Source organism: Cytobacillus sp. FSL W8-0315 (assembly GCF_038002905.1).
Taxonomy (GTDB): domain Bacteria; phylum Bacillota; class Bacilli; order Bacillales; family Cytobacillaceae; genus Cytobacillus; species Cytobacillus pseudoceanisediminis.
Genome location: NZ_JBBOOC010000003.1, coordinates 229,662 through 287,126, shown reverse-complemented (window position 1 = coordinate 287,126; position 57,465 = coordinate 229,662). Strand labels below are relative to the sequence as shown.

Genomic DNA, 57,465 nt, shown 5'->3' with positions numbered 1-57,465 from the left:
GGGTTTGCCGAGAAGAATGTTTGTTTTAACCGATTCGCTGAACAAAATATTATCCTGAAGCACCATGCCAATTTTATCGCGAAGGCTCCTTACCTTAAATGAACGGATATCAGTGCCATCAAGCAGGATTCTGCCTTCGTTGACATCATAAAAACGCGGAATCAGCCCTACTAATGAGGATTTCCCTCCTCCGCTCATCCCAACAAGGGCAATTGTCTCCCCTGCTGATACATCAAGATTTATTTTCTTTAATACTGGAGGCTCATTCTCATTGTAAGAAAAGCTTACTTCTTCAAATTGGATATGCCCTTTAACATTCCGGCATTGGATTGCATCAGAAGAATCGTCTATATCATATTTCTCATCAATTAATTCGAATACTCGATCCATGGATGCTATCGATTGAGTTAAGGTTGTTGATGAGTTAACAAGCCGTCTCAGCGGGCCGTACAATCTATCTATATAAGCGACAAACGCCATCATGACACCGAGAGAAATTTCCCCCTGGATAACCTGGTATCCTGAATAGCCAATTACTAAAAGCGGTGAAATATCTGTAATGGTGTTAACAACTGCAAATGCCTTTGCGTTCCACTTCGTATGGTCGATCGCTTTTGTCAGGAAATTTTTATTTTGCGCATCAAATTGGGTTTGCTCATAATCTTCAATTGCAAAGCTTTTAACAACTGCCATCCCCTGAACACGTTCATGCAGATAGCCCTGTACTTCTGCAAGAGCCTGAGAACGGGCCCTTGTCAGCTTTCTGAGGTTCCCAAAAAAGTATTTGACTGAAAAAGCATAAAATGGAAATAAAAGCAGAGACACAATCGTCAACGTAACATCCATATTCAGCATAATGACAACTGCTATTAAAATAGTTGCCACATCAAGCCATAAATTCATTAAACCGGTTACTACGAATGTTTTGGTTTGCTCAACATCATTTATGACCCTGGAGATGACTTCCCCTGTTCTTGTATTTGCATAGAACCGGAAGCTTAGCTTTTGAATGTGGGTAAAAAGCTTATCCCGGATATCATATAGAATTTTGCTTGCCACCCATTGGGCAAAGTATTGGCGGTAATACTCAATTGGCGGACGGGCGATGACAAATAAAGCAATCATTACAGCCATAACCATTAAAAGTGTGCTGGTCTTATCGCTTTGGCTTAATGCCTCATTGCCAATAATATCATCAATTACATACTTAATCAGAAGCGGAATCAAAAGTGGAATGGCAAATTTAATGATGCCTATTATAATGGTTCCGATAATCTGAAGCCGATACGGCTTTACGAATTTCAAATATCTCTTTATACTGTCCAACCGGATCGCTCCCCCTCTCTTCATCATGCAGCTTTTTTATATTGGACTATCAGCCGATATTTCCAATTATTTTTTTAAACTTACCCCTAAACCTGGTAATCATGCAGATCTGGACAAAAATAAAAACCTGCTGACTCAAGGTCCAACAGGCGTTTTTTCGGCATTCAGCCATTTTTTAGCGTCTGTAAGTAAGATAACGTTCATACCATATATCAATAAAGTCGGGTGCAAAAGGTCCTTTTCTCTGACGGATCCAATGGATGAGATTGTCAACATTCGATTTAAGGATGCTGTCAATTACATCGGGATAATTCATCTCCTGACGGTGCCGTTCATACTCATCTTCGTCAAGCAGATTGAATGTCATATCCGGATACACTTTAATATCAAGATCATAATCAATATACTTTAACGCTTCTCCGTCAAAAATAAATGGTGAACTGATATTGCAGTAATAATAAACACCATCTTCCCGAATCATTCCAATCACATTAAACCAGTGCTGTGAATGGAAATAACAAATGGCTGGCTCTCTTGTCACCCATGTTCTTCCGTCAGATTCTGTTACGATTGTCCGGTCATTTCCGCCAATCACTAAATTTTGTGTCCCTTTTAATACGGTTGTTTCCTCCCAGACGCGGTGGATATGCCCATTATGTTTATAGCTGTGTATTTGCATTGGTTCGCCTTCGATGGGTACCGCCATTTTTTTCCCCTACTTTCCATTCCGGAAGCTTTGCAACCTGAAAATACTTTTTTTGGCGCCATTTAATAGGCGTCCTCCCCTTCATGCCGGCGTTTACTGCACAGCATGACTCAATACTATCCAAAAGAAAAAGGCAACAAAGTACGATTCCTGTTTTCTACTATTATAACGGTAAAAGGAAATTTTTAAAACAAAGAGCCATTGAAATGTATCAACGGCTTTAAAAAAAGGATATATAGCTGATTTTATAGGTATAGAAGAACAGATGGATTTAGGGAAGGAAAGTTATTTTTAAACAGTTACATTTACTTCCTGATAGGAGCGGATGACCTCTTCGGTCTGTTCCTCAAATATACGATGAATTTCTTTCAGTTCTTCTTTCATCCTTGCAATCTCATACTGTACACTTTCAAGCTCCGTTTCCTGCTGAATTGCCTTCAATTCTTCTTCAATCTCTTGGCAGCGTTCCAATTCACTTTGAAGATAAAGAAGCTTTTCCATCGTTTTCATCTGTTCTGAAACTAAACTGTTAAAGTTCTCCATGTTTGTTTCACCGTCCCCATTATTTTTCCTATCTTTATATTTCGATGCACCTTTTTTTAACCCTTTGACTAGTTATGTTGACTTTATGGAAGTTTTGTCGAAGTGATGACCAGAGATAAAAAATTGACTGGGGACTTTAATTCTAATCCGCACAAAAAAGAAGAAACCGCCCTTTCCATTTAAAAGGCGGTTTCTTTCTTTAAATGTTATTAGCGGCTTTGTTTGCCGGCATTTTGACCTTTACGAGCTTCAGCTTGCTGGTTTTGCTGTCTTACTTCAGCAGCGTTTGTTTCGCTGGCAAATTCAGTTCCGAATTGGCCTTGTCCAGCAGATTGTGCGTTTTGTTGTCTCACTTCTTGAACGTTAGTTCCAGCTTGAGTTTGGTTTGGTTGTTTAGCCATTATAATCACCTCCACGCTCATTAATTTAACCGAGAGCGGAGGAAACTATCCAACTTTTTTAAATACCAAAGATATCCATTTTCTCATTAAACAAGCAGTGAAATGCCTCCATCCACAATAATCGTTTGGCCGCGGATCATGCTGGAATCCTCACTTATCAAAAACATTACTGTATTAACCATATCTTCAATTTCCACCATACGCCCTGCAGGAGTTTTGGTCTTTGCTTCTTCGAGAAGCTCTGCACGGTTAGGGAAATGTTTTAAAGCTTCAGTATCAACTGCACCGCCTGAAACAGCGTTTACGACGATATTTTTGGGAGCCAGTTCAATAGCCAAGTAGCGTGTCAATGCTTCTAATGCGGCTTTTGAAACCCCCACAGTCGTATAGTTTTCCAGGTAGCGGATCGATCCCAGGGAGCTGATGCTTACTATTTTTCCGCCGCCATTTTTCTCCATCAGCTTTGCAGCTTCCTGTCCGCAGAAAAGCAGAGCTTTGCTGTTTATATTCATTGTCCAGTCCCAATGGGATTCTTCCAGTTCCATTGCCGGGCGCAGTACACCGGATGCTGCATTGTTTACAAACACATCCAGCCTTCCAAATTCACGCTCAATCTCCTGGTAAAGCCCTTTAATTTTTTCTACGTCACCTACGTTTGCTTTTACAACCAGGACTTTTCTTCCCAGTGCCTCAATTTCGGCTGCTGTTTCATTTGCAGCCGATTTGCTGCGTGCGTAATTGATGACAATGTCATAGCCTTCTTTGGCAAGCCTGATGGCCGTTGCCTTTCCAATTCCTCTGCTGCTTCCTGTTATCAGTGCTACTTTTTGTGTCATGATTCAGTTTCCTTTCTGTTATGTATTCCTGTTCCAAACTGTTTAGGGATTGTTATAACGGGAATTTTAAAAATAAGCTGTTCTCTCTAGTTTGGTGCAAGTGTCCTCCGCTCTAACCAACTCTGCATGTTAAACTTTGTTTGAATTTAACAGCACCAAAATTTTAAAAAACAGCCTAAATAAAACCCCTTACCGATTTCATTTTAGCTTTTTCCATGTATATATGGCAATTCGAATTAAAACACTATTTGTAATCCAAATAAGGAAAGGAAGATGGCAATTGTTTGTCGGACGTGATATGACAGAGCTCTCTATGATGTCAAAATCAGACTGGAAGGACAGTGAGCTTGCTTTTTACCATCATTCATTTCAGCAGATCATGCCTTATTTAAATGCTGAGGGCCAAACCATCCATAGGGAAATCATCGAAGAAATAGAAAACCGCGGCGGCTTGAAAAGACAGGAAGCTGATTATACGCATGGAACCCGGGTAAGCTACGATTAATCATATAGAAAAAGGGGGCACGCCCCCTTTTTCTATCCTCTGCTATCCAGATATTGCATCCATATTTTCTGGTGGGAAACCGGAAAAGGAAATTCTTTAATTTCTTCAAGGCTGACTAATTTCAAATCATTTTTTTCTTCTTCAAGTATTATTATTTTTCCTTTATACACATTTATGTTCCATGTTAGATGGGAAAAAACGTGTTCAATCTGACCAGTCATTTCTTGTATTTCCACTTCGGCGCCAAATTGTGTGCTGAACACATCTTTCATCTGCTCTTTGTCGCTTACATAAGCAATATTGATTTCTGCCATCGGAAATTCCCAGAGATTAGCAAGAAGGCCTTTTTCAGGCCTTTTGTGTATCAAAATTCTTTCGTGATCATCTATGAGGACAGCTGCTGCTAACTGGACATTTCTTTGCTTCTTTGTTTTAGTTTTTACGGGCAGCTCATGCTGCGTCCCCTCATAAAAAGCAGTACAATGTTCTCTCACCGGGCATAATAAGCATGAAGGTGACGTTGGTGTACAAATTAATGCGCCAAGCTCCATAAGGGCCTGATTGAAATGGGACGGATTTTTATGTGAAATTAATTTTCGGACGGAAGACTCAAAGATCTTCCTGGAAGAAGGCTTGGCGATATCATCCCAGATAGAGAGGATACGCGAAAGGACCCGCATGACATTGCCATCCACAGCTGGTTCCGGTATTCCGTAAGCAATACTGAGAATTGCTCCTGCTGTATAAGGCCCTACTCCTTTTAATGAAGAAATTTCTTTTGGTGTATCTGGAACTCTTCCGCCATATTTTTCATGGACTTCCCGGACGGCCGCCTGAAGGTTTCTTGCTCTTGAATAATAGCCCAAACCCTCCCAGGCTTTTAATACCTTTTCTTCGTCTGCTTCAGATAGATCCTTTACAGTCGGAAACTGTTCAATAAAGCGATGAAAATAAGGAATTACGGTATCCACCCGCGTCTGCTGAAGCATAATCTCGGAAACCCAAACCTTGTAAGGATCCTGGTCCTTTCTCCATGGCAAATCCCTTTGCTCAGCTTCAAACCACCTGAGCAAATCATCTTGAAAACCATTTATATCAACTGATTCAATCGTATTTTGATTAACTTCTTTCAATTTTTAATCCTCCTGATGTTAAACAATCGGAAAATATGGGAATATATTAGTACAGTCGCTTCTTTAATCCTTAGTTCTTGATGATTGAACATTATTCAGCAACTCCTTTAAAGGTACCCATATTCAGCTGTTAATACAAGAAATTTGCTGGTACACTAAAAAAGCGGCATCAATTCCGCTATAGATTAAATCAAACACTAGATCATGTCCCAAGGAAGGAGGTATTTTCCTCTTGGATACCGGCACACATGTAGTTATGGGGCTGGCGATTGGCGGCATTGCCACTCTTGACCCCGTTGTTGCTGAAAGTTCTGCTACAGCAACAAGTGTCATGATTGGAGCCATAGTCGGTTCACAAATACCAGATATAGATACTGTTTTAAAACTAAGAAATAATGCCGTTTATATTCGCAATCACAGGGGAATTACCCACTCCATACCGGCTGTGCTGCTTTGGCCTCTTGCCATACTTGCAGTTGTTTACCCATTTTTTCCAACAGCAGATTTGCTTCATTTATGGCTGTGGACTTTTTTGGCTGTTTTCCTGCATGTTTTTGTAGACATATTTAATGCTTATGGAACTCAGGCACTTCGGCCCTTTTCTTCCAAATGGGTAGCTTTGGGAATCATTAACACATTTGACCCATTTATTTTTGGGATCCATGTCGCAGGATTATTTATCTGGGCCTTCGGGGCTCATCCTGGTTATACATTTTTAATTATCTATGGCATTATTGTCGTGTATTATCTTCTTCGATTCGCAGCTCAGAGAAGTGTGCTGAGAGCTGTAAAAGTAATTATACCGGATGCCACAGAAATCATCATTGCCCCAACTATGAAATTCAATCAATGGCGAGTTGCCGTGATGAGCAAGCAGCAATTTTTCGTTGGGCGTGCTGTTAAAAACCATGTGAGGATTCTCGATCAATTTAACCGCGTTCCTGTTCCTGAAACACCTGTAATTGAAGCCGCGAAGAAAGACAAAAATCTATCAGCATTCCTATCCTTCTCACCTGTTTACCGCTGGGAAGTGGATGAATATGATGATTATTATGAAGTTCGATTCATTGACCTCCGCTACCGGAGCAATGGACATTATCCATTTGTAGCTGTGGTCCAGCTCGATCGGGAGTTTAACATTCAATCATCCTATACAGGCTGGATTTTCAGTGAGGAAAAACTTCGAAAAAAACTGGATATCATTCCTGGCTAATGAAAACAGGCTGCTAAATAGGCAGCCTGTTTTCAATTCAGCGCATTTTTGTCCTGTTCGAGTAAATGTTTGTATTTAGGATTATTGGCAACAAATTCATGGAGCCTGCTTCCGTGGTTTTCTACCCATTGCCTTACGATTCTTTCTGTCATTTCAGCACCTTTATATTCTCTGCCAGCCTTGGCATAAGTTGCTTCAAAATCTTCCCATAGCAGTTCAATCCATGTCTGGGCCTGGCTTGCTGAAAGCATTTTGTTTTTTTCCAATAAAAGCTCATAAAGCTTTTGCTGGTACTCATTCATAAAAGTCACCTCATTACCATTTATTAATAACCAGTATCCATCATAGCCTTTCGAAAAAAACAAATAATAGTATTACGTGATTGGCTAAGATGCCGTTCACGCTCTTATTCCGGTTTAGGAGGCTGCTTATGCGCAATAAAGCGAGAAATTTCCCAAATCAAAACAATATAAAATTGGAGGGGGAGCCGCGGGCTAAAGCAGAATATGCTTCACGCCGGGCTGATGGCACAATTAATACGCACCCTCAGGAACGAATGAGAGCTTCATCAAACCGCGAAAGTGACACACCAGAATTTTAAAATACGAGGAGGGCTTGGTTATGGGAAACAGCAAAAACTTTTTTGGGGATAACCCTTATTCCAGTCCATTTACTTCACCGCACTTTAGGCCTAAACGTGCACATTCACAAGTAAATGGTGAGACCCAGCAAACTCAAGACCTCATTATTTTAAAACGGCAGATTCGCAAAAATTCATAAAGTGAGTTAGACTGCACTAAAATCAGAAAGAGGATGGTTTACATCATCCTCTTTCTTCCAGTTTTTTCAGCATGGAGATCGGCAAAGCTTCTTCACCTTTGCTTCCATTTAGCCGGAATCCCCAGGCAAACACGCCATTCATATATTCAATTTTAAAGTAAACTCCTGGATCTCCATCGATTTCATAAATTTCACCAGGGGAAAAATCATCAGGATTGAGCAGGTAGGATTTCGCCATTATTACTTTGCGCTCAAGTACGGCAAACTCATTTACCATACCCATCTGTTCCGCTTTCCTTGCTTTTTCAATTAAGCTGGCAATTTCTTGCTGAAGCTCATACGTAGTCATTGTACTGTACCTTTTCTCCTGCATATTAACCCCTCTTACTTTCTCTAGATAATCGTATATTGCTTTGGTTAATTCTTGAAACTTCTGTTTAGTCTTTTAATGTGCCCGTTGTTTTCCGGTTCGACATAACTAAGTATATGAGAAAATGCCTGTTTAGAAAAGGGTCCTGCCTTTTGTTTTGATGCTATTTCACAAGTATTGAACTTTTTTGTTAAAATGGTGTTTAAAAGACCTTCAAAGGAGGGAAACATATGAAGTCCGTCATCATTACCGGCGCGGGGTCCGGATTAGGCAAAGAGCTTGCTTTATTATTTGCCAGACAAGGATTCCATATTATTTTAACAGGAAGGACTTTGGACAAACTGCAAAGCGTGGAAAAGGAGATTCATGAAGCTGGCGGAAGCGCTCAATCCTTTACATTAGATATTGCAAAACTCCAGGAGATCAGCAGCTTGATGACGCAAATCCAAAGCCATGAACTTTTCGGCTTAATTAACAATGCTGGAGTTGGACATTTTGGGCCATTTGAACGTCTTGGAGAGCAGGAAATACAGGAAATGCTTCAAACAAACGTGCTGGGCACTATTTATATGACTCAGGCTGTTCTGCCTTATTTTAAAGAAAAAAACGGCGGCTTGCTGATGAACATCATTTCGACTGCTGGCTTAAATGGAAAAGTAAATGAATCTGTGTATGCAGCAAGCAAGTTTGCTGTAAGAGGGTTTACAGAGAGCCTTCAGAAAGAACTCGAAGACACGGATATTAAAGTTAAAGCCGTTTATATGGGCGGAATGGATACCCCTTTCTGGGATGAAAGCGACCATATCAAAAACAAATCCAGGCTTCGTTCTCCTGAAGAAGTGGCAGTAATGATTCTGGATAATTTGAATGAAGAGTCCATTGTAATTGAATCTAAAAAATAACACATGGGCTTCCATGTGTTATTCTTCATCACTTAAATATCGATCAATTAAATCAAACGAAAAGCCCTTTCTAAATAAGGTTTGTTTCATTTTTTGCCTGTATTCAAATTCAGGAAGATTAGCATATTTCCTCTTAGCTTTCTCCGCTTGATACTTTAGGGCAGCCAATTCTTCATCTTCTTCTTTTTCAATCTCCGTTTCAGATATTGCTTCTTGAATGATGTCAAAATTAAAACCTTTACGCATTAACATCTGCTCCAGTTTTTGTTTGAGGATCTTTGATGAATCACGGCCATATTTCTGTGCATGCTTTTCACACAGCCTTATTGCTGTACTTAATTCAGCTTCCCTTGAATACACCTCCAGCGCCTTATCGATTAATTTAGGGGATATCCCTTTCTCCTTTAGTTCAGTGCGGATTAAACCTTTCCCTTTATCTGATGTGTTCATTTGTGTACGCACAAAAGCTTTTGCATATTCTTCATCGTTCAAAAATTTGTAATCATACAATTTGTGAACAACTTCCTGAATAACCGGTTCTTCAACTTCTTTGTCAGCTAAATGTTTGCGGACTTCGGTTTCTGAGCGCATCCTTCTGGATAAATACTGAATAGCCATGTTATAGGATTTCCGGATATCATCCTGATAGCCAATTTCATTTAGTGAAAATTCATCAAGCTCCATTCCTTTTTTGAGCTGATGTTTTATTAATACATCTTCATCCACACTAAATGCATATTCTTCACCTTTCCCATAATCCATATATATATTGTAGCGGTCTGTGTTTTTTTTCTGAAATGTGATTTTCGTAATGATCGGCATTTTCTCCACCTCTTTTCTTAAATGTAACATAATCAAAGCCTCTTTTCGTATTAATTGTTGTTTTCCGCTCCAGGCTGCTCGCTTTCTGCGGGGCACGGGCGGTGAGTCTCTTCGACAGGGTCTTACCGCCTGCTGCAATAAACTCAATAAATAATATACAAAAAGCAACAAACCCTGCGAAAACAGCCTTATCAAAAAAGGATTTTGAAAGAAAACGTCGTAAACTGTAACAAGGTATTTGCACTTGAAAGGGGGAATCGCCCATGAGAATAGCCATCGCAGGCGGAACTGGCTTTGTTGGAAACGCCTTGGTGAAAAAATTACTGGAGAAAAAACATGAAATATTTATTCTAACGAGAAATATATCTCATAAGCAGCATTCTAAAAATCTGAATTATGTACAATGGCTGAACGATGATGATTCACCGGAAGATGTTCTGGAAAGCATTGACGTGTTTATCAACCTGGCTGGTGAGTCCATTAACAGTGGAAGATGGACGGAAGATCGCAAAAAACGGATATTAAACAGCCGCATTACAGCCACGAAGGAAGTTCGCCGGATTATCAGCCGCCTTGAAGAAAAGCCGTATACACTTATAAATGCCAGCGCCGTTGGTTACTATGGCACTTCCCAGGTTGAAACTTTCACCGAATCTTCCAGGAAAAGCGGTACTGATTTTTTGGCTGAAACAGTAAGACGCTGGGAGGAAGAGGCCGCCAAAGCAGAAGAATTTGAAGTCAGGACAGTATTCTGCAGGTTTGGAATCATTCTTGAGAAAAACGATGGTGCTCTTCCGCGAATGGCCCTTCCTTATAAATTATTTGCGGGAGGGACTGTCGGATCAGGCAGCCAATGGGTTTCCTGGATTCATTTAGATGATGCCGTAAGCGGAATCCTTTTTTGCATTGAACACGAACAGCTTCATGGTCCCGTAAATTTCACATCGCCCTATCCTGTGACTATGAAGGAATTTGGGCAAATACTTGGAGAAGTCCTTAATCGCCCGCACTGGATGCCTGCTCCGGGCTTTGCTCTAAAAATAGCTCTTGGAGAGATGAGTACCCTGGTATTAGAGGGGCAAAAAGTACTTCCTGAAAAATTGCAGTCATTCGGTTATGAATTTTTATATCCAGAATTAAAGGCAGCTCTTAGCGATATTTACAAATGAAATTTGTATCATTTTTTTCAAATAAGGGAAAAATAAGGGAAGTGTGAACCTTATTCTGAAAGGATGATACAAAGTGGACAAAAAGAAAAAAGACAAATCCAAAAGCACTTTATCAAGCATGCAGGAAGTAACTTATTCAAGAGAATTCAAAAGAGCTGACAAAGCAGGCGGATTTGCAGGCAGACAGTCAAAACATTAATTTCCACCCATACCATCCCTATTAAAGGCACATGATAAAGGTACGGAAACAATTAGTTTCCGCACCTTTATTGCTGAAAGGGGTTATTTGCAATGGGCCGTGCACATGGACATAAAACTCGTGATAAAAACAAATCATCACTTCCACAAGTACCAAAAAACATGAAATCTGACGGCATCGACGTAGAATTTAACCGCGAACTTGCCGATCATGATGATCTCGAGGCAATGGCACGTTCCAAGGCTGCTGATCAGCGGGCAAAGAGCAGACAAAAACGCTAGCCTAAATAGAAAAGCGGAAGCGCCTTGCCCATGAAGGAGCGCAGACTAAGAATGCCACGTCCTGTGGCAACGTCTGCATAACCCGCATCCTGCGGGCCTCAGGCATAAGTCGGTTCCTGTAAGAAGGCGTTCTTCCTTCTGAAAGGAAATGGCTTATGACGTCCCTAGGAGCCGCAGCTAGACAAGCTTGTGACCTCGAGGGGGCAGGCACTGGAGCTAGACATTTATCGGCATTCAGAATTCTATGCTTTTCTATTATTAAAGGACAAAAAAAGCAGGAACCTCAGGTTCCTGCTTTTCATATTTCTGCTCAGTGAGTGTGTGCTTCTTTTTTGCCTATTCCGTGACCGCCTTTTATCATTGTTTTAATATAGGGGATGGCGAATCTGTCAACACCCCAGCAGTAAGCACCTGCACCTGTAAATAGAAGGATGATTGCTGCTGTATATAGTATTGGGTTAGTGCTTGTTGTTCCTGCTAATAGGAAGTTTAGATTCATGAAAGCTCCTGCGATTAATGCCGGAATGGTCGCTGCTCCAAGTATTAGTCCAATTCCAACGAGAACTTCACCCCATGCAACTAAAGTACTGAATAAATCTGCGTTTGGCAATGCTACATTTTCCAGGAAGCCCGCATACCAGCCCTGCACTGCCGGATGGTCGCCAGCGGCTTGTGCTATGGCCCCCTGCATGAACCCACCTGCATTAAATCCGCCTGCTACCTTATGCCATCCTGCTTCCAGCCATTGTATACCAAGCCAAACCCTTAATATTGTCCACACGACTGCTGTCTTAGGAGTTTTCCACCATTTCATGATAATCATCTCCACGTTATTATTGTGAAAAATTTCACATATTCATTTAAAAATTTTTCCCTATCAGGGAATTTAAAAGCCGGCCAGCTCTCGAGAGGAAAGATTGCTGCCGTGAAGTTATTTGTGAAATACTTCACTAACTTTCCTCACTTATAATATACTTCTTTCCATCCCTTTTCGCAATATACTTCACTAATTCTTCACAAAATATCGGACTATCATTAATAAGGCTGTTTTCATCCGGCCAAAGCGGGAATAGGAATAGTACTGTGTAAATTATTGCTGCATTAAAGGAGGACCTTTGACACATGCTTGAAAGCTTGCTGAAAGATCTCATTGCTATTAATAGCTCTTCAAAGGAAGGAGCAAACCAGGCTATTGAATATTGTCATCAATGGCTGTCGGGCCACGACCTTCCTTCTAGAATAATTGAAAATAATGGATATAAAATGGCAGTCTGTGAAATTGGAAGCGGTGATCAGACCGTTATTTTTAATGGGCATGTGGATGTTGTCTCAGGAAAGGATGAACAATTCATTCCTGTAGAACTCCGCGATAAAATATATGGACGCGGGGCAGCAGATATGAAAGCCGGGGTTGCGGCCATGATGTGTGCAGTAAAAGAACTCCGCAATAAGCCAATTGGCGTAAAAATTCAGCTTCAAATTGTATCAGATGAAGAAATCGGCGGTTTTAATTGTTCCGGGTATTTAGCAGAACAGGGGTATCGCGGGGATTTTGTCATTTGTTCTGAACCGACTCAGCTCGGAATTGCACTGGAAGCAAAAGGAGTTATCAGGCTGGACATCCAGATAGACGGAGATCCGGCCCACGGCAGCCGTCCATGGGAAGGAGTCAATGCCATTGAAAAGGCTTTTGAAGTACATCAAAAACTATTAAAATTGCCTTTTGCAAAAGAGGCGTCTGAATTTTTTCCGCAGCCTTCGATTAATCTGGCAAAAATAACTGGAGGAGATGTTTATAATAAGGTGCCTGAAAAATGTATCATGTCGTATGATATCCGGTACTTGCCTGAACAGGATCATGAAGAGATCATCAAACAAATCGAGAATATCACAGATGGAGAAATAATTATGAATATGTTCAGCAAGCCGCTTGTGACAGCCAGAGACAATCCTTTCATCTTAATGCTTGAACCTATTGTTGAAAAACACACAGAAGATAAAGCCGTTTTCTTTGGACAGCATGGTTCTGCCGATACTGTGTTCTTTGCCAATTACGGGATACCAGCTATCGAGTTTGGCCCAACCGGCATGAACTGGCACGGTGATAATGAATATGTCCTGCCGCATTCCATTCATTTATATGAAAAAATGCTTATCGACTTTGCCATGAAATTCTCGAATTAAGATGCAAATTAAATGCTAATAGTTTCCCAATATGGTAAATTTTCGGTATATGATTAAAGGGGGATTCAGAGTAATGAGCTCTATTAGTTTATTGAAAAAATCTGCTGGAATTGTGCTGCAGAAAAAGAACCTGGCAAATGTTACTGCCAGAGTTGGACTTGTACTGGACATTTCCGGCTCCATGCGCAAGTTATATAAAAACGGGACTGTCCAAAGGGTTGTGGAGAGAATCTTAGCAGTTGCCAGCCAATTTGATGATGACGGTGCACTTGATATTTGGGTCTATGATAATGAATTTTCCAGGCTGAAGCCGGTAACAGAACATGACTTTGAAGGATATGTGGATCAATATATATTAAATAATGATCTGATTCACAAATTCGGAAGAAATGATGAACCGCCAGTAATGGAGGATGTCATTCAGAAATATACCACAGAAGATCCTAGTAAAGACCCTGCCTTCATTGTTTTCATTAATGATGGGGGCTGTAAAAGAACGATCAAAAAGCCGGTTATAGCATCCTCCGATAAACCATTATTTTGGCAGTTTGTCGGCATAGGCGATTCAAACTTTGAAGTACTGGAAAAATTGGATGAAATGGATGGCCGCTATATCGATAACGCAAACTTTTTCCACATTAAAGATATCGAGACCATTTCTGATAACGAACTTTATGACCTCTTGCTGAATGAATTCCCTGACTGGCTAAAAGAAGCTAAGGAAAAGAATGTCATTTTATAGATAAGCAAAAAGGCGGATTTGATATTAATCAAGTCCGCCTTTTGCATCCCTGCTGGCCATATACCCATTTTGCATCCAACTGTCATTTCAAGCATTAGCACCCACTGCCGCTTTACCGTGAAGCCGATAGTAAAAGCCTTCCTGTTCAAGCAGAGAATCATGTGTACCTTCCTCAATAATCCTGCCCTCTTCAAGAACAAAAATTTTATCCGCTTTCTGAATCGTATTCAGACGGTGGGCAATGACAAAACTGGTCCTGCCTTTCATCAGTTCCTGAAGGGCATCCTGAATCTTAAGCTCTGTCACTGTATCAATGCTGCTTGTTGCTTCATCCAAAATTAAAATGCCCGGGTTGGCCAGAAATGCACGTGCAATGGAAAGAAGCTGCTTCTGCCCCTGACTTATGCCATTTCCGTCCTGACTCAGCACTGTCTCATACCGCTGAGGAAGTTTCATGATAAAGGAATGGGCATTGGCAAGCTTAGCCGCTTCCACCACTTCATCATCTGAGGCTTCCAGCCTGCCGTAGCGGATATTTTCGCGCACAGTGCCGCGGAATAGAAAGGAATCCTGCAGCACAAAACCCATATGCTTCCTCAGGCTTTCTTTTTTCACATTGGCTATATCTTCACCGTCAATTAATATAAGGCCTGAGTCCCGTTCATAAAACCGTGAGAGCAAATTGATCATTGTTGTCTTCCCTGCACCTGTCGGACCAACTAAAGCAGCAGTCTGTCCTGCTTTTACATGAAGGTTTACATCCCTTACCGTATTTCCATCTTCCTCATAAGAAAAAGATACATTATGGAACTCTACCTCGCCTTTTACTCCGGTAAGTTCTTTTAGCTGCTCTTCATTTCTGAATTCTTCATCTTCATCCATAATGTCAAATACCCGCTCTGCTCCTGCAATCGCTGATAAAAGTGTGTTAAACTGGTTTGCCAAGTCATTAAGCGGACGTGTGAATTGCCGGGAATACTCCGTGAATATGACGATGACACCGATTGAAATCATACCATTCAGGGCAAAAATGCCTCCAACCCCGGCAATAATGGCAAAGCTCATGTTGTTCAGAACATTCATCAGCTTCGGGATAAATCCGGAATATGTCTGAGCCCAGAACCCTGCCCCCCTAAGTTTTTCTCCTTTTTCCCGGAACTCGGCTATAACTTTCTTTTCCTGTGAAAAGGTCTTGATGATCCTCTGTCCTGATATGGTCTCTTCAATAAAACCGTTCAGCTCTCCAAGATTCTTTTGCTGCTCTTTGAATAACCTTCCTGTCCGTGCTGTAATCCATTTCATTCCAAAAAACATCAGCGGCACAATGATCAGAGTAATGATCGTCAGCAAAGGACTGAGCCAAAGCATAACGGAAACTGTGCCAATCAAAGTCAGCAGGCTGGAAAAGACCTGGATTACTGAACTGTTCAGAGTCGAGCTGACATTTTCAATATCGTTTGTTACCCTGCTCATCAGTTCCCCCTGCTGCCGCTTGTCAAAGAACGGAATAGGGAGCTTATGCAAATGTTTGAAAAGCTTCGTTCTCATTGTAAATACAGTATCCTGTGCGATGCCGATCATCCAATAATTCTGAAACCAAAGTGCAAGCGAGTTCAGCACATATATGACTCCAAGCCAGATCAGTAAGGCAATAAATCCATTGCTGTTCTTTGTGACAATATACTCGTCGATCGCCATCCCGACTAAATAAGGACCAAGCAGCCCCATTGCTGAGCTGATAACCACCATTAATAGAACAAGAGATAACAACCCTTTATTGTAGGCCAAGTATGTCCAGATTCTTTCTAATGTGAAATTAATGTTCTCAGATTTCGGCTTTTTCCCTTTAGTAAATTTACCATTCAAGTCGAGAGGTATCTTTTTATATTGGAAAGGTTCTTTGAGCTGTTTAAGCATAATTTCTGTTCTCCTCTCCAGATTGGGATTGAAAAATCCGCTTATACAATCCCGATGTTTTAAGGAGATTCTCGTGGTCTCCCTCAGCCAGAAGCCTTCCATCTTCAAGCAATAAGATTCTGTCTGCTTCCATTGCTGTACTGATTTTCTGTGTGATAATCAGTGTTGTACAGGTATATTTTTTTAAAGAACTCAAAAGTTTTGCCTCTGTTTTCATATCCAGTGCACTTGTACTGTCATCAAGCAGAAGGATTTTCGGCATTCTTACTAGCGCCCGGGCAATGGATAGACGCTGTTTTTGCCCGCCCGATAAATTAACACCCTTTTGTCCCACTTTTGTTTCATAACCTCGTGGCAGCTTCATAATCGTTTCATGTATTTGTGCATTGACAGCTGCTTCAGTTATTTCCTCCATCACTGCATCTTCCTTGCCCCATGAAATGTTCTCTTTCACACTGCCTGTAAAAAGCAGGGCTTCCTGAGGTACAAAGCCAATTTTCCTGCGGAGATTCTCCATTTTCATTTCCCGGACATCATGCCCGTCAATTTCAACTTTTCCTCCGGTCACATCATATAGCCGGGGGATGAGCTGAAATAAAGAGGTCTTCCCTGAGCCTGTTGCACCTAATATCGCTACTGTTTCCCCGGGATATATTGTAAAGCTGATGCCGTCCAGTACCTTCTCAGAAGTGCCTGGGTAATGAAAAGATACATTATTAAATAGAATTTTGCCCTGACTTACTGTTAGGGCATTCCTGGATTCTGAGCTGTCTGTTAAATCCACATCAGTCTCCAGCACCTCTGCAACACGATTCGCAGAGGCCCGCGCCCTTGAGAATGCCATGATAATCCAGGAAAAAATGGAGAAAGCGGCCGTTATCCTGGTAGCATAGTTAACAATTGCAACAATCTCTCCAACCTTTACATCCCCTGTATTTACCTGTATGCTGCCAAACCAAAGCACGCCAAGAATACTAAGATTCATGATTAAGAGCAAAACAGGCATGGTCACTTCCATTAGGCGCAATGCTTTAACCGTTCCATCTCTAAGATCCTCATTCGTGCGCGTAAATCGTTTCACTTCATGATTTCTGCGGACAAACGCTTTAATTAGCCGAATCCCTGTCAGATTCTCCTGCATGACGCTGTTCACAGAGTCCAGCTTTTCCTGGACTGCTTTAAAGAGCACGCCTCCTTTTCCCATTACCCAAAACAGAAATAGAAAAAGGAATGGGGCCACAGCTGATAAGATAAGAGCAAGTTTCACATTTACCACAAAAGCCATTATAAGGCCGCCAATTATTAATAGAGGGGCTCTCATCATGATTCGAAGACTCATAAAAACGGTATTTTGAAGCTGCGTAATATCATTAGTCATTCGGGTAATTAATGAAGATGTCGGAAAAAGATTAAAGTTGGCAAAAGAGAAGGATTGTACCTTGTCATATAATCTTTTCCTTACATCAAAACCAAAGCTTTGGCTGACATGGGCAGCATAAAAGGAATTAATGACTCCAGCCGCAAAGGCGGCAAAAGAGGCAGCCAGCATAATCCCTCCCCACTTCACTACCTCCTGAAGATTATTCTGAAGGATGCCTTCATCTATGATCTTTGCCATTAGCAATGGCTGAATAAGCTCAACAGCAAGCTCCGTCAGCATTAAGAATAATGCTATTGCCACCGCTATCCGGTAAGGCTTAAGAAATGCTAAAACTTTCGCCATTTATAGTCCCCCAAGCTGTAATTGCAATTTATAATATATGTATAATAAGACAACTAAAATCCTTCGGCAAACTAAATAAACCTATTAATATCATAATCCTTTTTACAAAATTTTTAAATAATTCCATTAAAAAAATTAAAAAACGCCTGGATCAGACCAAGCGCCTATTCATTCTTATATATGGGGGCAATCAGGTCGATCCTGTTTGTCCATATGCCTCCTGAATAATCATCAGGCAGCCGTTCCATGTCTTCCGGTCTGTCAAATCCTTCCGACCAGCTCCCGTCCCCTGCAACCACAATAACTCTTGTGCCTGCATCATCCATTCGATTCAAGAACTTATTTGGCCAGCCCCATAACAGCTTTGTATATGATTCAGGAATATGAAGCTGTGTGTTATGGCAGGAGTTTGGAACATATCCTGTCCACCCCGTTCCTAAATAAGGGAGAAGGCATTCTTTCAAAGTTGCCTTGGACATCACCCTCATTGCAGGCATTTCTTCTATCAGAGCAGCAATAGGTTCGTCTCCTCCATAAACAGATATTTTCTCCAATCTGTCTTCTGAAAACATGGACAGGTATTCAGCAAGCTTTTCTCCTTCTTGGGGATCGTTGCTTTTAATATGGATTAAGAAATCTCCTTCCGGAAACTCTTTCATGACTTCATCAAGGCTTGGCATCATCCCGATTCCTTTACCGCGAAACGGATAGGTTTTTCCATTATCAGCTGTGTAGCCATATCCAATGTCCAGCTTTTTTAATTCCTTCATTGTATAATCTCTGGTATTTCCCTTTGCATTTGTCCGGCATTCCAGCGTCCAATCATGGAATACCGCAAACTGTCCATCCTTTGTAAGCTGAATATCCAGTTCAACTGCATCTGCACCAGCCGCAAAAGCTGCTTCCATGGAAGGAATCGTATTCTCAAGAAAGGAATGCTCAGGCTCGTAAATTCTTTCAGCCGTACAGGTCTCCCCTGTTATCCCTTCCATATGAAAGGTCTGGGCCATTCCTCTATGGGCGAGAAGCAGCGGCTTATCATTTCTTTCTTTTGTAAGCAGGGAGGTGTTGTTTAAAAACATAAATGCGCCGAGAATTAATAAGATTATGATCAGCCGTTTTAAAATCTTCTTTACCTTTTTCATTTGTCCTCCGGTTTTTGCAGAAATAAATCTTTTCTCAACCGATTTTACCATAATCCAATAGGTAAAAATATAAAAGGCCAAATCTAAAGATTCGGCCTTTTATTGTTAGCTTGATTTCCGCCCCAGGTAAGCTTCCATGATTCTAGGGTCATTCAGGAGCTTTTGTGAGCTTCCCTCAGCAACCATTTTCCCTGTTTCCAGGACATACCCATAATCGGATATTTTTAGTGCCTGTCTTGCATTCTGCTCCACCAGAAGAACAGTTGTGCCTGCTTCGTTAATTTCTTTAATAATTTTAAAGATATCTGCCACTATTAGAGGGGCCAGCCCCATTGAAGGTTCGTCAAGAAGAAGCAGCTTTGGTTTGCTGAGGATCGCTCTCGCAATGGCCAGCATCTGCTGCTGGCCCCCGGATAATGTTCCTCCAAGCTGCTTCTGCCTTTCTTCAAGGATTGGGAAACGTTCCATTACATTCTTAATATCCTGGTCAATTTCATTGTCCTTCCGATGGTAAGCTCCCATCTCAAGATTTTCAAGCACTGTCATTCCTGAAAGAATCTGGCGGCCTTCCGGAACAAGGGCAATCCCTTTGCGCAGCAGCTGGTCCGGCCGCAGTCCCGTTACATCCTGCCCCTGAAATTGAATGCTGCCGGCTTGAGGCTTGAGCAATCCGGAAATGGTCTTCATAGTCGTTGTCTTTCCTGCTCCGTTTGCGCCAAGTATCGTAACAATACTGCCTTCTTCCACTTCGAGGCTGATGCTTTTCAGAACCTGGATTTTTCCATAAAAGGCGTTAATCCCGTTTACCTTAAGCATACAAATCTTCCTCCTCACTGCCGAGATAGGCTTCGATGACATCCGAATTATTTTGGATTTCAGCAGGTGTTCCTTCAGCAATCTTCTTGCCGAAGTTTAGCACGGCAATACGGTCGCATAATTTCATGACAAGCGGCATATCATGCTCAATCAGCAGGACGGTAACGCCTTGTTCCTGAATTTTTTTGATGAGATGAAATAATTCGCTTGTTTCTGTTTCGTTCATTCCGGCTGCCGGTTCATCCAGAAGCAGCAGCTGAGGAGAGCTTGCCAGTGCCCTGGCAATTTCCAGCCTTCTTTGCTGGCCGTATGCCAGGCTGTCAGAAACAATATCCGCAAAACCTCCCAGCCCAACAAACTCTAATAGTTCATTCGCTTTGCTGCGGATTCTTTCTTCTTCTTTCCGCTGTGATTTTGTCCTGAATACACTGCTGAACACCCCGGATTTACTCCGGCAATGCTCCCCAACCATCACATTTTCTTCTGCTGTCATCTGGGGAAACAAGCGAATATTCTGGAATGTTCTGCAAATGCCTTTTTTCGTGATAAGGTGCGGCTTTAAGCCATTGATATTGTCTTCATTAAAGATAATCTCGCCTGAGGTAGGCGTAAACATCGATGTAATCAGATTGAACATCGTTGTCTTCCCGGCTCCGTTTGGACCGATCAGCCCAAAGATCTCACCCCGGTTAATAGAGAACGAGACATCAGACAGGGCACTCAGCCCGCCAAAGTTTTTACATGCTTTTTTGATTTGAAGTACCATGCTTTTGCCTCCTCTTTGATGCTTTAAGCTTGAGCCAATTTAAAATATTTACATCAATTAATCCCTGTGGCCGGACAGCCATCATAATAATAATGATCAGACCGTAAATCATGTAGCGGTATTCGCTTATAAACCTGAGCACTTCGGGCATTACAGTTAAGAAGAGCGCTCCAAACACCGGTCCCCAAATTACTTCGCTTCCTCCAAAAACTGCGAAAATCAGTATCTCAACCGCACGGTGATAGGCAAAATCGGCAGGACTTATGTAGGCAAGAACATGTGCAAATAATGCACCTGCAAATCCGGCTACCAGTGCCCCCTGTGCAAATGCCAGGACTTTATAATAAGTAATATTGATTCCCATTGACTCTGCTGCTTTTTCATCCAGCTTAATCGCTGCGAAAGCCCGTCCCACTCTGGAGCGGTTCTGCCTTCTGAAAAACGTGAGTATGCTGATTGTAACCCCTAACAAAATGAGGAAAATAGCTAGAAAAACAAACTGGTTATTTTGGAGTCCAAGTATTTTCGGATCAAAGCCAAATTCTTTTAAAGTATTCAGCAGTTCACGGCCCATATGAGGAATGCCTGATAAGCCTACAGCTCCCTTTGTCATAGACTCCCAGTTTACAAAAATAACCCGGATAACCTCTCCAAACCCGAGAGTCACAATGGCGAGATAAACCCCCTGAAGCCTTAATGTCGGTATCCCGATAAGGATTCCGAATAAACCCGCCAATAAAGTGCCCGAAAGTATCCCCACAATAATAGGAAGGTCAAAGTTCAGCGTCAGAAGGGCCGATGTATAGGCACCGATCCCCATAAATCCTGCATTGGCAAGCGAGAGCTGACCAGTTGATAGAGTAATATATATACTTACCCCTAAAATAATGTTGATTAATATAAAAGAAGCTACCTGTAAATAATATGGATTTATTAATTCTGCAAGCATGAGTTCACCTTCTTACGCTGAAATTTTTTGGCCAAACAACCCCTGCGGCCTGATGAGAAGGATGACGATAATTGCCGCAAAAGCTATTGCATCCTTGTATCCCGAATTGCCGTAAACAACGACAAAGGTTTCCGCCAAGCCAAGGATAAGGCCTCCGGCCATCGCTCCCTTGACATTCCCCATGCCGCCAAGAATGATGATGGCAAGTCCTTTTAGCCCAATGGATAATCCCATCTGAGGGGTAACAGAGTTAAATGCCATTCCGACCAGGATCCCGGCAATCCCGCCCATCGCAGATGCGATAATAACAGTCATCGTAATCGTTCTTTTCACATCAACACCAAGCAGGCTTGCAGTTTCAAGATTTTCAGCAGTTGCCCTTAAGGCTTTTCCTGCCTTTGTTTTGCCTAGCCAAAAAGAAAGGGCGTACATGAGAAGGACAGAAATGATAAAGATAACAATCTGCACAAGATATACGGTTATCGAACCAATCTGGAAACTTATTTCCGCAAAAGAAGCACGGAAAGGATGGTTGCCTGGACCAAAAATATGGTGCGACAGGTTCTCCAGCAGTATCGAAACACCAATGGTACTGATCAATGGCGCCAGATGGGATACTCCCTGTTTATTCCTGAGAGGTCTCAGGGCAAATCGCTCAAGCAGATATCCCATTGCGGCAGTTACCAAAATCGCTGCCATAAAGGCCAGCCAAAGCGGCCCTTTGAATGTGGAAGTGACAACAACACCAATGAAGGCCCCGAACATAAAGATTTCTCCGTGTGCCATATTGATAATGCCAAGCACCCCGAAAACCAATGTAAACCCAAGTGCAACGATGGCATAAATGCTGCCAAGGGTAATTCCGTTTATTAATTGTTCAATTAACACGGTATTCACCTACTAACTTTATTTATATGAATCATTTTCTTAAAAGTAAGCTCTGGCACTGATAGCGCCAGAGCTTCACTTTTGCAGCTTTCTTAATTAAATTCCTTAAATGCCCCGCCTTCGATAACCAAAACGGTCGGATCCATTACGACATCCCCTTCTTCATCAAAAGAGAACTCCCCAAGGATTCCATTAAAGCCTTGGATTTCGGCCAAAGCATCACGAAGTGCATCACGATCAGCTTCACCCGCATTTTTTAATGCTTCAGCCATAATGTATAGTGCATCGTAAGCCTGTGCTGCAAATTGGTCAGGCTTTTTGCCGTATTCTTCCTCATACTTACCGACAAATTCCTTGACCTTATCATCTTCTTTTTCACCATACCATGGAGTTGCCACAATCAGTCCATTTGCTGCATCCCCTGCTATATTGATGACCTCAGGAGAATTGAAGCCGTTTCCTCCTACAAACGGGACATCAATGCCCATTTTCCTTGCCTGATCCATTATGACTGCACCTTCATTGTATAGAGCCGAGGCCAGAATAAGGTCTGGCTTTAAACCTTTAATTTTCGTCAATTGCGCATTATAGTCTGATTGTCCTTTTTGGAACGTTTCAATCGTTAAGATTTCAAGCCCCTTCTCTTCTGCTGCTTTTTTCATCGTGTCAAAGCCGGATTTTGTAAAAACATCATCATTTCCATATAGAATTGCTACTTTTTTAGCATCATATTTCTCAATGGCTTTATCTATTGAAGCAGGAATCGCCAATGCTTCAGGCAGCGAGTTTCGGAAGACATAGTCCCCAATTTGCGGAATCCCTTCTGCAGTTGTTGAAGTCCCCATAATCGGTACCCCGTTCAGATCGGCTTCTGGACCAACTACATTCATTTCTGTACTTAATGTAGGCCCGATAATGCCTGTCACATTCTCTGAATTCATAAGCTTTTGTGCTGCTGTCAATGCCTGATCCTGCTTGCCGGCGGAATCTTCTATAACAAGGTTTATCTCGACTTCACCCTTGCCGTTGATTTCTTCCTGTGCGAGCTTTAAGCCATTTGTGATTGCTTCGCCATAAGCTGCACCCGGCCCGCTGATATAAGAAATAACTCCAATGTCGGCTTTAACTGCTCCTCCGCTGCTTTCCCCATCCTCATCCCCTGCTGCCTGATTGCCGCCGCATGCAGAGAGGACAAGCAAACTGGACAATGCTGTAAATTGCGCAAATTTCTTTAACTGCTTTCTCATTTTCTCTAACCCCCGTTATCAGAAATAAGTAAATATTCAAAACTATATTACTATTTAAATACAAATGCTTGTCAATGTAAACAATAATATGGAAACTTTTCTTACATATTAATTGACAACGGAAAGCGGAAGTTGCCTGGAACTGAAGCAGATGTTTCATCGTCTGGAAAATGCAGCCTTTCATTGTCTTCTGTCAACAATAGAAATATAGAATCTTTGTTTTTTATGAACATTGTCGTAACTTGTCACAGAATTGTAAGATTAATCTAAAGATATAACCATTGGAGGTGCCGGAAGAAATGGAAGCGATTACAAGAGACTTTTTTCTATATTTATCAAAAAATAGCTTACTGAATAAAATTGCCCAGAACAGAGGCGGAAGTTTTGCGGCAGGTAAATTAATTGGAGGGGTTGATTTCAAAAGCAGCGTCCGCTTTATCAGAGATCTGAATAATCAAGGACTTTCTGTAACAGTGGACCATTTGGGAGAATTTGTTGATTCTGTAGAAGTGGCTAATGAACGGACAGAGGAATGTATTTCAACCATTGAAATGATCAGCAAAGAAGGACTTGATTCACAGGTATCCCTAAAAATGACCTCTCTTGGTCTGGATATCGATCGTGATCTTGTTGTGAAAAACATGACAAGAATTCTTGATACTGCCGAGAAGCATAAAATTATGGTGACAATTGATATGGAGGATGTACCGCGCTGCCAGGCCACTATCGATTTGTTTAAGCAGTTTAAAGAGAAGTACAGCTGTGTAAGTACAGTTCTGCAGGCTTACCTGTATCGGACTGAAAAGGACCTCGAGGATTTGGGGAAATATCAGCCTTTTTTAAGAATGGTAAAAGGTGCTTATAAAGAATCACCGGAGCATGCTTTTCCTGAAAAGACAGATGTAGATGAAAACTATAAGAAATTAATTGAGCAAAGTCTGTTAAACGGAAATTATACAGCAATAGCTTCCCACGATGATCAGATCATTGAGTACACAAAAGAATTGGCAAAGAAGCATAACATTCCAAACGATCGCTTTGAATTCCAAATGCTCTATGGCATGAGGAATAAAACACAGCTGGAACTGGCGAAGCAAGGCTATAAGATGCGTGTCTATGTACCATACGGAATGGACTGGTATGGATATTTCATGAGAAGGCTCGCTGAACGCCCTGCTAATATTGCTTTTGCTTTTAAGGGCATTTTCAAAAAGTAAAACTTTAAAATTATTTTTCTTCCAAAACAATAAAATACAGCTATAATAATAACCAACCATTTGTGATTTCTAAGTAATGAGAAAGCAGCCCACTGCTTTCTCATCGCTTATTTTATCTAAATATTTGTAAACTAACAAAAAGGAGGCTTACAAATGGATTATGCATTAATTATATCCATTACCGTGTATATGATTGGGATGCTTTGGATTGGCTATTATGCCTATAAAAGGACTTCCAATCTATCAGACTACATGCTCGGAGGACGAACACTGGGTCCTGCGGTAACCGCTTTAAGTGCGGGTGCATCCGATATGAGCGGCTGGCTGCTGATGGGACTCCCGGGAGCCATGTATGCCACTGGCCTAAGTGCTTCCTGGATTGTCCTTGGCTTAACACTCGGGGCATGGGCGAACTGGCTTTATGTTGCACCTAGGCTTCGCACGTATACTGAGGTAGCCAATGATTCTATTACGATCCCTGGTTATTTAGAAAACCGTTTCGGGGATGCTTCCAAAATTCTGCGCCTGATTTCAGGATTAGTTATCTTAATTTTCTTTACCTTTTATGTATCATCAGGCATGGTATCCGGGGGAGTATTATTCCAAAGCACCTTTGGGCTGGATTACCACACAGGTTTATGGATCATTACAGGTGTAGTAGTAGCGTATACACTATTCGGTGGATTTCTTGCGGTTAGCTGGACAGACTTTGTTCAAGGTTTGATTATGTTTATCGCCCTCATTCTTGTACCATTAGTAACACTTTTCCATGTAGGCGGATTTGGGCCGGCAATTGATACTGCAAGAACAATCAATCCAGCTTTCCTTGATATCTTTAAAGGAACAAGTCTTTTAGGCATCATTTCCCTTTTTGCTTGGGGACTTGGCTATTTTGGGCAGCCTCATATTATCGTCCGCTTTATGGCTATCAGTTCTGTTAAAGAAATCAAGAAAGCCACCCGCATTGGGATGGGCTGGATGATTTTCTCGAGTATTGGCGCTATGCTGACTGGTTTTGTGGGTATTGCTTATGTTGCTGATACAGGCATTTCAATAGAGGACCCTGAAACCATTTTCATTCTTCTTGGCGAGGTTTTATTCCACCCGATCATCACTGGATTCTTAATCTCAGCCATTCTGGCAGCTATTATGAGTACCATTTCATCACAGCTGCTTGTAACATCAAGCTCATTGACGGAAGATTTATATAAAACGTTCTTCCGCCGCTCAGCTACAGATAAAGAATTGGTTACAATAGGAAGATTATCTGTATTACTAGTTTCTATCATTGCATTGATTATTTCATGGGAGAAAAATGAAACGATTCTAGACCTTGTGGGTTATGCATGGGCTGGTTTCGGATCCGCTTTCGGACCTCTTATCATTCTTAGCTTATATTGGAAGCGCATGACAAGATGGGGAGCATTAGCCGGAATGATTGTTGGGGCAAGCACTGTCATCATTTGGTCTCAAGCCGGATTATCTGAAGTACTTTATGAAATGATTCCAGGCTTTGCTGCCAGCTTAATTGCCATCATAGTGGTAAGCCTTCTAACTGCAAAGCCATCTGCAGAAATCGAAAAACAATTTGCTGACTTTGAAAAATCCTTAAAATAACCTAAACGTTTCAGGACTGGGCCAAGAAAATGCCCGGTCCTTTTTCTTTCGGCAAAATTCGAGTGGTGCCTCCCATTGTTTTTCACTATAATAAGAACAGCAATGTTTAGGAGGGAGTCTTAATGAGTCAGCCGCTGGAGAAAATCCTTAATATGACAGATATAGATGAGATTACAGAAATGGTCAGTACTTTTTTAAAGAAGCCTGTTGTCATCGAGGATGAACAATTCTCACTGCTGGCCTATAGCTCGTATTATATTGAACATTTTGATTTGGCGAACCAGCAGACCATATTTTCTAAGAGATGGCCCATACCCATTTTGGAGAAATTTATGGATGAAGGCATTGTTGATCAGTTAAAGACAATTCCTGAGCCTTTTAGAATTAAGAAAATGGAAGAAATCGGCCTTAACCAGCGCGTGGTTGTAAGTGCAAAATATAAAGAGCAGATACTGGGTTTTATTTGGGTTCAGGAAATAGAAGACGCTCTATCTGAAAGCGAAATGAACTTTCTGCATGATGTTTCCTTTCATATTGGAAAGCTATTATATCAGAAAAACCTGAAAAAACTGCGCAAGGAAGAAGAAAAACATCAATTTTATCAAAAGATTATTGATCGTACCTATCAGACGGAAGATCAGATCAAATGGGAGGCGGCCAATGTTAAAATCATCCTCCCTGAGGCCTTTATCATCAATGTATTTTCTGTCGTGCAGGCAGATGAAGAGATATTTGCGGAATTGAATGAAACCGTTCGGCTGTTTGCAAATGCCCTCAGCCATCCAGCTCACATATTTACAAACCAGCATGAAATTATCGTCATGATCGGCAGCAGTTCCCCTGCACCCGGCAGCCTATCAGAAGACGCACATGAATTAACCAATACCGTTCTTAGCCAATTCAGACCGCAGACTGTGTATGCAGGGATCGGAGGAGAATATTCCTCCATCTTAAAACTGCGCAAAAGCTATGCAGAGGCTCTGGAGGTCATCAAAGCCGCCAAATTCATTGGATCACCTGAAGAATTGCCGTATGAATATAAAAAGCTATGGGTATTCCGTTATTTAGAACCTATTGCTCAGCATAACAGCCTGACTAAATATGTAAATGAAGACCTTTTGAAGCTGCAGAAAAAAGACCTGGAAAGCCAAACCAGCCTGCTGAAGACGCTTGAAGTGTATTTATTGAACAACTGCCGCCTTAAGCCGACAGCGGAACAGCTTTTCATCCATACCAATACATTAAAATACCGAATGAAACAAATTACTGATTTAACATCCATCGACTTTGATGACTTTAACACAAGATGCCAGCTGTACATTGATTTACAGCTGCTCAAGCGGAAGAAATAAGAATACTGGCTGGCGGAAGCGATTCATGACGACTTTTTCATGTTTGTTTCCTGATTTGCGGCTCATGAAGCGTCCATGGCGACATTTTTCCCTTTGCTTCCTGATTTTCGGTTTCCTGAAGTGCTCATGGCGACCATTTTTCCCTTTGCTTCCTGACTTTCGGTTTCATGAAGTGCTCATGGCGACCATTTTTCTACTGGCTTCCTGGTTTTCAGCTTCATGAAGCGGTCATGGCGACCATTTTTCTCTTTGCTTCCTGATTTTCGGCTTCATGTAGTGCTCATGGCGACCATTTTTCTACTGGCTTGCTGGTTTTCAGCTCATGAAGCGGTCATGGCGACCATTTTTCTCTTTGCTTCCTGATTTTCGGCTTCATGTAGCGCTGGCGACCATTTTTCTACTGGCTTCCTGGTTGCCGGCTTCATGCAGCGCTCATGGCGACTATTTTTCTCTTTGCTTCCTAAATTTCAGCTTCACGAGGCATTCTCTTCTATCACCGGCTTTTAAACTTACCTGGATTCTCAACTCTAATAGAAACAACTTCTCCTCAGCTTAAACAAAAACGATAGATTTTTAAAGATCCTGCTGAGAGCTTTTTATTTAATGGTTTAACCGGCATGAAGTCGGTGCCTTCCGCAAATTCCTCACCATTGCATATTGGGCATTCCACAATATGATTCACTTCTCTCATCCCCTTCTGCTTATATACAAACCGAGTGGTAAAAGTTCCAAAAAGAAATGCCTGTCCCCTCGCCAGGGAGCAGGCATCATTATTGTTCTTCTTTTTCCGGCTTGAATAAAAAGTATGAGATGACCCCTGATAATAGTGCTGCACCAGCTGCTATCAGCAATCGAATCAACAAATCTATTTGCTGATAATCTTTATTAAGCATCCACATTGCAGCTGCAGCTACAAGAATCATTATGGGAATGACAATAAGCTTCCTATTTTTCAAGATTTTTTACATCCTTTCGCGTCGTGCTAACCAAAACTTATTATATAAGAATTAAGCAAAAATAGATAATATCAGCCCCTCTTGCAAACCCTTCCAATTTTCATAATTATTAAACCTTATTTTTTTGCCCTCATTCCCTTTACAAAGGGGCTTTAAGGGCTTTATAATCCCGTTGTTCCACTTTATACGGATCTCGAGAAAACTATAAAAAAAGGAGGTTGCGGCGATGCGGCAAAAACTATTTTCTTTTATCATGATAAATCTGGGAGCATTCCTGGTTTCTATAAATGTCCATTTTTTCTTGTCCCCCAATAATTTAGCAACAGGAGGGGTCAGCGGATTGTCGATCATCATGAATGACTTATTTCCGGATTTCTCCATCGGTACTTTCATGATTCTTGTCAACTTGATCCTGTTTGCAGTTGGTTTTATTTTTCTTGGATCAGGCTTTGGGGCAAAAACTATATATGCGAGCTTCGCTTTATCTTTTTATGTGTGGGTGCTTGAAAAATTCGCCCCGATGGCCCATCCGCTAAGCGAAGACTTGCTTATTCAGCTGATCATCGGGCAATGCATCGCCGCGACCGGAATGGCAATTGTCTTTAACCAGCAGGCTTCTACTGGCGGGACAGACATCATCGCCATGATTATTAATAAATACTTAAATATTGAAGTCGGCAGAGGAGTGCTTCTTGCGGATTTATTGATCGCCCTGTCTTCCGCCGTTCTGTTCGGCCCGCAAGTTGGCATGTATGCCTTCTTTGGTGTCATAATTAATGGATTTGTCATTGATTATGCACTTCAGCAATTCAATTCAAACAAAGAAGTTGTTATTATCAGCCGCCACAGTGATGAGATAAAAACCTATATCGTTCATGAACTGGGCAAAGGTGCAACCATCCACTCCGCAACCGGTGCCTTCACATCAGATAAAAAAGAAGTCATTACAACTATCCTGGGGAGAAAAGATTTCACAAAGCTGAAAAGTTACATTACCCAGGTTGATAATAAGGCATTTATCACAGTTCATACGATGAATGAAATTCTTGGCCAAAATTTTAAAAGGCTGGCATAAATGGTAAAGCTTCATCCGCAAAGGATGGAGCTTTATTTTATATGCAGTGGCTTTGCTTTGGGCTTCAATCCATGTAATGTTATAGCGAAAACGGAATCATCCTATACGTACGCGGTCCTAGTGGCCGCTTTTTTGTTTGCCTAATTTTGGTTTTAAATAAACCCTATGTGGAAAAAGGGTAGAAAAGGAGGCGTTAGCATGAAAGTTATTGTAATCGGTGCCAATGGAGATGTGGGCGAACATGTAATCAGAAAGCTCGCGGAGAAGAAGCTTGAAGCTCTTGCCGTTGCTGCAAATGAAAACCAGATTGAAGACCTTGTAAAACTGGGTGCATCCCATGCAGTTGTTTATGACGAGCAAAAGCTGATCCCCTTTCTTCAGGCATCAGATGCAGTGATTTATTTAACAGGCGTCAATCCTAAAAAACATACGAGCAAAACAGTCATGGTCGATCACCAATCTATTTCAGATATCATCCAATTGGCACAAGAATCCGGTATCAGACGATTTGTGATGATGAGTGCAGTCAAAGCGGAGGAAAGGGAAACGGACCCTTCCCGCAAGATTGCTGCGAAGGATCTTCCAGAAGATATGCTTAAAGCAGCCAATTTGGTCTACACGGTTATCCGGATTGGTCAATTAACTGACAATCCCGGCAGCGGAAAAATTACCCTGTCAGAGAAAATCCATGACCGGGATGCTGAGATTTCGCGTGAGGACGCAGCCGAAGTTCTAGTAGAGTCTATTGATAAAGAAGCTATCTTTCATTCAACCATTGAGGCAGCCTCTGGGGACACCCCTATACGAGAAGCCCTAAGCCAGTTTTAATAGAAGGAGGATAAAATGAGTTTAACAGATTACCTTGTCATTGCATTATTTATATTCATTGCATTGGTTATTTTTGTACCAGTCATTCTATTTATTTATTGGTATGTAAAAGATGACAGGCAAAAACAGCACTCCATACTCAGAAACTTTCCGGTAATTGGGAAGGTGCGATACATCACAGAAAAAGTGGGACCTGAGCTAAGACAATACCTATTCAATAATGATACGGAAGGCAAGCCTTTTTCCAGAAAGGAATACCAGGATGTGGTCAAAGCCGGCAAATATAAAGAAAGACTAATAGGATTCGGCTCTATAAGAGATTTTGATGAAGAAGGGTTCTATATACGCAATACCCTGTTCCCTAAACTCGTTGATGAGATGAAGGTGGATAATACACAGAAAGTTAAAACACGTGTTTATAAAGTCGATGGAGACAATCTTTTTTCAAGAAAGGAACACAGCGAAGAAAAATTGGCCGATCCTTACTATCTGCGGGATGAAGATGCGGTTGTGCTGGGCGAAAAAACCTGCCGGCAGCCATTCAGAGTCAAGGGACTTGTAGGACAATCGGCCATGAGCTACGGTTCTCTTGGCGAAAAAGCGATCACTGCACTTTCAAAAGGTCTTGGCCTTGCCGGCGGCACCTGGATGAATACTGGTGAAGGCGGTCTGTCTCAGTATCATCTTGCCGGCAGCCCGGACATAATAATGCAAATTGGCCCTGATATGTTCGGCGTCCGAAAGGCTAACGGGGAATTCTCCTGGGAAGAATTTAAAAAGAAAAGTGAAATACCTGAGGTAAAAGCCTTTGAACTAAAGCTTGCACAGGGTGCAAAAACCCGCGGCGGACATGTTGAAGGTGAAAAAGTAACCGAAGAAATTGCCAGAATCCGGCTTGTAGAGGTTGGCAAAACGATTAACAGTCCAAACCGTTTCTATGAATTTGAGGATGCCCCTTCCATGTTCCATTTTATTGAGGAGCTCCGGAGTGTAGGCGGAAAGCCTGTCGGAATGAAAATAGTGGTAGGAGATCTTGATGCCCTGGAGAGCATGATTTCCTATATGAAGGAGAGCGGCAAAGGCCCTGATTTTATTACAGTTGATGGCGGTGAAGGCGGAACAGGGGCTACTTATCAGGAGCTTGCAGATAGTGTGGGGCTCCCCATCCAATCAGCCCTGACAGTTGTGGATGAAATGCTGAGGGAGTACGGAGTCAGAGACCGTGTAAAAATTATCGCTTCCGGTAAATTAATCACTCCTGATAAAATTGCCATTGCTCTTGCGATGGGAGCGGATCTTGTCAATATTGCGAGGGGCTTTATGATCAGCGTCGGCTGCATCATGGCCCAAGTCTGCCATACAAATCACTGTCCTGCAGGGGTTGCGACAACTGACAAGAAGCTGCAGGATGGATTGATTGTTGATGAAAAGCATTACCGGGTCTGCAACTATGTCATCTCTCTAAGAGAAGGATTATTTAATCTTGCGGCAGCTGCTGGAATCGATAATCCCACCCAATTTGAAAGAAAACATATTGTCCATAAAGATAAATTCGGCAGAGTCTCCCCTATTGAAGATATACTGCATGCAGCCAAACGTGCCCAGCTGCAGAAAGAAAGCTGACAAACTGATGCCTGGTCCCGTCTGGACCGGGTTTTTTGCCCTCTTATTTCTTTAGTTAATAAGCAATAAGATTCACCGCGCGCTCCTTTTTCTTACATAAAAACGGGACTATCGTGTTATTTTGAGGTTATCATTCGAAATCCGCAGGCAATAAAGGTATAATTTAGTTTGGTAAAAAAATAGATTACTAGAAAAAATGTGTTTACATAAGGGAGGATTTTAGGATGGGATGGGTAATCGCCATATTATTTGGTTCAGCAGTTGTGCTGCTCATTTTATCGTTTTTAAAAACGGCGCAATCCAAATCAAATATTGAGCAGCAAATCGATCAGGTTACTTTTACATTAAAAAATGAAATTCATGAACTGCAGCAGCAAATCAGAAATATTGAATTGGATGCTGAGATTACAGCAAAGCAATCCGGGGCAATGAGCGGGCCATCAGAAGAAAGACTTTTGCTTCGCGAGGTACTGGATTTGCATAAACGCGGATATTCGAATGAAAGCATTGCATTAAAAAAACAGCTTACACCTAAAGAGGTCGACCTGATGCTTCTGCCTTATTCAGCGAACAAAGGTGAAAGGAGCATGGTTGCCCAATGACACCAAATACCTTGCGCAGTTTTGCAGCAGGCCTTTTAGCGGCGGCCATCTTGACAGGAAGCGTCTACCTTTTTGGACCTTCTGAAGCAAAAAGTACAGAAAAGCCTTCTGATAAGACAGAGGAAGCAGAAAAGCTGTCAGATAAAGAAATGATTGAATTGCTCGCATCTAAAGGCTACGTCATCAACACTGAAGCTGAATGGAGCAAACAGCTCGCTGCTGCAGCAAAGTCCAGCGAGAAGAAAGATGAAAAAGCAGAAGAGAAAACTGAGGACAAAACTGGCGAAAAAGTTGTTTACCGGACTATTTTAACCGTATCTATGGGAATGACCAGCATTGACGTTGGGAACGCACTTGAAAAAGCCCATATTATTGAAAGCGGAATTCAATTCTATAAAGATGTAGAAAAACGGGGACTTGAGAACGAATTGCGTCCCGGCACATTTGAAATAGAAAGCGGAATGACTACAGACGAGATCATTTCAGTTATATTTAAGTAAGAAAAGCTCCTTTTCGGGTGAAAAGGAGCTTTTTTTCTATATTTCAATAGTAAAAATGACTAATTTGCTGTCATAGGAACCTTTATGTGCGGATAACACAAATTTGTGTGCGGATAGAAATAATTATGTGCGCTCAAAAAAAGAGTCTGCTTACTCTTTCAAAAACCTGCGAAGAATCTGAGCCAGTTCTTCCGGTGCTTCGTACATGCTCATATGCCCGGCAGCTTTAATGGTCAATTGTTTGATGTTAGGCCCTTCAACTGCAAATGACTTTTCTGGAGGGATAATCTGGTCTTTGTCTCCAGCAACAAGTAATACCGGGAGCTTTGTACTTTTCAAGACATGGCTGCGGTCCGCACGAAGTTTCATCGCTTTCAGAGCAGCCTTTGCACCTTCAGAGCTTGTACGATAGCCAATCTCTTTGGCCATTTGAATTTCCTTGGGATGTTTCTCACCGGGCGCAAAGAGCTTGGGCACAAGCCCATCAATAAAGGACTCAATTCCCTCTTTATCAATTTTGCCGGCAGCGATATCCCTTCCTTTCTTTCCTTCTTCTGAATCGGGGCTGGCTGTTGAATGGACAAGAGAAAAAGATTTCAGCATGTCTTCATAAGATTCAGCAAATGCAAGGGTTACGTAGCCGCCCAATGAGTGTCCGAAAAGAGATACTTTATCAAACCCCAGCTCATCTATAGCCCCTTTGATCACTTCAGCCATCTTTTCAATTGACAGTTCACCGGCCGGCAAACTTGACCCCCCATGTCCTGGAAGGTCCACCGCAATGACGCGAAAATCCTCCGCCAAAATTGGAATCATCCTTGCCCAATAATCTTTGCTGCCGCAAAAACCATGCAGCAATACCAGCGGCTCACCTGTGCCTTCATCATAATATGAGATGGCTGTTCCATTTACATTTTTTATTTTTGCATCCATTCAGAAAAAACCTCCTTTATTTCGCGAGTAAATCCTGATATTCGCTCTTTCGGTCAAAAACAGCTTTAGCATATGAGCAGGCAGGAACAATCTTATACCCTTTGATGCGCGCCTCCTGAACGACACTTTCCAGCAGTTTTCCGGCAACTCCCTGACCGCGCAGAGATTCACTTACATATGTATGGTCTATGGTTATGACGGAATCGCCGCTTGGAATATAGGTGATTTCAGCAATCATATTCCCTTCATCATCATTCATAAAAAAACGGTTTTCTTCTTTTTGTATATCTTTATTCATCGCATTTCCTCCTTTATTTAAATATTTCCTTATACTTGATGTTAACATACTGTCTTCAAAATTATCTGAATGTCCTTTCCTATATCTTCCCTGCTAAATAAAACTTTTAAACTTTAGTTTTCTTACTATGCTTTTACATTGCTGCTATTGCTGCTTAGGGAATCAACTTTCAGCACACTTTTATGAACCAAAAGAACTCCCTTTCTGCTATTAAAACAGAAAGGGAGTTCTTTGCCTAAAATACCTTACTATGCAATTACTCTATACCAGCGGTAAATAAGATATCCTCTATTTCTTTGTATCCTTTTCTTCTGGCGAGCTCAATCGGCTTCACACCATATTGGTCTGTAAGGCTTGTATCGGCCCCGTGTTCAAGCAATATCCTTATGATGGCCTGCTGGGTTTCTCCTCCATCATTCAAAACAATGGCTTCAATCAAAGGTGTCCATCCGCAATAATTGGTATGGTTTACGTTTATATCTGTAGATGTTAAAAGCTCACGAACCACCTCTATATGTCCCTTTTCGCAGGCTGGAGTAATACCCACTCCGCCAAATCTCGTTAAGAGATTAATATCTGCCCCAGCGCTAATCATCATTTTAACTAACTTCAAATCTCCATGAATGCATCCATATAAAAATGGGTTTAAGCTGGTTTGATCTTGAAGATTAATATCTGCCCCTGACTCCGCCAGAAAATGAACCATATCATAATGCTTATTTATCGAAGCAATCAAAATGGCCGTTCGTTTTTTCTTATCCTGAAGATTAATATTAATGCCGCTCTCTAGACAGGCTTTCAAACAGTCAAGGTCACCATTTTCTGCTGCGTCGAATAGCACAAGGCTATCATCAATTTTTAACATATGATCCTCCATAAAATATGGTATTTATATCAGGAAACGTTTTTATGTCAGCTGTCCTGCTACAACTTTCCCTCTAAAAATTACCGCTTCTCTTTTAGGTGTTCTCGCAACTGCTTCTGCCGAACACGAAGCATCGACAAGTACCAAGTTTGCTTCTTCTCCCTCAAGCGGCCAACTCATCTCTCCATCCTTGTTTAATGGGACAGGACCCCCAGTGGCCCATTTTAATGATTGTGCCAGAGAAATTTCATCGCTCTTACGGTAAAGCTCACCATATCTCGTTACTTTTTCCAGCAGATCTCCAGTCCCGAAAGGTCCCCATGAATCATAGAAACCATCGCATCCCAGATAAATATTTACACCTTTTCTGTCCAAGAGTTCAATTGGTGGAAGAGATTTTGTTATAGGAATAGTGGACATGATCGACATTCCAAGCTCATTCAATCTTTCCGCCATTTCTTCTGCTTGCGGGACTGGTACTTCCCCTAAACAAAATGCATGGCTTACAGCAGCACGATTGTGCCACTTTGCTTCTTCTATCATTTCAGCAAATTTATCAATTGTATATAGCCCTACATGTCCTCCATCATGTAAATGGATATCTATATCTGCATCAAATTCTGTACTCAGATTCATGACTTCATAAAGTGACTTTTCAATATTACGGTCAATTCCTGCAGGATCAAGACCGCCTACAATGCTGGCTCCAGATCTCATCGCTTCTTTCATGAGAGGAATTACATGTTCCCTTAAAAGACCGTGTTGAGGGAAAGCTACAATTTCGAATGTCAGTTTGTCGGAATAGTCTTCTAAAGCTTCTCTTACGCCCTCCAGGTTCTTCAAGCCAATATAAGGATCAATATTTACATGGGTACGAATGTGAGTTGATCCCTTAGAAAGGAGAAGCTCAATCATTTTGCTTGCCCGCTGCCTGGCTGTAGGCGCCAATTCCTCAAGCTCCATTGCTTCATACCTTAAACGTTCCTCTAAATTTTTGACCGGCCTGCAAGCCTTCCAATCAAGAGAAAGATAGGTCTTATCAAGATGGTTGTGCATCTCTTTAAAAGATGGCAGTGCCAAAAACCCTCTTCCATCCACTGTATTTTCATTTTTCGAAATTTCATATCCGCTGCTCTGTTTTTCTATTACTTTTCCATCTTCAATTTTCAAATGAAATAGTTCAGTTTTTGTAGTATAAACTCCCTTTTCATCCTTGAGGTATCCAGTTTCAAGCTTAATGTTTGTTAACCAATGGGACTTAGGCATTACTTAACCCTCCTTTTTGCTCTTAAGCTATGAATTTATTATGTTTAGTTCAGTTCGTTTGCTTTCAACCTTATTGCCTTTGAAAAATAATGACTCAACCGGTGCTCTTCTTGCAATTGCCTCTGCTGAACATGTCGCATCAACAAGCATCATCGTTGCATCGTCGCCGACTTTTGGCCAAACCCTTTCACCAGCTTTATTCAGGGGAGTAATACCGCCAGTTGCAAACTTCAAGACTGATGATAAAGAATATTCATCAATCATTCGGAACCTTTCCGCAAGGGTCCCCAGTTTCTGTATGGTGTTTCCTGTTCCGAACGGGGACCAGTGATCGGTGATGCTGTCATGGCCTACTGAAACGGGAATACCATAACGATCAAGGGCAGGAACTGGAATAGTTGTACGATTAATTGGAATGGTAGTGGTCACGTCAATTTCCTGCTCTTTTAATATTGCCGCCATCTCAGCCAATGCTTCTCCGGACAGGTCGGCTAAAGCAATTCCATGGCTAATTGTTGCTCTTCCTGCCATGCCTGCTTCTTTTGTATAATCTGCCATTCTCTCAAATGTAAAAGCTCCCAATGAGTTAGGATCATGAAGATGGATATCGACTCCCTTATTATGCTCTGCTGCAATTTCAAAAATGGTATGCAGGGACTTTTCAATGTTTCTGTCCACGGTAGCTGGATCCACACCGCCAACCAGGGTGGCACCATTTTTCATAGCATCACGAATTAACTGAACAGAGCCGCTCCTCAGCAGTCCATGCTGCGGAAACGCAACAATGTCATATGTAAGGACATCTTCATATTTTTTTAGTGCATTGACAGTAGCTTCCAAGTTTTTCAGGCCAATTACAGGGTCAACATTACAATGTGTGCGAATGTGGGTATGGCCATTTTCCAAATATAGCTCTATCATTTTTTCAGCACGTTCTTGTGCGGTTGGGAGAAGCTTTGGCAGAAGTTCCTTTTCCTCTTCTAATCTAGTGAAAATGCCATTTGTGATTGGTGTACAGGCTTTCCATGGCCCGCCGTAATAGGTTTTGTCAATATGAATGTGCATATCTCTTAAAGAAGGAAGCAGAAGCTTCTGTTTTGCATCAAGTTGGTTTTCATTAGAATCTGGGGCAAGCAGTGAAATTTCTGCAATTTTTCCAGCTTCGATTTTCAAGTGGCAAATTTCTGTGCTTGTCCCTGTAATTTGTTCATTTTCGTAAATGAATCCTTTTTCTAGCCGAACATTTGTAATCCATAGAGCTGTCATTCTGATTCCTCCTAAAATTGAAAATGAAGGAAAAGCACTTTTGCTTCAAAAGTACTTTTCCGTTTCCCTTTTTAATTTACTTACTTAATTACTGCATCATCAATCATTAAATAATTGGCAGCATTCAGCCAAAAGCCGCTTACATTTTTACTGTGCGCAGCCATATGTTCATAGTTTCGGATTGGAATATAGACCGCATCCTCTAATTCCATTTGCATTACTCTTTCATAAAGATCCTTCCGCTTTGCTTCGTCAGTCTCTCTTCGTGCTTCTTCGATAATTTTGTCTACCTCTGGGTTGCTGTAATAAAAATGGTTTCCAGGAGGTCCCTGTGAAGCAGTATGGAAAAGGTTGTACTGATTATAATCACCATCTCCAGTGGCATTTCCCCATCCTCCGATAAATAGATCATGCTCAGATTTATCAATTGTATCGATATATGCTCCATATTCCATTACTTGAATATCTACCTCAACGCCAATTCCCTTTAATTGCGATTGAATAACTTCAGCCATATTGATGCGTTCTTTTCTATCACTTGTCAGTAATTTAAGCTTAAGTCCGTTTTCATATCCGGCTTCTTTTAACAATTTCTTTGCTTCATTTAGATCATAATCATAAGGCTTAACTTTTTCACTGTGGCCAAACACCTTTGGACTCATCGCGGCATTAGCAAGTGTGCCCACATTGTTATAAACCCCTTTAATGATCGCTTCTCTCTCAACTGCATGGCTGATTGCTTTGCGGACTTTAACATCATCCAATGGTTTTTTCTTCGTGTTAAATCCAATATATTCAACTGCAAGCCCCTCAGCCCGGAGAAGTCCCATCGATTCAGAAGCCTCAATTCGCTCAATTTCTGTAACAGGCACCTGATCATTAATGTGTGCTTCCCCTGTTTCAATCATAGCCAGCCGAGTCGCGTCTTCAGGTACAACCTTAAAAACAACTTCATCAATACTTGGACTTTTTCCCCAATAATTTTCATTTTTCTTCAAGGAAATTTCCTGTCCAGTCTTCCAATTTTCAAAAACAAACGGGCCTGTACCAACAGGTTTCTCTGCAAGCGTCTCCTGGTTTTCGGCCAGCGCCTTTGGACTCATGATGCTTCCTTCACTGCTTGCAAGAATAGAAAGCAGCGGAGCATACGGGTAATCAAGCAATAATTGTACTGTGTATTCATCAATTACTTTTACTTCATTAATCATCGCGAATTTCTCACGCTGAGGCGATCCAGTGTTTGGATCCAGCAAACGATCAAAGGTGGCCTTCACAGCTTCAGAGTTAAACGGTGTACCGTCATGAAAGGATACCCCTTCCTTTAGTTTAAACTCCCAGGTCGTATCATCAATGACATTCCACTCTGTTGCCAGCAGCGGCTGAATGTTCATATCTTTATCTGGCTCCACTAAAGTTTCATATACTTTTTGATAAATAATATTTGCTGAAGGAATGTCTGTAATAAAGTGAGGATCTAATTTTGTTGCATCTGATAAACGGACAACTGTCAATGTACCCCCATCCTTTTTACCTTCGGATTCATTGCCAGCTTCCTGCTCTGTTTTTGTTTGTGTAGAACATGCTGTTGACAGCAGCATCATTAAGCTTAGGAAAATCATTAGCAATCCCTTTCGAAAGTGCTTTCTATCTTTCTCCATTTTTCTCTCCCCTTTTTTAGTAAATAATTCCGGTAATAAACTCAATGTTCACCGTCCCTCCGTAAATGCATATCTGCATTATAGAAGATGATGCACTTAGATATTTACAGAATATTTACTTGATTTTTAAATATTTTGACAACTATTTTAAAAAATATTTACTTTACAGGTAATTTTGATAATTTTAACTAAACGTTTGCAATCCATTCTTCTTTTGAAAGGAGGAAGACTGATTTTCAATTTACTGCTAGTAAAAAAATCTTTTAGGGGGGAAATAAGATGACAGTTCAAGTAAAAACGGAGCAGCCAGATATAGCTGTAAAGACATTGATTAGCGGCTCAAAGGAATCTAGAATAAAAGATTTTCTTTCTATATTGATGCAAAATAAAGCAGCACTTGCTGGGGCTATTATTATTTTTGTTTATCTGTTAATGGCGGCATTTGCACCGCTGCTGGCTCCATATAGCCCATACGAAATTGATTTGGAAAATAAGCTGACTCCTCCATCTGCAGACCACTGGATGGGAACAGATGATAAAGGAAGAGATATTTTAAGCCGGATTCTATATGGTTCAAGGCTTTCAATGGGGGTCGGATTTGCTGCTGTGTTATTCGGAGCATTTTTCGGAATCATTTTTGGTCTTGTAGCTGGGTATTATGGCAAATGGGTTGACACCATTATCATGAGGATGATGGATGTTATGCTTGCATTCCCAGGGATTCTCCTTGCTCTAGCAATTATTGCAGCACTGGGTCCAAGTCTGATTAATGTGACCATAGCAGTAGGAGCTTTTTCTGTACCTTTATTTGCTAGAATCGTCCGGGGATCTACTTTAGAAGTAAAGCGCCTTGAGTATATTGATGCAATCCGATCGCTTGGCGCCTCTGATTTTGTCATTATATCCAGGCATATTTTCCCGAATATTCTTTCACCCATTATTGTTCAAGGGACTCTGCGATTGGCTACCGCCATTCTGTCAGCAGCTGGATTATCATTCCTCGGCCTGGGTGCACAGCCGCCTTCACCTGAATGGGGAACCATGCTCAGCAGCGGGAGGGATTTCTTATTCTCCGCACCTTATATCGCCCTATTTCCAGGTCTTGCCATCTCTATTCTAGTTCTTGGATTTAATATTTTTGGTGATGGTTTGCGTGATGCGTTTGACCCTAGGATGAAAAAATAAAAGCTTTGAGGAGGTTATATCTATGCTGATGTTTATATTACGCCGGATTTTACAAACAATCCCGGTCATTATTGGAGTTACTTTTGTTGTCTTCTTTATTATGCAGCTCGTTCCAGGGGATCCTGCAGTACTTCTTGCTGGTGAAGGCGCCTCAAAAGAAACGATTGAAGCTATTCGAGACCAGCTTGGATTAAATCAGCCTTTATATATCCAATACTTCGAATATTTAACGAGTGTGTTTAAGGGGGATTTAGGTGTCTCCTTAAAAAACAGCCAGCCTGTTCTTGATGAAATATTAGTAAGACTGCCAATTACCATTGAACTCGCCTTCTTTAGCATCATTATTACAATCGTGCTGGGAATGGCAGCAGGAATTATTTCAGCTGTTAAACCTTATTCTTTGACCGATGTCAGCGTCATGCTTGTTGCACTCTTAGGAATTTCACTTCCAAGCTTCTGGTTTGGCCTCATGCTTATGTATTTCTTCTCTGTTAAGCTTCAAATTTTGCCGGTTGCAGGATGGGACAGTCTGCTCCATGTCATCTTGCCGGCTATTACCCTTGGAGCAGGAGGAGCAGCAATTGTCGCAAGGATGACCAGATCGAGCATGCTGGAAGTTATTCGCCAGGATTATATTCGGACAGCACGTGCAAAAGGGCTTCGCGAACGAATCATTATTTATAAACATGCACTGAGAAATGCCCTGATTCCAGTGATTACGGTTGTGGGCCTGCAGTTTGGCGCACTCCTTGGAGGCACCGTATTGGTGGAATCGATCTTTGCTATTAATGGACTGGGAAGAATGATTGTCGATGCAATTCGAATGCGTGATCTTCCAATGGTCCAGGGAGGAGTATTATTTGCCTCACTTATTTTCGTAGTTGTGAATTTATTCGTAGATGTCTTCTATCGGTTCTTCAATAAACGCATTGAGCTAAATTAAGTTAAGGGTGGTGACTGGATATGAAAGAAAGTAACAGGCCAATACTTGAAGTAAAAGGATTAAAAACCCACTTTACAACAAAGCGGGGAGTCAGCAAAGCGGTTGATGGCATCGATTTTACACTGCATAAAGGGGAAACGCTGGGAATTGTAGGGGAATCCGGATGCGGGAAAAGTATGACTTCCCTCTCTATTCTCCGCCTCATTCCTTCTCCACCGGGAAAAATTGCCGGGGGTTCCGTTCTTTTTAAAGGAAGAGATTTAGTTACAATGCCAGAGGATGAAATGAGAAAAATTCGCGGGAATGAAATATCTATGATTTTTCAGGAGCCAATGACTTCCTTGAATCCTGTAATCCCGGTTGGGGAACAAATTGCAGAAGCTTTGAGGCTGCACCAAAAGATGGGAAAAAAAGCTGCATGGGATAAGTCAGTTGATATGCTGAAGATGGTTGGAATCCCCTCTCCTGAAAAACGAGCGAAACAAGAACCGTTCCAATTGAGCGGAGGGATGCGCCAGCGTGTCATGATTGCTATGGCTCTTGCATGTACACCTGAGGTATTAATAGCAGATGAGCCAACCACTGCCTTGGATGTTACGATTCAAGCGCAAATACTGGAGCTGATAAAAGAGCTGCAAACAAAAATAGGAATGGGTGTTATCATGATTACCCACGATTTGGGAGTTGTGGCAGAAACTTGTGATAAGGTAGCGGTAATGTATGCCGGAAATATAGTCGAGCATGCTTCTACAGAGCAAATATTTGCTGATCCAAAGCACCCTTATACGCAAGGGCTATTGAACTCATTGCCCAAAATCCATGAAGATCAGGAAGAACTAATTACGATAGATGGCAGTGTCCCCAGCCCTTACAATATGCCTGGCGGATGCCGGTTCGCCTCTAGATGCCCTTATGCGGAAGATATATGTGCTGCACACCAGCCTGATCTTGTTTCCTATTCTGAAGATATTAAAGTAAGATGCTGGAAATACACCGACAAGTGGACTGGCAAAAGAGATAAAGAAGGGGTTGTCTAACGTGGAAACGACAGCAGAAAAAAATATCATCTTGCATGTAGATCGATTAAAACAATATTTCCCGGTTAAAAAAGACTCTATCTTCAAGCCAAAGGCATATGTAAAGGCGGTAGACGATATTTCATTTGAGCTTTTTGAAGGTGAGACATTAAGTATAGTTGGGGAGTCCGGATGCGGGAAATCAACAACCGGACGTGCAATTTTAAGGCTTGATGAACCTACTGACGGAAAGGTTCTTTATATGGGGAAAAATATTTTAACGTTAAATAAAAAGGATATGAGAAAACTTAGAGGTGATTTGCAGGTTATATTTCAAGATCCTTTTGCTTCTCTTAATCCCCGGCAAATGGTGAAGCAAATTTTAAATGAAGCCATGGCCATTCAGAATGTGGTTGAAAAATCAAGGCGAAAGGAAAGAATGCTGGAACTGCTTGGCTATGTCGGACTTCCTCCAGAAGCACTTGACAGATATCCGCATGAATTTAGCGGCGGCCAGCGCCAGCGTATTGGAATCGCCAGAGCATTGGCCGTTAATCCAAAATTAATCATTTGTGATGAAGCTGTATCTGCCCTGGATGTATCTATCCAGGCACAAATTCTCAATTTATTAAAGAAGCTGCAAAAGCAGTTTAAATTGACCTTCCTTTTTATCTCTCATGACCTTAGTGTCGTCAGGCATATTTCAGACAGGGTTATGGTGATGTATCTGGGAAAAGTGGTCGAGATTGCAGAGAAAAAAGAAATGTTCGACTCTCCGCTTCACCCGTATACAAAAGCACTGCTCTCGTCTATTCCAGTTCCGGATCCAACTTTAAAAAGGGACCGCGTCATATTAAAAGGAGATGTTCCATCACCGATTGATCCTCCTGGAGGCTGCAGGTTTCATACACGCTGTCCTTTTGCTGTTGAAAAATGCAAGCAAGAGGAACCTCCCCTTAGGGAGCTGGTTAATAATCACTTTGTAAGCTGTCATATCGCTGAAACTCTTCCAGTTTAATACAAATACCTCTATTTTGTATAAAATGTTATATTAAAAAAGGGATAGGTTATTATACCTCCCTTTTTTAATACTTAAGGAGAAACGAACCACATGCTGCCTATTGAATCATTCTCCATATACATTATGTTTTGTGTTCTGGTTCCGCTGGCGGGAGCCTTTACCCTGCTATTTTTATTTGTTTTTGAAAAAAGAATTGATTTACTTGAGAGGCAAAAAAGAGAAATAGCGTTAGAAAGTGAACTTCAAACAGCTTTATACAATCAATTAAACCAGGAAATCCAGCCGCATTTCTTTTTTAATACCTTAAACTCCATCCTGGCTCTAGCTAGGCTGGACCGTAAAGCAGAATTAATACGGTCCATTGAAACCCTTTCAAAACTGCTAAAATTTAAATATCGGACTTTAAATAATTTCATATCAATTGAAGATGAGCTTACTTATGTTAATTACTATCTGGAGATACAGAAAACAAGATTTAGAGATCGTCTTCATTATGAAATTCATTTGGACAACCATGTGAATAATGCCATTATCATTCCCTTTTTAATACAAACACTTGTGGAAAATGCTTTTAAGCATGCCTTTGAAAGACATATTGGCGAGGCCTTATTAAAAATAAAAATAATAAAGATCGAATCAGCGATTCATGTTTCAGTGTGGAACAATTCTTTAGAGCGCTATGAAACAAGTCCCCAGGATGGCGGCGTGGGGCTGGAGAATATAAAAAGAAGACTTGAACTATTATTTCCCAATGATGAAACTTCTGTGCAATTAACAGACCAGGGAGATGGAACAGCAGTTTTGGCTATATTCCCCCACGTTATTATGTCAGAGAAATTGGAAGGAGAAAGGATGCAATGAATATTCTGCTTGTAGATGATGAACTTATAGAATTGGAACAGCTGGAATATCTCATCAAAAAGAAATTTCCCAATTGGATTCTTTTTAAGGCTCAGGATGCCTCACAAGCTCTTCAAATTATAAAAAAGCACGACATCTTTCTCGCTTTCCTTGATATTCAGCTCCCAGGCAAATCAGGGTTAGATTTAGCTATGGAGCTTTCCGCAGCTGGTGATATGGACTTAATCATGGTTACAGCCTATCAAAACTTTGATTATATTCAAAAATCACTCAGGCTTGGAGTAGTTGATTATATTACAAAGCCCGTCATTGAAGAGGAGTTAATGAGCGTTTTGCGGAGGTATGAACGAATTGGCAGCTACTCTGAGCAAATTGTTAAGGCTTTGCAAATTATTCAAAAGGAATACAATGAAAAGCTTACTTTAAATTATTTAGCATCTAAAATTCATATCAATTCAGCTTATCTGAGCAGAAAATTTCACGAGGAAGTAGGAATGGGCTTTTCCGAATACTTAAATGACTTTCGATTAAAACAGGCACAAAAAATGCTGATTGAAAGCCCTGAATTAAGCATTAGCACCATTTCAGAAAAGTGCGGATTTAACAGTCAGCACTACTTTAGCCAAATCTTTCGGAAAATGACTGGCCAATCACCCAGGGATTACCGCATGAAGGAGACTTCACAATGAAGAAAACCGATTTTCAATACTATATTGGCGGAGCATTTCAGCTGGGAATCGGTTTTGGTGTTGTGAGTCTTTTGTCAAGATGGGTAACAGGCAATACCATTCTTTCATCTCCCGAAACATTAATAAAGTATGGGTTAACCGGAGGAATCGGCTATTCCCTTATGGGGGCTCTTGCACTCATTTTATTTGGAATATTAGCAAAAAAGATTCGAGATCGGTTTCATGACCAGCAAACGATAGGTGATGTATTGCGCAAAAGATTGACTCCACCCGGTTACTGGTTCATGATTTTTATTCTTCTCGTAATTAGTTTCCATTCTATATTCGTTCAAGCTATGGGGGCAGGAATCCTACTGCACATGATTTTTCCCCTGCCTGTTTTTTCTGTTATGGTTTTCTTTTTATTGTTTTGTTTTTTTATTGGGGGAGCAGGGGGCATGCAAAGAATCCATCAGCTTGCAGGCATTAATGTCGTGCTCATATTCAGCGCTGTCATCATCATCCCTGTTTACTTTTATATCCAGGAAGGTGTATATCCTGTTTATGAAGGCATTAAATTATATCATCCATACATCCTTTACGTTAAAAACACGGAAGCTATTTTGTTTATTTTCACAGCTATTTTAATTGGCTTTGGACAAGTAATTATTGATCGTGCCTCATGGCAAAGAGTTTTTATTATAAAAAAAGAAAAGCTGAGAATTACTTTTACACTAGCGGGTTTAATTTGGGCAACTATTCCTCTTGCATTATCATCTTTGATCATGATTATTATTTTTGGAAGAAGCTATGATTCCATATATTCCTTGTTATTTGAGTTAATAGGAAAAATCAATTCAACATTGCTTATTGTTTTATTTGTCCTGTTTTGCTTCAGTGCCATTTCATCTGCAATTAGTGCAGAATTACATGCTGTTGTCACATTGATCATTAAAAATATCGTCGGGATGCTTCGCCCCCTCAGCAATAAAGAAAAATGGGGATTCACCTATCTGTTTTCCGGAGCCATGTGTTTATTATTACTTATTATAGTTAGTATCCTGCCTCCATCTCCTATCGAACTGCTGTTTTTTTTCGGTAATACTTATGCTTCCATGATTGTTCCCATGCTGTATATTATCCTTGGCAGTAAAACCTTGCCTGCCCTTATTCCCCTTGCATCTATTATTGGGACTGCCGGGGGGTTTGCAGCTTTGCCTATTATGGAAAATCTTCTTACGATTTGGATCAGCTTTTCCCTGTCCAGCTTAATTTGCTTAGGTTATTTCATTTACAATCTATTAAGAACGAAGCTGACTGTGAAAGTTTAGCCGGGGTGCTTGTTTGTTATGAACATAAATTGGATCTAATTATACATATCGCTCTCTTCCAGAAAACTGGCTGAGAGCGATACACTTTTTAAAAGACTACAGCCTGCAAGTCAATATCTTGTTATATCCATTGGCAAAGACCCGGCTGCAAATCCAACAAATAAAAACCTGTCCTTCCCGGTATTGCGCATTCCATGAATCTGATTAGGCTTAGCAAGGATCACCATGCCTTTACCTATTTGAATTTCATTCTCCAAGTCAGGAAAGTAGGTTCCTGTTCCCTCCATACAAACCCATATATCATCAACATTGGAGTGAGAATGCAAGTATACCTCCTGTCCAGGTTCCAGACACCAGACAGCTCCTGCCGTTTTATCAGTTTCATAAAAATAGTTCTTTTGCGGTTTATCTGAATCGAACTTTGCTATTTTATCGATTTCAAAAACTCTTTCTTCCATAATCTTCTGTATGTTTGGCACCGCTATTTCTCCTCTCCTGTAATTTTTTATAGTTCCGCATCCCGATTGCAATCTTTTGAGTAGATATATGTTAAATTTTCTCTCCCTATAGCGTACGCTGCCTGGTGAACATAAGGGCCCATGAAAATATAATCGCCTTTTTTTACTGGAATCCACTTGTTATCGAGATTATACATCCCTTCTCCGGAAAGGATATATGCTCCGTGTTCCTGAACATGTGTTTCAATAAACGGGTGGCTCGCAGCAGGATCGAACGAAAGGATATGAAAATTCATATCAAAATCTAAATCAGCAGGCAACAGATCTTTAATGTTGACATTATGCATATCATCGTAGTTCCTGAATTCTATTCTATTTGCATGTCCTGATATAACCCAGGGCTTTCTCCCTTCAAGACGGCGATATTTCTGCTTGTATAAGAAGAGCTTAGAATCCCCATCATTCATATTTTCTAAGTACATTTTCACTCCCGGCGGACAATAAAGGTATCCGCTTTCCTCTAAGATAAATTCTTTTTCATCTGCTGAAGCTTTTATTTTCCCCTCCAGTATGTAAACAAATGTCTGTACTTCCTCCTGTCCGCCAAAGCCTTCTTTATTTCCGCCTTCTTTTTTCATTGTCACATGATAGTCGACAAAGCTTGCCCCAAGCTTAGGAGAACCTAAAATCGAAATATGGCAATGATGAAATCCAGGAATAACATTGTTCACTAATCCTTCAGGTGCAATTAAAGCATATTTTCCATGTTCTATTACAGACCTGCTCGATAATAAATCTTTTGGATAACCCATATATAACTCCCCTTTTCATTAATATTATTTATAAGCCAGTTCATATAAAGTGCTGATCAGTGCTTGAACTCCCTCAGCTAAATCAGCAGGCGCAGTATATTCACCAGGGTTATGGCTAATGCCCTTTTCGCTCGGCACAAAAAGCATAGCCGCCGGAATGGACGGTGCAAAAATTTGTGCATCATGGCCAGCACCACTATGCATTACTTTATAGCTCAAATTTTTCTCCTTGCACTTCTTTTCAATCAATTCTGTAATTTCAGGATCCATTGGGACCGGGTCCGTATCAAGCCATTTTTCAATGACCGTTTCAACCCCATGCTCTCGTGATATATCATTTATGTTTTCTATAAATCTTTCAGTAAAATGGGACATCGTATTTTTATCAATATGGCGCAGGTCTAAAGTAAACGCAGCTTTTCCCGGCACCACATTTGCAGTGTTGGGTGAAATATCAATCCTCCCAACGGTTGCTACAAGCGGATCGCCATATTGCTTTGCCATATTTAGTGTTTCATGTATCATTTGGCTGGCAGCATATACAGCATCTTTTCGATATGCCATGGGTGTTGTTCCAGCATGATTGGCTTGACCTTTTACTTCAATTGTAAAACGCCTTTGCCCAACGATGCATTTCACAATACCAACAGATTTTTTCTCAGTTTCAAGGACATTTCCCTGTTCGACGTGGATTTCAACGAATACCTTCAAATCCTGCCGCGGAGATTTTGTTTCATCCCTATAGCTGAACCCCGCCTCACCCATGGCTTCAGAAAAAATTACTCCATTTGAATCTGTAAGATTTTCAACATCTTTTTTATATGCGTATCCGGCAATATTCTTTGAACCCCAAAAGCAATAAGGAAATCTGCTTCCTTCTTCTTCTGCCAGTGAAACAACCTCGAGATTGCGTTCTGGAGTCCCATAATGATCTTTCAAATAAATTAAAGCCAGTATCCCAGCTACTATGCCAAATTGGCCGTCAAACAACCCGCCATTTTTCACGGTATCAATATGCGACCCAGTTAAAACGGTTTCTGTCTGATTTACCCCCTTTAGTATTCCGCTGAGATTTCCAACTTCATCAAACTTTACTTCCAAACCCTCAGTTTCCATCCATCTCTTCAAAGCTTGCTGAGTGTCCGTCCATTGTTGGGAATATAGAAGACGGGTAATTCCTCCTTCTGGGTCCTTTGCAAATGAGCCCAGCCATTCAAGCCTTTTCACAATATTTTTTGCTAAATTTTCATATTCAAGTTTCCCCTGCAAATTGATTAAGTCTGTCATACCCAGTTCCCCTATCTATAATCTTTCTGCGGACTTTTTAATTTCAGATCATATTCAAAGTTGACCTGCCATTTTTTAACTTAAGGGCTTTTCCGAGTGGTTTCCCAACAATCCCCTGATCCAAATCATATACAATCTTGCCGCGGACAAGGGTTTTGGTTATCCGGCAATTAATCATCCTTCCAATGTATGGGCTATGCTTATGCCGATAATATAGGCCTTCCTCCTCAACAACATAGGAACGATTAGCATCAATGAAGATGATATCTGCATCCATTGATACTGCTATTTCTCCTTTATTGGGAATGTTAAAACGTTCAGCGGGATTAGAAGAAATCATCCTTGCAAAATGAGTGATTGGCAGTTTTCTTTTCAAAACCGCTTCATCAAACATTAAATCAACGCTGTTTTGACACCCTGTGATTCCTCCCCACACTTCGAAAAAATTATTTGAAGGACTATGCTTCATTTCAGGCGGACATGGTGAATGATCAGATGTTAACATATCAATCTTGCCTTCTATTAACTTTTTCCAAAGCCTTTCTTGTTCCTCTATACTTCGCAGTGGAGGAGAACATTTGGCAGCCGGGCCAATTTTCTCAAGCTGTTCAGCTGATATCGTAAAATAATGGGGACAGGATTCAAGAGAGACATCCTGACCCGCGCTTCGGGCCTTCATAATTTCTTCTACCGCTTCTGCGGTGCTAATGTGCACAAAATGAATAGGGCACTTCGTTTCTTTTCCAAAATAAAGGGCGCGTTTCACTGCTTCAACCTCTGTTAAAACAGGCCGTGAAAAGACATAATCTGCTGCTGCTGTCCTGCCCTGTGCGGTTAACTCTTCGCCTAATCGATCAGTAATTTGGGCATTTTCCGCATGAATCGACAAAATTTGACCCAGTTCAGCAATCTTTTTCATCCCCGCAAAAAGGGTATAATCATCCACATTAGAAAAATCATCGGGATTATCCGTTCCACAAGTGGACATAAAGCATTTATAGGCGATAACTCCTTCATCTGAAAGCTCTTCGAGTCTTTCAAGATTGTCTGGAACAAGTCCGCCATAAAATGCATAATCAATATAATTCTTCCCCTTGGCTGCTTCTGCTTTTAATTGCAGTGTATGCCTGTCTATCGTAGCCGGAAGGGCATTCAAGGGCATATCCGCATAGCATGTAGTTCCTCCTGCTGCCAGTGCTTTAGTTCCAGTTATAAACCCTTCCCACTCTGTTCGGCCAGGCTCACAAACATGCACATGAGTATCGATCATTCCAGGCATGACATATTGATCAGAGGCATCGATAATCAGCTCAGCTTCATGGTCAATCGTCTCCGCAATCGCTGCAATTTTTCCATTAATAATGGCAATATCATTGTTAACTACCTCGTTTTTAAGAACCACTTTGCCGCCTTTTATTAACAAATCATAAATCATCGCATTTCCCCCGTTACTTTTAATCTTGTTCTGTATTTCGAGGAACCTCATTAACTGATTTATTAAATTGTATAAAAAAATCGAACTATTTTTTTCGGATTCTTTTACTAATTTTTTAGCTTTCTTTACTTCTTCAATTTCTTTTCTTCCCTGCTTTATCGCAAACTAAATTCCCCTTGTAGAACACTGCATGGCGTTCCGCTCTTCTAGCCATAGCCTCTGCTGAACAGCTTGCATCGACAAGGACCATGCTGGCTTCATCTCCAGGGGTTGGCCAGATCTGGTTTCCCTTCTGATCCAGCGGTGTTCTGCCCCCTGTAATATATCTAAATGCTTGCGAAAGAGACTTTTCATCTGTCCATCTATACCGTTCAATTAAGCGGCCTGCTCTTTCCAGGATATCGCCATTGCCTGTTGGCCACCAGGAATCAAAAATATTATCGTTTCCAACAGCAACCTCTACTCCACACTCACTTAACAGATCAACAGGCGGGATTGCCCGGCCAGTCGGGAGGCTAGTAACGATCGATATACTTGCGTCTTTTAAAATTTCTGCCATTTCAGCGGCTTCTGCCCTTGAAACATCACCCAGGCCGAATGCATGGCTAATCGCTACTCTTCCTTCCCAGCCAGCTTCCTTAGTCAGAAAGGCCAGCCTTTTCATTGTAAAGGTACCAAGGTGACCAGGATCATGTAAATGCAAATCAATATCTGCATTGCCTTCTACAGCTAGATCCATCAATTGAACAAGCGAAGCTTCAATATTGTTGTCAACGGTAGCTGGATCGACCGCACCTACAATTCCTGCACCATTTCTAATAGCTTCTCTAATAAGCTGAGGTGTCCCTGAGCGCAGCAAGCCATGCTGGGCAAAGGCAACAATCTCGGAGCTTGCATAGCTTGAAAATTCCTCCAATGCCTGCTGAACTTCAGCTAAATTCTGTAATTGGACTTCAGGGTATATATCCACATGGGTTCTAATGTGAGTTGATCCATAAGATATGAGTTGCTTAAGTAATGCTGTTGATCGCTGATAGGTACTTGCAGACATAGATAACAATGCATTCTTTTCAATTTCACACCGTTCTATAACACCCGATGCAGGGATGCAGGCCCTCCACTTATCCCCCATATAGGTTTTATCGAGATGGACATGCTTTTCAACAAAGGATGGCAATAGCAGCAGTCCCTTTGCATCTTTTATAGGCAGATCATCAGATGAAGCCTCTAAGTCCTTCGTAATCTTTGCAATGCAGCCGTCCTCTATTAATAAATGAAATCGATCTGTTATAGTACCTGACACTCTATTATTCTCATTTTTGTATCCGCATTCCAAACGCACATTCTTTAGCCAATAGCTATTATTCATTTTCATTCACCTTTCCGGCCCCGGACAAGATAAAAGGGTACCCAGAATGGATATCCCTCTTATCTTAGAGTCTTATTTAATTGAAATGTCATTGATCTCCAAGTATCCAGATGGACTTATAGAGAAGCCTTTTACATCTTTTGAAATAGCAGCCATATTCTCAATTACACGAACCGGAATATAGATAGATTCTTCCATTTCGATTTCCTGAGCTTTTGCATAGAACTCCATCCGCTTATCCGAATCTTTTTCAGCCCGTGCAGCTTCTATTAAGCCGTCCACTTCTTTATTGCTGTAAAAGAAGGTATTTCCGGCAGGGCCGTGTGAACTGCTATGGAAAAGGTTATATTGATTATAATCAGCATCTCCAGTCGCATTTCTCCAGCTTAAAATAAACATCTCGGAATCACCGCGGTTTACTTGTTCGACAAATGTCCCATATTCATATACCTGAATGTCCAGTTTGATTCCTATCCCTTTCAGCTGAGACTGAAGAACTTCCGCCATATTGATCCATTCTTTCTTATCCATTGTTTTCAACGTTGTTCCAAAACCATTTGGGTAGCCTGCTTCGGCCAGAAGCCTTTTTGCCTCATTGAGATTATATTCATATGCTTCTAAGCTTTCATGATATCCAAATACCTTTGGCCCAAGCAGTGAATTGGACTTTTTCCCAACATTCTCAAATACACCTTCCAGGATAGAATCCATTTCAACAGCATGTCCAATAGCTTTGCGGACTCGGGCATCATCGAATGGCTCCTTTTCAACGTTAAACCCAATATATTCTGTACCAAATCCTTCACTGCGGAATATTTCTGCATTTTTGGAGTTTTCCACCGTTTCCATCATTGTGACGGATAAAGGTTCGGCTATGTGAGCTTCGCCTGTTTCAAGCATAGATATCCTTGTTGTTTCTTCAGGGACGATTTTAAAAATGACTTTCTCCAGCTTAGATTGAGTCCCCCAATACTTTTCATTTTTGTTAAAAACAATTTCCTTACCTGGAGTCCAGGATTCAAATACAAATGGACCTGTCCCTACAGGTTCTGCAATAACTTTATTTCCATATTTCTCAAGTGTTTTTGGTGAGATAATGCCGCCTTCATGACTGGCCAATATGGATAGTAAGGGTGAAAAAGGTTCTGATAGTTTAAATTGAACAGTAAATTCATCAACTGCTTTTACTTCTTCAACCATTTTGAATACTACAGCTCTTGGAGATGCAACTTCCGGATCTAATAACCGGTCAAATGTTGCTTTGACTGCATCAGCATTAAATGCAGTCCCATCGTGGAATGTAACATTCTCTCTAAGTTTGAACTCCCAAGTTGTTTCATCTAATTGTTCCCACTTTTCAGCCAGCAGCGGCTTGATTTCGGCATTTTTATCCCGACCAACAAGACCTTCATAAATTTTATTATGTGTAACGCTGGCAGCATTGATCGTCGACATAAAATGATGATCTAAATTTTCTGCGTCAGATAACCGGGCTATAACTAATGTTTCGCCGTTTTCAGATGCTGTTCCCTTGGAGTCCTGATTGCTGTTAACTTGCTTTTTAGTCGAACATCCTGAAATAAGGATCACGATCAGCAGAGCTAAGATCACTAACCCCATTCTTTTTTTCACTTTCAATTACACTCCCCCTTTTTTCAGCTCTAAAGCCTTTGTCTAATTATATAAAATATTCTGATTAATCTGTTTCTACTTTCTTTACATGTTTTTAAACTTTTTCTACTACTTATAAAAAACGTCGTTGCTAATCAATAGAATCAACAAACCTAAAAGAAGGCGGCATCAATTCATTCTCAGGAAGCTCCTGATAATCTCTTTTTAAATAACCTTTTTTCATTTTCATAAAATATTCTTGCGCTTTTCCTTTTAATTCCTCTAAATCAAGGTTGGGTATTTTTCGGTCTGTCATGACTACTTTCCCATTGATAATGGATAACTTTACATCTCTTCCAGTTCCGCTTGCAATCACTGTTCTTAAGGGATCATCTAATACTCCCATATGGAATCCGTCTAAATCAATTGCAATAATATCTGCTTTTGCGCCAGCACAAAGACGGCCCAAATCTTCTCTTCCCAGAAACTTTGCAGCACCTAAAGTTGCAGCACGGTAAAGATCTGAGTATGCTGAGTCTTTAACTTCTTTATTTACGATCCGGGAAAGCATGCTCCCTGTTCTGATATTCTGGAACATGTCCGGAGGAAACGTATCTGTACCTAACGCTAAATTAATTCCTGACTGTTTATATTTTGCAAAGGATTCCATTGCCTGTCCGTGCCTTCCAATTATTAATGGGCAATGAATGACAGTTGTGCCCGTTTCCCTCAGCAGTGACAAATCATCTCCACCACCAATTTTTGCCCCACTGTAGCCAGCAATAAAATGGGCATGAGGAATCGCCGTTCTGGATCCTAAAAATCCAAGATTATATAAATGCCTAATTGGCGTTACGCCATATTTCTCAATCATTGTATGGTATTCAAAATCACCTTGGGCTGCATGCAATTTTATCGGAACTTTATAGTGATCACTATATTGCTTTGTACGGAGAAGACTTTCTTCCGTTTGACTTTCAATCCGCTCAGGGGCAAGCATTCCCCTGACCAAACCATTAAATGAACCATCAAACTCTTCCAAAAAGCGCACAGCTCTTTTTAATCCTTGCCTTCCAGCTTCTTCATCCCAATGAATCTTTATATTGCCATCTGCCTGGACGACCCTTATCCCCGATTGATAGCTTGGACCCAGGTATATACGCAGTCCCAAGTCAGCAGCATGCCTCGCTGCTGAAGCAAGCTCCTCATATGTTTCTGCCCATTTTTTATAATGAACAGAAGTGATTGGCATAGCAGTTGTAATTCCATGAAGGATCAGCTGTGAATAGGCATATAAAGATTTAAAAGCCTCTTCTTCAGCTGTCATAATTTCATGGTGCCCTTGCTTAACATACCTCTCTGACCAAAGCAGATTTTTCTGTCTTGCTGAACTGGCCTCCAAATGCAAGATATCATGATCAATATCGCCTAATGCATTCAAGTCAATGAATCCCGGACTGATTATAGCGCTGCCGGCATCTATAACTTTATCAGCTTGGCCCGAATAACTTTTTCCAACATAAATGATGGTATCATTTTCAAATACAACCTCAGCATTTTCTATCAGGACATGATCTTTTCCATCATATCCAATTACATATTTCCCCTTTAGCCTGGTCTTCATTGATTTTCCCCTTTCTCCCCAATATCAGATTCTTTATCATGATCCATACCATCCCCATAGGTTCGTGTGTGACCCCAAAAATATTTCGTTTGCTTCATGTATTTTTCAAGCCCTGCACGCTTAATTGTTGAGTTAGCTTCTTCATTTGCTTCTGCCAAAACTGATCTTTCATCAACGGAGCAGACTGCTCTGTCTTTCATAAGGACCCTGCCATCTACGATAACATGCCCCACATCAGTTGCATAAGCTTGATGGACGAGCCGGTGAATATGCATAAACTCAGGTGTTAAGTGCGGCTGATGCATATTGACAGTTATAACATCCGCCTTTTTCCCCGCTTCAAGAGAGCCCAATTCATCATCCCATCCAATACATTTTGCAGCATCAATCGTAACCATCTCCAGAAGTTTTCCAGGAGGTAAGCAATATTCATCTCTATGAGCTGCCTGATGTATAAATTGTGTTTTTCTCATGGCTTGAAACATGTCAAAGCTAGTGGATGGTGAAGTGCCATCTGTTGATATAGCAACTGTTGTTCCCAGCTCGATCAATTCTATCATCGGTGTGCGGGCATGAATTTGAGAGAATCCAGGAGAGGCACTGACATTTGTTCCGGTTTCAGCTAATATTTTCGCTTCATCAAAGGATATCCCACGGCAATGCTGAAGATGAACATCAGGACCTAAAAGAGCATTCTCCCAATCTTTTACTGCTAAGTGAATCATGCCTCCAAAAGCATCAGAATGGATTCTTGTATTATATTTTCTGGCAATTCCTCTGACTTTCTTTGCTTGGTATAAATCATGCTCTGTTAAATGATGAAGTTTCGCAGGTGAAGTTGGGCCAGATGGTTCAACTGATGTAACAATTACGAAAGGAGTAATAAATGCTCTTGTCCGATCTTGATTGGCATGGTTTAAAGCTTCAATTACTGCTTCAGCACCATTTAACACTTCCTCGTAGGTGACTTCTTTAGTAATTCTTTGACCGTCTATCCACCTGCTGAATGAATGAGGCCATGGCGGATTGCAGGGACCAGTGCAAACAACCTCCCTGACACCAGTTTCTGCATAGGCTCTTGCATGATTGATGGCAAAAACCGGGTCATCCGACCTTGGCATTGAGCCAAGAACAGATACACCTGTTGTTATGCCCGCCTTCAGGCGCTCAAGTGCAGAAAGCTTTCCTTCAAAATACCAGAATTCGTCTGTTACAAAATGCTTATACGTATTCGTCATAATTGGCATCCAAAAATCCAAGCTTTCCATTGCAATTGTCTTAAACATCGAATGGCCGCCATGTCCATGTACATCTATTAATCCAGGCAGGATACAATGATGGCTGCAATCTATCACTTCTTTTGCCTCATACTTTTCCAATAGTTTCTCACTCATATCCACATCCAGGATCCTGCTTCCATTTATGGCAACAGCTCCATCGGTGATTATCCGCCTGTTTTGATCCATAGTAATGACAGTTCCATGAATCAGGAGTAAATCAATCATTTCCTTCTCCCTCACTTCTTTTAACTTAAAGTATAGGAAAAAAGAAAACACTTAACTTTCAGAATTATTACTTATTTTTAAAGTATTTCTACCTATTTTTTATTTTTTTCCTTCCTATAAAGTTAAGCTTCTATTTCACCTTCCTTAATAATTCTTCTAATAATACAATTGCATGATTATTTACTGTATCTTTTGCAGCATATAGTAATGTTAGTTTTTGCTTCTTTGATATCTCGTACAGTTCTTCCATCTTGTGAATCTTGTCTGTCTGTGTGCGCAGTTCAATGAGATACTTTTCCCGAAATATACCGAAAAGTTCAGGTTTATGATTAAAAGATTTTCTAAGCTCGCTGCTTGGTGCAACCTCTTTCTCCCAGGCTGATAAATGTGCATCTTCTTTTTTAATTCCCCTCGGCCACAGCCGATCCACTAATACCCGGTATCCATCAGCCTCTTCATACGGATCGTATACTCTTTTTATAGTAATTTCAGCCATTTCTTCACCACCAGATTATTTTCGCGTTTCTATCTCACTTGTCATTTGCTATAATTTATACAAATACAAATTATACAAAATTTTCTAATTCAATTAAATGTGAGGTGCAAGGAATTTGACAGGTACTATTGCTGTAGTGATGACTTTCTCTATTCCCATCATCGCCATCCTGACTTTTCATACACAAAGACTGGCAAAAATTAAACACAATATGATAAAAGATG

General features: G+C 41.1%; 61 protein-coding genes (2 of these 61 running past the window's edge). 26 read left to right on the top strand and 35 right to left on the bottom strand.

The genetic code is table 11. From position 1 onward, the window contains the following. The 5 genes from MKY20_RS27225 to fabL form a co-directional block, all read right to left on the bottom strand. Positions 1–1,326 carry the 5' portion of an ABC transporter ATP-binding protein gene (locus tag MKY20_RS27225; protein WP_009335841.1) on the bottom strand. The gene continues 423 nt to the left of window position 1, outside the view, so the window shows 1,326 of its 1,749 coding nt (coding positions 1–1,326); its start codon is at positions 1,324–1,326; its stop codon lies beyond the left edge, outside the window. A gap of 175 nt (positions 1,327–1,501) precedes the next feature. Beyond that, positions 1,502–2,032: a nucleoside tri-diphosphate phosphatase gene (gene ntdP / locus MKY20_RS27220; protein WP_009335840.1), complete on the bottom strand. Its 531-nt coding sequence runs from the start codon at positions 2,030–2,032 to the stop codon at positions 1,502–1,504. A 291-nt stretch (positions 2,033–2,323) separates the two neighbouring features. Beyond that, positions 2,324–2,575 carry a YgaB family protein gene (locus tag MKY20_RS27215; protein ID WP_009335839.1) on the bottom strand — a complete coding sequence of 84 codons (252 nt, stop codon included), beginning with the start codon at positions 2,573–2,575 and terminating at the stop codon, positions 2,324–2,326. Positions 2,576–2,784: 209 nt separating this feature from the next. Further along, entirely contained in the window at positions 2,785–2,976 is a 192-nt protein-coding gene (locus MKY20_RS27210) for a gamma-type small acid-soluble spore protein (RefSeq protein WP_009335838.1), read from the bottom strand. Between the two features lie 86 nt (positions 2,977–3,062). Further along, entirely contained in the window at positions 3,063–3,812 is a 750-nt protein-coding gene (gene fabL / locus MKY20_RS27205; protein WP_341004429.1) for an enoyl-[acyl-carrier-protein] reductase FabL, read from the bottom strand. A 280-nt stretch (positions 3,813–4,092) separates the two neighbouring features. Between fabL and MKY20_RS27200 the strand changes: the two genes are divergently transcribed. After that, positions 4,093–4,317, top strand: a complete 225-nt coding sequence (locus MKY20_RS27200; RefSeq protein WP_019383506.1) for a hypothetical protein — start codon at positions 4,093–4,095, stop codon at positions 4,315–4,317. 32 nt (positions 4,318–4,349) lie between these two features. Here MKY20_RS27200 and mutY read toward each other — a convergent pair whose 3' ends face one another. Further along, on the bottom strand, positions 4,350–5,450 hold the full coding sequence (mutY, locus tag MKY20_RS27195) for an A/G-specific adenine glycosylase (RefSeq protein ID WP_009335835.1): 1,101 nt from the start codon (positions 5,448–5,450) through the stop codon (positions 4,350–4,352). Between the two features lie 232 nt (positions 5,451–5,682). On the opposite strand from mutY, the gene MKY20_RS27190 reads away from it, so the two are divergent. After that, complete coding sequence (locus MKY20_RS27190; RefSeq protein ID WP_009335834.1) at positions 5,683–6,663, top strand: metal-dependent hydrolase; 981 nt, start codon at positions 5,683–5,685, stop codon at positions 6,661–6,663. A 32-nt stretch (positions 6,664–6,695) separates the two neighbouring features. Here the strand turns inward: MKY20_RS27190 and MKY20_RS27185 are convergent, their stop codons facing one another. After that, positions 6,696–6,965, bottom strand: a complete 270-nt coding sequence (locus tag MKY20_RS27185; protein WP_009335833.1) for a YfhJ family protein — start codon at positions 6,963–6,965, stop codon at positions 6,696–6,698. Positions 6,966–7,093: 128 nt separating this feature from the next. Between MKY20_RS27185 and MKY20_RS27180 the strand changes: the two genes are divergently transcribed. Then, a complete protein-coding gene (locus MKY20_RS27180; protein WP_009335832.1) occupies positions 7,094–7,264 on the top strand; it encodes a small, acid-soluble spore protein K in 171 nt (56 codons plus the stop codon). 20 nt (positions 7,265–7,284) lie between these two features. After that, complete coding sequence (locus MKY20_RS27175; RefSeq protein WP_009335831.1) at positions 7,285–7,443, top strand: YpzG family protein; 159 nt, start codon at positions 7,285–7,287, stop codon at positions 7,441–7,443. Between the two features lie 43 nt (positions 7,444–7,486). Here MKY20_RS27175 and MKY20_RS27170 read toward each other — a convergent pair whose 3' ends face one another. Beyond that, on the bottom strand, positions 7,487–7,816 hold the full coding sequence (locus MKY20_RS27170; RefSeq protein ID WP_341004428.1) for a YfhH family protein: 330 nt from the start codon (positions 7,814–7,816) through the stop codon (positions 7,487–7,489). Between the two features lie 227 nt (positions 7,817–8,043). Between MKY20_RS27170 and MKY20_RS27165 the strand changes: the two genes are divergently transcribed. Continuing rightward, positions 8,044–8,715, top strand: a complete 672-nt coding sequence (locus tag MKY20_RS27165) for an SDR family NAD(P)-dependent oxidoreductase (protein WP_009335829.1) — start codon at positions 8,044–8,046, stop codon at positions 8,713–8,715. Positions 8,716–8,733: 18 nt separating this feature from the next. Here MKY20_RS27165 and recX read toward each other — a convergent pair whose 3' ends face one another. Beyond that, complete coding sequence (gene recX / locus MKY20_RS27160; RefSeq protein ID WP_009335828.1) at positions 8,734–9,537, bottom strand: recombination regulator RecX; 804 nt, start codon at positions 9,535–9,537, stop codon at positions 8,734–8,736. Positions 9,538–9,800: 263 nt separating this feature from the next. Here recX and MKY20_RS27155 point away from each other — a divergent pair, with 263 nt between their 5' ends. From MKY20_RS27155 to MKY20_RS27145, 3 genes are all read left to right on the top strand, one after another. After that, complete coding sequence (locus MKY20_RS27155) at positions 9,801–10,706, top strand: TIGR01777 family oxidoreductase (RefSeq protein WP_009335827.1); 906 nt, start codon at positions 9,801–9,803, stop codon at positions 10,704–10,706. 73 nt (positions 10,707–10,779) lie between these two features. Next, positions 10,780–10,905, top strand: a complete 126-nt coding sequence (locus MKY20_RS27150) for a YfhE family protein (RefSeq protein ID WP_081757217.1) — start codon at positions 10,780–10,782, stop codon at positions 10,903–10,905. Between the two features lie 92 nt (positions 10,906–10,997). Beyond that, a complete protein-coding gene (locus MKY20_RS27145; RefSeq protein ID WP_009335826.1) occupies positions 10,998–11,186 on the top strand; it encodes a YfhD family protein in 189 nt (62 codons plus the stop codon). A 310-nt stretch (positions 11,187–11,496) separates the two neighbouring features. Here the strand turns inward: MKY20_RS27145 and MKY20_RS27140 are convergent, their stop codons facing one another. Further along, entirely contained in the window at positions 11,497–12,000 is a 504-nt protein-coding gene (locus MKY20_RS27140) for a DoxX family protein (protein ID WP_019383496.1), read from the bottom strand. Between the two features lie 308 nt (positions 12,001–12,308). On the opposite strand from MKY20_RS27140, the gene MKY20_RS27135 reads away from it, so the two are divergent. Beyond that, positions 12,309–13,370, top strand: coding sequence for a M20 family metallopeptidase (locus tag MKY20_RS27135; protein WP_009335824.1), 1,062 nt, complete (start codon positions 12,309–12,311; stop codon positions 13,368–13,370). Positions 13,371–13,443: 73 nt separating this feature from the next. Further along, on the top strand, positions 13,444–14,112 hold the full coding sequence (locus tag MKY20_RS27130) for a vWA domain-containing protein (protein ID WP_009335823.1): 669 nt from the start codon (positions 13,444–13,446) through the stop codon (positions 14,110–14,112). A gap of 87 nt (positions 14,113–14,199) precedes the next feature. On the opposite strand, the gene MKY20_RS27125 is transcribed toward MKY20_RS27130, so the two are convergent. The 8 genes from MKY20_RS27125 to MKY20_RS27090 form a co-directional block, all read right to left on the bottom strand. Further along, a complete protein-coding gene (locus tag MKY20_RS27125; RefSeq protein WP_009335822.1) occupies positions 14,200–16,029 on the bottom strand; it encodes an ABC transporter ATP-binding protein in 1,830 nt (609 codons plus the stop codon). Beyond that, positions 16,022–17,752, bottom strand: coding sequence for an ABC transporter ATP-binding protein (locus MKY20_RS27120; RefSeq protein WP_009335821.1), 1,731 nt, complete (start codon positions 17,750–17,752; stop codon positions 16,022–16,024). Before MKY20_RS27120 ends, MKY20_RS27125 begins: the two co-directional genes overlap by 8 nt. Before the next feature lie 164 nt (positions 17,753–17,916). Then, entirely contained in the window at positions 17,917–18,897 is a 981-nt protein-coding gene (locus tag MKY20_RS27115) for a glycerophosphodiester phosphodiesterase family protein (protein ID WP_019383492.1), read from the bottom strand. A gap of 105 nt (positions 18,898–19,002) precedes the next feature. Further along, on the bottom strand, positions 19,003–19,713 hold the full coding sequence (locus MKY20_RS27110; protein ID WP_009335819.1) for an ABC transporter ATP-binding protein: 711 nt from the start codon (positions 19,711–19,713) through the stop codon (positions 19,003–19,005). After that, positions 19,706–20,479, bottom strand: a complete 774-nt coding sequence (locus MKY20_RS27105; RefSeq protein WP_009335818.1) for an ABC transporter ATP-binding protein — start codon at positions 20,477–20,479, stop codon at positions 19,706–19,708. The genes MKY20_RS27110 and MKY20_RS27105 overlap by 8 nt, the downstream gene beginning before the upstream one ends. Further along, the gene (locus tag MKY20_RS27100) at positions 20,451–21,428 is read right to left on the bottom strand and encodes a branched-chain amino acid ABC transporter permease (protein ID WP_019383491.1); all 978 of its coding nucleotides are present in this window, start codon (positions 21,426–21,428) and stop codon (positions 20,451–20,453) included. Before MKY20_RS27100 ends, MKY20_RS27105 begins: the two co-directional genes overlap by 29 nt. Before the next feature lie 12 nt (positions 21,429–21,440). Beyond that, complete coding sequence (locus tag MKY20_RS27095; RefSeq protein ID WP_009335816.1) at positions 21,441–22,316, bottom strand: branched-chain amino acid ABC transporter permease; 876 nt, start codon at positions 22,314–22,316, stop codon at positions 21,441–21,443. A gap of 92 nt (positions 22,317–22,408) precedes the next feature. After that, positions 22,409–23,563 carry an ABC transporter substrate-binding protein gene (locus MKY20_RS27090; RefSeq protein WP_009335815.1) on the bottom strand — a complete coding sequence of 385 codons (1,155 nt, stop codon included), beginning with the start codon at positions 23,561–23,563 and terminating at the stop codon, positions 22,409–22,411. A gap of 299 nt (positions 23,564–23,862) precedes the next feature. Here MKY20_RS27090 and MKY20_RS27085 point away from each other — a divergent pair, with 299 nt between their 5' ends. From MKY20_RS27085 to MKY20_RS27075, 3 genes are all read left to right on the top strand, one after another. After that, positions 23,863–24,780 (top strand): proline dehydrogenase family protein, encoded by a 918-nt coding sequence (locus MKY20_RS27085; RefSeq protein WP_009335814.1) that lies wholly within the window; start codon positions 23,863–23,865, stop codon positions 24,778–24,780. Between the two features lie 153 nt (positions 24,781–24,933). Continuing rightward, positions 24,934–26,397, top strand: coding sequence for a sodium/proline symporter PutP (gene putP / locus MKY20_RS27080; RefSeq protein WP_009335813.1), 1,464 nt, complete (start codon positions 24,934–24,936; stop codon positions 26,395–26,397). A 122-nt stretch (positions 26,398–26,519) separates the two neighbouring features. Beyond that, entirely contained in the window at positions 26,520–27,749 is a 1,230-nt protein-coding gene (locus tag MKY20_RS27075; RefSeq protein WP_019383490.1) for a PucR family transcriptional regulator, read from the top strand. Between the two features lie 547 nt (positions 27,750–28,296). Here MKY20_RS27075 and MKY20_RS27070 read toward each other — a convergent pair. Both MKY20_RS27070 and MKY20_RS27065 read right to left on the bottom strand, forming a co-directional pair. Continuing rightward, on the bottom strand, positions 28,297–28,431 hold the full coding sequence (locus tag MKY20_RS27070) for a hypothetical protein (protein WP_019383488.1): 135 nt from the start codon (positions 28,429–28,431) through the stop codon (positions 28,297–28,299). An 88-nt stretch (positions 28,432–28,519) separates the two neighbouring features. Next, complete coding sequence (locus MKY20_RS27065) at positions 28,520–28,705, bottom strand: hypothetical protein (protein ID WP_009335811.1); 186 nt, start codon at positions 28,703–28,705, stop codon at positions 28,520–28,522. A gap of 226 nt (positions 28,706–28,931) precedes the next feature. On the opposite strand from MKY20_RS27065, the gene MKY20_RS27060 reads away from it, so the two are divergent. The 5 genes from MKY20_RS27060 to MKY20_RS27040 all read left to right on the top strand — a co-directional run bounded on the left by MKY20_RS27060 (position 28,932) and on the right by MKY20_RS27040 (position 33,333). Then, positions 28,932–29,780 (top strand): YitT family protein, encoded by an 849-nt coding sequence (locus tag MKY20_RS27060; RefSeq protein ID WP_009335810.1) that lies wholly within the window; start codon positions 28,932–28,934, stop codon positions 29,778–29,780. A gap of 198 nt (positions 29,781–29,978) precedes the next feature. Further along, positions 29,979–30,608: an NAD(P)H-binding protein gene (locus tag MKY20_RS27055; protein ID WP_341004427.1), complete on the top strand. Its 630-nt coding sequence runs from the start codon at positions 29,979–29,981 to the stop codon at positions 30,606–30,608. 15 nt (positions 30,609–30,623) lie between these two features. Then, positions 30,624–32,231, top strand: coding sequence for an FMN-binding glutamate synthase family protein (locus tag MKY20_RS27050; RefSeq protein ID WP_251173945.1), 1,608 nt, complete (start codon positions 30,624–30,626; stop codon positions 32,229–32,231). A 224-nt stretch (positions 32,232–32,455) separates the two neighbouring features. Continuing rightward, positions 32,456–32,833 (top strand): hypothetical protein, encoded by a 378-nt coding sequence (locus MKY20_RS27045; RefSeq protein ID WP_009335804.1) that lies wholly within the window; start codon positions 32,456–32,458, stop codon positions 32,831–32,833. Beyond that, positions 32,830–33,333, top strand: coding sequence for a hypothetical protein (locus MKY20_RS27040; RefSeq protein WP_071155935.1), 504 nt, complete (start codon positions 32,830–32,832; stop codon positions 33,331–33,333). Before MKY20_RS27045 ends, MKY20_RS27040 begins: the two co-directional genes overlap by 4 nt. A gap of 150 nt (positions 33,334–33,483) precedes the next feature. On the opposite strand, the gene MKY20_RS27035 is transcribed toward MKY20_RS27040, so the two are convergent. The 6 genes from MKY20_RS27035 to MKY20_RS27010 form a co-directional block, all read right to left on the bottom strand. After that, positions 33,484–34,266 carry an alpha/beta fold hydrolase gene (locus MKY20_RS27035; RefSeq protein WP_217025727.1) on the bottom strand — a complete coding sequence of 261 codons (783 nt, stop codon included), beginning with the start codon at positions 34,264–34,266 and terminating at the stop codon, positions 33,484–33,486. Between the two features lie 16 nt (positions 34,267–34,282). Further along, positions 34,283–34,612 carry a GNAT family N-acetyltransferase gene (locus MKY20_RS27030; RefSeq protein WP_082919369.1) on the bottom strand — a complete coding sequence of 110 codons (330 nt, stop codon included), beginning with the start codon at positions 34,610–34,612 and terminating at the stop codon, positions 34,283–34,285. A 208-nt stretch (positions 34,613–34,820) separates the two neighbouring features. Beyond that, complete coding sequence (locus tag MKY20_RS27025; RefSeq protein WP_009335798.1) at positions 34,821–35,429, bottom strand: ankyrin repeat domain-containing protein; 609 nt, start codon at positions 35,427–35,429, stop codon at positions 34,821–34,823. A gap of 42 nt (positions 35,430–35,471) precedes the next feature. Next, positions 35,472–36,695: an amidohydrolase gene (locus MKY20_RS27020; protein WP_251173946.1), complete on the bottom strand. Its 1,224-nt coding sequence runs from the start codon at positions 36,693–36,695 to the stop codon at positions 35,472–35,474. Positions 36,696–36,722: 27 nt separating this feature from the next. After that, positions 36,723–37,961, bottom strand: a complete 1,239-nt coding sequence (locus MKY20_RS27015) for an amidohydrolase family protein (RefSeq protein WP_251156843.1) — start codon at positions 37,959–37,961, stop codon at positions 36,723–36,725. A gap of 80 nt (positions 37,962–38,041) precedes the next feature. Continuing rightward, the gene (locus tag MKY20_RS27010) at positions 38,042–39,619 is read right to left on the bottom strand and encodes a glutathione ABC transporter substrate-binding protein (RefSeq protein ID WP_009335795.1); all 1,578 of its coding nucleotides are present in this window, start codon (positions 39,617–39,619) and stop codon (positions 38,042–38,044) included. Between the two features lie 279 nt (positions 39,620–39,898). Between MKY20_RS27010 and MKY20_RS27005 the strand changes: the two genes are divergently transcribed. The 7 genes from MKY20_RS27005 (at position 39,899) to MKY20_RS26975 (ending at position 46,644) form a co-directional block, all read left to right on the top strand. Continuing rightward, entirely contained in the window at positions 39,899–40,804 is a 906-nt protein-coding gene (locus MKY20_RS27005) for an ABC transporter permease (protein WP_071155927.1), read from the top strand. A 22-nt stretch (positions 40,805–40,826) separates the two neighbouring features. After that, complete coding sequence (gene nikB / locus MKY20_RS27000) at positions 40,827–41,747, top strand: nickel ABC transporter permease (RefSeq protein WP_009335793.1); 921 nt, start codon at positions 40,827–40,829, stop codon at positions 41,745–41,747. Between the two features lie 20 nt (positions 41,748–41,767). Further along, positions 41,768–42,784, top strand: a complete 1,017-nt coding sequence (locus tag MKY20_RS26995; protein ID WP_009335792.1) for an ABC transporter ATP-binding protein — start codon at positions 41,768–41,770, stop codon at positions 42,782–42,784. A gap of 1 nt (position 42,785) precedes the next feature. Next, positions 42,786–43,781 (top strand): ABC transporter ATP-binding protein, encoded by a 996-nt coding sequence (locus tag MKY20_RS26990; RefSeq protein ID WP_251173947.1) that lies wholly within the window; start codon positions 42,786–42,788, stop codon positions 43,779–43,781. Between the two features lie 93 nt (positions 43,782–43,874). Next, entirely contained in the window at positions 43,875–44,645 is a 771-nt protein-coding gene (locus MKY20_RS26985) for a sensor histidine kinase (RefSeq protein WP_009335790.1), read from the top strand. After that, complete coding sequence (locus MKY20_RS26980) at positions 44,642–45,334, top strand: response regulator transcription factor (protein WP_251173948.1); 693 nt, start codon at positions 44,642–44,644, stop codon at positions 45,332–45,334. The genes MKY20_RS26985 and MKY20_RS26980 overlap by 4 nt, the downstream gene beginning before the upstream one ends. Further along, on the top strand, positions 45,331–46,644 hold the full coding sequence (locus MKY20_RS26975; protein WP_019383474.1) for a hypothetical protein: 1,314 nt from the start codon (positions 45,331–45,333) through the stop codon (positions 46,642–46,644). The genes MKY20_RS26980 and MKY20_RS26975 overlap by 4 nt, the downstream gene beginning before the upstream one ends. Positions 46,645–46,754: 110 nt before the next feature. Here the strand turns inward: MKY20_RS26975 and MKY20_RS26970 are convergent, their stop codons facing one another. From MKY20_RS26970 to MKY20_RS26930, 9 genes are all read right to left on the bottom strand, one after another. Then, on the bottom strand, positions 46,755–47,123 hold the full coding sequence (locus tag MKY20_RS26970; RefSeq protein WP_251173950.1) for a cupin domain-containing protein: 369 nt from the start codon (positions 47,121–47,123) through the stop codon (positions 46,755–46,757). Positions 47,124–47,149: 26 nt separating this feature from the next. Then, the gene (allE, locus tag MKY20_RS26965; protein ID WP_009335786.1) at positions 47,150–47,914 is read right to left on the bottom strand and encodes a (S)-ureidoglycine aminohydrolase; all 765 of its coding nucleotides are present in this window, start codon (positions 47,912–47,914) and stop codon (positions 47,150–47,152) included. Positions 47,915–47,938: 24 nt separating this feature from the next. Continuing rightward, positions 47,939–49,201: an allantoate deiminase gene (allC, locus tag MKY20_RS26960; protein WP_251173951.1), complete on the bottom strand. Its 1,263-nt coding sequence runs from the start codon at positions 49,199–49,201 to the stop codon at positions 47,939–47,941. Between the two features lie 43 nt (positions 49,202–49,244). Beyond that, on the bottom strand, positions 49,245–50,636 hold the full coding sequence (gene allB / locus MKY20_RS26955) for an allantoinase AllB (RefSeq protein WP_019383471.1): 1,392 nt from the start codon (positions 50,634–50,636) through the stop codon (positions 49,245–49,247). 133 nt (positions 50,637–50,769) lie between these two features. Then, complete coding sequence (locus tag MKY20_RS26950; protein ID WP_071155917.1) at positions 50,770–52,005, bottom strand: amidohydrolase; 1,236 nt, start codon at positions 52,003–52,005, stop codon at positions 50,770–50,772. 72 nt (positions 52,006–52,077) lie between these two features. Next, on the bottom strand, positions 52,078–53,625 hold the full coding sequence (locus MKY20_RS26945; protein WP_251174139.1) for a glutathione ABC transporter substrate-binding protein: 1,548 nt from the start codon (positions 53,623–53,625) through the stop codon (positions 52,078–52,080). Between the two features lie 142 nt (positions 53,626–53,767). Continuing rightward, a complete protein-coding gene (locus tag MKY20_RS26940; RefSeq protein ID WP_251173953.1) occupies positions 53,768–55,240 on the bottom strand; it encodes an amidohydrolase family protein in 1,473 nt (490 codons plus the stop codon). Then, on the bottom strand, positions 55,237–56,745 hold the full coding sequence (locus MKY20_RS26935; protein WP_251173954.1) for an amidohydrolase family protein: 1,509 nt from the start codon (positions 56,743–56,745) through the stop codon (positions 55,237–55,239). Before MKY20_RS26935 ends, MKY20_RS26940 begins: the two co-directional genes overlap by 4 nt. Before the next feature lie 130 nt (positions 56,746–56,875). Further along, on the bottom strand, positions 56,876–57,241 hold the full coding sequence (locus MKY20_RS26930; protein WP_009335779.1) for a DUF488 domain-containing protein: 366 nt from the start codon (positions 57,239–57,241) through the stop codon (positions 56,876–56,878). 115 nt (positions 57,242–57,356) lie between these two features. On the opposite strand from MKY20_RS26930, the gene MKY20_RS26925 reads away from it, so the two are divergent. Continuing rightward, on the top strand, positions 57,357–57,465 hold the 5' portion of the coding sequence (locus MKY20_RS26925) for a hypothetical protein (protein WP_009335778.1). The gene runs 116 nt beyond the window's last position; the window shows 109 of its 225 coding nt (coding positions 1–109); the start codon lies at positions 57,357–57,359; its stop codon lies off the right edge, out of view.

What these genes read in the sequence shown, in the direction of transcription:
- ntdP (WP_009335840.1), bottom strand. Translation starts at nt 2,032, where the DNA reads ATGGCGGTACCCATCGAAGGCGAACCAATGCAAATACACAGCTATAAA.
- MKY20_RS27215 (WP_009335839.1), bottom strand. Translation starts at nt 2,575, where the DNA reads ATGGAGAACTTTAACAGTTTAGTTTCAGAACAGATGAAAACGATGGAA.
- MKY20_RS27210 (WP_009335838.1), bottom strand. Translation starts at nt 2,976, where the DNA reads ATGGCTAAACAACCAAACCAAACTCAAGCTGGAACTAACGTTCAAGAA.
- fabL (WP_341004429.1), bottom strand. Translation starts at nt 3,812, where the DNA reads ATGACACAAAAAGTAGCACTGATAACAGGAAGCAGCAGAGGAATTGGA.
- MKY20_RS27185 (WP_009335833.1), bottom strand. Translation starts at nt 6,965, where the DNA reads ATGAATGAGTACCAGCAAAAGCTTTATGAGCTTTTATTGGAAAAAAAC.
- MKY20_RS27180 (WP_009335832.1), top strand. Translation starts at nt 7,094, where the DNA reads ATGCGCAATAAAGCGAGAAATTTCCCAAATCAAAACAATATAAAATTG.
- MKY20_RS27175 (WP_009335831.1), top strand. Translation starts at nt 7,285, where the DNA reads ATGGGAAACAGCAAAAACTTTTTTGGGGATAACCCTTATTCCAGTCCA.
- MKY20_RS27170 (WP_341004428.1), bottom strand. Translation starts at nt 7,816, where the DNA reads ATGCAGGAGAAAAGGTACAGTACAATGACTACGTATGAGCTTCAGCAA.
- MKY20_RS27165 (WP_009335829.1), top strand. Translation starts at nt 8,044, where the DNA reads ATGAAGTCCGTCATCATTACCGGCGCGGGGTCCGGATTAGGCAAAGAG.
- recX (WP_009335828.1), bottom strand. Translation starts at nt 9,537, where the DNA reads ATGCCGATCATTACGAAAATCACATTTCAGAAAAAAAACACAGACCGC.
- MKY20_RS27155 (WP_009335827.1), top strand. Translation starts at nt 9,801, where the DNA reads ATGAGAATAGCCATCGCAGGCGGAACTGGCTTTGTTGGAAACGCCTTG.
- MKY20_RS27145 (WP_009335826.1), top strand. Translation starts at nt 10,998, where the DNA reads ATGGGCCGTGCACATGGACATAAAACTCGTGATAAAAACAAATCATCA.
- MKY20_RS27140 (WP_019383496.1), bottom strand. Translation starts at nt 12,000, where the DNA reads ATGAAATGGTGGAAAACTCCTAAGACAGCAGTCGTGTGGACAATATTA.
- MKY20_RS27135 (WP_009335824.1), top strand. Translation starts at nt 12,309, where the DNA reads ATGCTTGAAAGCTTGCTGAAAGATCTCATTGCTATTAATAGCTCTTCA.
- MKY20_RS27130 (WP_009335823.1), top strand. Translation starts at nt 13,444, where the DNA reads ATGAGCTCTATTAGTTTATTGAAAAAATCTGCTGGAATTGTGCTGCAG.
- MKY20_RS27125 (WP_009335822.1), bottom strand. Translation starts at nt 16,029, where the DNA reads ATGCTTAAACAGCTCAAAGAACCTTTCCAATATAAAAAGATACCTCTC.
- MKY20_RS27120 (WP_009335821.1), bottom strand. Translation starts at nt 17,752, where the DNA reads ATGGCGAAAGTTTTAGCATTTCTTAAGCCTTACCGGATAGCGGTGGCA.
- MKY20_RS27115 (WP_019383492.1), bottom strand. Translation starts at nt 18,897, where the DNA reads ATGAAAAAGGTAAAGAAGATTTTAAAACGGCTGATCATAATCTTATTA.
- MKY20_RS27110 (WP_009335819.1), bottom strand. Translation starts at nt 19,713, where the DNA reads ATGCTTAAGGTAAACGGGATTAACGCCTTTTATGGAAAAATCCAGGTT.
- MKY20_RS27105 (WP_009335818.1), bottom strand. Translation starts at nt 20,479, where the DNA reads ATGGTACTTCAAATCAAAAAAGCATGTAAAAACTTTGGCGGGCTGAGT.
- MKY20_RS27100 (WP_019383491.1), bottom strand. Translation starts at nt 21,428, where the DNA reads ATGCTTGCAGAATTAATAAATCCATATTATTTACAGGTAGCTTCTTTT.
- MKY20_RS27090 (WP_009335815.1), bottom strand. Translation starts at nt 23,563, where the DNA reads ATGAGAAAGCAGTTAAAGAAATTTGCGCAATTTACAGCATTGTCCAGT.
- MKY20_RS27085 (WP_009335814.1), top strand. Translation starts at nt 23,863, where the DNA reads ATGGAAGCGATTACAAGAGACTTTTTTCTATATTTATCAAAAAATAGC.
- putP (WP_009335813.1), top strand. Translation starts at nt 24,934, where the DNA reads ATGGATTATGCATTAATTATATCCATTACCGTGTATATGATTGGGATG.
- MKY20_RS27075 (WP_019383490.1), top strand. Translation starts at nt 26,520, where the DNA reads ATGAGTCAGCCGCTGGAGAAAATCCTTAATATGACAGATATAGATGAG.
- MKY20_RS27060 (WP_009335810.1), top strand. Translation starts at nt 28,932, where the DNA reads ATGCGGCAAAAACTATTTTCTTTTATCATGATAAATCTGGGAGCATTC.
- MKY20_RS27055 (WP_341004427.1), top strand. Translation starts at nt 29,979, where the DNA reads ATGAAAGTTATTGTAATCGGTGCCAATGGAGATGTGGGCGAACATGTA.
- MKY20_RS27050 (WP_251173945.1), top strand. Translation starts at nt 30,624, where the DNA reads ATGAGTTTAACAGATTACCTTGTCATTGCATTATTTATATTCATTGCA.
- MKY20_RS27045 (WP_009335804.1), top strand. Translation starts at nt 32,456, where the DNA reads ATGGGATGGGTAATCGCCATATTATTTGGTTCAGCAGTTGTGCTGCTC.
- MKY20_RS27040 (WP_071155935.1), top strand. Translation starts at nt 32,830, where the DNA reads ATGACACCAAATACCTTGCGCAGTTTTGCAGCAGGCCTTTTAGCGGCG.
- MKY20_RS27035 (WP_217025727.1), bottom strand. Translation starts at nt 34,266, where the DNA reads ATGGATGCAAAAATAAAAAATGTAAATGGAACAGCCATCTCATATTAT.
- MKY20_RS27030 (WP_082919369.1), bottom strand. Translation starts at nt 34,612, where the DNA reads ATGTTAACATCAAGTATAAGGAAATATTTAAATAAAGGAGGAAATGCG.
- MKY20_RS27025 (WP_009335798.1), bottom strand. Translation starts at nt 35,429, where the DNA reads ATGTTAAAAATTGATGATAGCCTTGTGCTATTCGACGCAGCAGAAAAT.
- MKY20_RS27020 (WP_251173946.1), bottom strand. Translation starts at nt 36,695, where the DNA reads ATGCCTAAGTCCCATTGGTTAACAAACATTAAGCTTGAAACTGGATAC.
- MKY20_RS27015 (WP_251156843.1), bottom strand. Translation starts at nt 37,961, where the DNA reads ATGACAGCTCTATGGATTACAAATGTTCGGCTAGAAAAAGGATTCATT.
- MKY20_RS27010 (WP_009335795.1), bottom strand. Translation starts at nt 39,619, where the DNA reads ATGGAGAAAGATAGAAAGCACTTTCGAAAGGGATTGCTAATGATTTTC.
- MKY20_RS27005 (WP_071155927.1), top strand. Translation starts at nt 39,899, where the DNA reads ATGACAGTTCAAGTAAAAACGGAGCAGCCAGATATAGCTGTAAAGACA.
- nikB (WP_009335793.1), top strand. Translation starts at nt 40,827, where the DNA reads ATGCTGATGTTTATATTACGCCGGATTTTACAAACAATCCCGGTCATT.
- MKY20_RS26995 (WP_009335792.1), top strand. Translation starts at nt 41,768, where the DNA reads ATGAAAGAAAGTAACAGGCCAATACTTGAAGTAAAAGGATTAAAAACC.
- MKY20_RS26985 (WP_009335790.1), top strand. Translation starts at nt 43,875, where the DNA reads ATGCTGCCTATTGAATCATTCTCCATATACATTATGTTTTGTGTTCTG.
- MKY20_RS26980 (WP_251173948.1), top strand. Translation starts at nt 44,642, where the DNA reads ATGAATATTCTGCTTGTAGATGATGAACTTATAGAATTGGAACAGCTG.
- MKY20_RS26975 (WP_019383474.1), top strand. Translation starts at nt 45,331, where the DNA reads ATGAAGAAAACCGATTTTCAATACTATATTGGCGGAGCATTTCAGCTG.
- allE (WP_009335786.1), bottom strand. Translation starts at nt 47,914, where the DNA reads ATGGGTTATCCAAAAGATTTATTATCGAGCAGGTCTGTAATAGAACAT.
- allC (WP_251173951.1), bottom strand. Translation starts at nt 49,201, where the DNA reads ATGACAGACTTAATCAATTTGCAGGGGAAACTTGAATATGAAAATTTA.
- allB (WP_019383471.1), bottom strand. Translation starts at nt 50,636, where the DNA reads ATGATTTATGATTTGTTAATAAAAGGCGGCAAAGTGGTTCTTAAAAAC.
- MKY20_RS26950 (WP_071155917.1), bottom strand. Translation starts at nt 52,005, where the DNA reads ATGAATAATAGCTATTGGCTAAAGAATGTGCGTTTGGAATGCGGATAC.
- MKY20_RS26945 (WP_251174139.1), bottom strand. Translation starts at nt 53,625, where the DNA reads ATGGGGTTAGTGATCTTAGCTCTGCTGATCGTGATCCTTATTTCAGGA.
- MKY20_RS26940 (WP_251173953.1), bottom strand. Translation starts at nt 55,240, where the DNA reads ATGAAGACCAGGCTAAAGGGGAAATATGTAATTGGATATGATGGAAAA.
- MKY20_RS26935 (WP_251173954.1), bottom strand. Translation starts at nt 56,745, where the DNA reads ATGATTGATTTACTCCTGATTCATGGAACTGTCATTACTATGGATCAA.
- MKY20_RS26930 (WP_009335779.1), bottom strand. Translation starts at nt 57,241, where the DNA reads ATGGCTGAAATTACTATAAAAAGAGTATACGATCCGTATGAAGAGGCT.